Source organism: Flavobacterium sp., assembly GCF_043722275.1.
Taxonomy (GTDB): domain Bacteria; phylum Bacteroidota; class Bacteroidia; order Flavobacteriales; family Flavobacteriaceae; genus Flavobacterium.
Window position 1 is genome coordinate 1 of the sequence record NZ_JAYSPC010000073.1, and the last position, 44,098, is coordinate 44,098.

41 protein-coding genes and 2 pseudogenes are annotated in these 44,098 nt (G+C 32.8%); 13 read left to right on the top strand and 30 right to left on the bottom strand.

Annotated elements, in window-relative coordinates:
• The 13 genes and pseudogenes from ACHZDT_RS09945 to ACHZDT_RS10005 form a co-directional block, all read left to right on the top strand.
• Nucleotides 1-513, top strand: a pseudogene (locus ACHZDT_RS09945) (F0F1 ATP synthase subunit alpha); the annotation flags it as partial.
• Nucleotides 514-603: 90 nt separating this feature from the next.
• Nucleotides 604-1,464, top strand: a complete 861-nt coding sequence (gene atpG, locus ACHZDT_RS09950; RefSeq protein WP_394774471.1) for an ATP synthase F1 subunit gamma — start codon at nt 604-606, stop codon at nt 1,462-1,464.
• A gap of 712 nt (nt 1,465-2,176) precedes the next feature.
• Nucleotides 2,177-2,623: a GNAT family N-acetyltransferase gene (locus ACHZDT_RS09955; RefSeq protein WP_394774472.1), complete on the top strand. Its 447-nt coding sequence runs from the start codon at nt 2,177-2,179 to the stop codon at nt 2,621-2,623.
• Nucleotides 2,624-2,717: 94 nt separating this feature from the next.
• The gene (locus ACHZDT_RS09960; protein ID WP_394774473.1) at nt 2,718-4,178 is read left to right on the top strand and encodes a lipopolysaccharide biosynthesis protein; all 1,461 of its coding nucleotides are present in this window, start codon (nt 2,718-2,720) and stop codon (nt 4,176-4,178) included.
• A 30-nt stretch (nt 4,179-4,208) separates the two neighbouring features.
• Nucleotides 4,209-4,643, top strand: a complete 435-nt coding sequence (gene dut / locus ACHZDT_RS09965; RefSeq protein WP_394774474.1) for a dUTP diphosphatase — start codon at nt 4,209-4,211, stop codon at nt 4,641-4,643.
• Nucleotides 4,644-5,125: 482 nt separating this feature from the next.
• Complete coding sequence (locus ACHZDT_RS09970) at nt 5,126-6,142, top strand: sugar phosphate nucleotidyltransferase (protein ID WP_394774475.1); 1,017 nt, start codon at nt 5,126-5,128, stop codon at nt 6,140-6,142.
• 32 nt (nt 6,143-6,174) lie between these two features.
• Nucleotides 6,175-7,524 (top strand): tetratricopeptide repeat protein, encoded by a 1,350-nt coding sequence (locus tag ACHZDT_RS09975; protein ID WP_394774505.1) that lies wholly within the window; start codon nt 6,175-6,177, stop codon nt 7,522-7,524.
• Between the two features lie 13 nt (nt 7,525-7,537).
• Nucleotides 7,538-8,317: a DUF4292 domain-containing protein gene (locus tag ACHZDT_RS09980; RefSeq protein WP_394774476.1), complete on the top strand. Its 780-nt coding sequence runs from the start codon at nt 7,538-7,540 to the stop codon at nt 8,315-8,317.
• A 23-nt stretch (nt 8,318-8,340) separates the two neighbouring features.
• Complete coding sequence (locus tag ACHZDT_RS09985; protein WP_394774477.1) at nt 8,341-9,621, top strand: murein hydrolase activator EnvC family protein; 1,281 nt, start codon at nt 8,341-8,343, stop codon at nt 9,619-9,621.
• Between the two features lie 105 nt (nt 9,622-9,726).
• Nucleotides 9,727-10,119 carry a 30S ribosome-binding factor RbfA gene (gene rbfA, locus ACHZDT_RS09990; RefSeq protein ID WP_140503958.1) on the top strand — a complete coding sequence of 131 codons (393 nt, stop codon included), beginning with the start codon at nt 9,727-9,729 and terminating at the stop codon, nt 10,117-10,119.
• Between the two features lies 1 nt (nt 10,120).
• Nucleotides 10,121-11,320, top strand: coding sequence for an ABC transporter permease (locus ACHZDT_RS09995; RefSeq protein ID WP_394774478.1), 1,200 nt, complete (start codon nt 10,121-10,123; stop codon nt 11,318-11,320).
• 171 nt (nt 11,321-11,491) lie between these two features.
• A complete protein-coding gene (locus ACHZDT_RS10000) occupies nt 11,492-12,916 on the top strand; it encodes an MATE family efflux transporter (protein ID WP_394774479.1) in 1,425 nt (474 codons plus the stop codon).
• Nucleotides 12,917-12,972: 56 nt separating this feature from the next.
• Nucleotides 12,973-13,581, top strand: coding sequence for an N-acetylmuramoyl-L-alanine amidase (locus tag ACHZDT_RS10005; protein WP_394774480.1), 609 nt, complete (start codon nt 12,973-12,975; stop codon nt 13,579-13,581).
• A 91-nt stretch (nt 13,582-13,672) separates the two neighbouring features.
• On the opposite strand, the gene dusB is transcribed toward ACHZDT_RS10005, so the two are convergent.
• The 30 genes and pseudogenes from dusB to ACHZDT_RS10155 form a co-directional block, all read right to left on the bottom strand.
• The gene (gene dusB / locus ACHZDT_RS10010; protein WP_394774481.1) at nt 13,673-14,665 is read right to left on the bottom strand and encodes a tRNA dihydrouridine synthase DusB; all 993 of its coding nucleotides are present in this window, start codon (nt 14,663-14,665) and stop codon (nt 13,673-13,675) included.
• A gap of 431 nt (nt 14,666-15,096) precedes the next feature.
• Nucleotides 15,097-16,386, bottom strand: a complete 1,290-nt coding sequence (locus ACHZDT_RS10015; RefSeq protein WP_394774482.1) for a phenylacetate--CoA ligase family protein — start codon at nt 16,384-16,386, stop codon at nt 15,097-15,099.
• On the bottom strand, nt 16,383-18,050 hold the full coding sequence (locus ACHZDT_RS10020) for a C45 family autoproteolytic acyltransferase/hydolase (RefSeq protein ID WP_394774483.1): 1,668 nt from the start codon (nt 18,048-18,050) through the stop codon (nt 16,383-16,385). Before ACHZDT_RS10020 ends, ACHZDT_RS10015 begins: the two co-directional genes overlap by 4 nt.
• 21 nt (nt 18,051-18,071) lie before the next feature.
• Nucleotides 18,072-18,626, bottom strand: a complete 555-nt coding sequence (gene fic, locus ACHZDT_RS10025; RefSeq protein WP_394774484.1) for a protein adenylyltransferase Fic — start codon at nt 18,624-18,626, stop codon at nt 18,072-18,074.
• 97 nt (nt 18,627-18,723) lie between these two features.
• Nucleotides 18,724-20,241: a phytoene desaturase family protein gene (locus ACHZDT_RS10030; protein WP_394774485.1), complete on the bottom strand. Its 1,518-nt coding sequence runs from the start codon at nt 20,239-20,241 to the stop codon at nt 18,724-18,726.
• 1 nt (nt 20,242) lies between these two features.
• Entirely contained in the window at nt 20,243-23,923 is a 3,681-nt protein-coding gene (locus tag ACHZDT_RS10035) for a 1-acyl-sn-glycerol-3-phosphate acyltransferase (RefSeq protein ID WP_394774486.1), read from the bottom strand.
• Between the two features lie 257 nt (nt 23,924-24,180).
• Nucleotides 24,181-25,367, bottom strand: a pseudogene (locus ACHZDT_RS10040) (DUF2062 domain-containing protein).
• Between the two features lie 17 nt (nt 25,368-25,384).
• Nucleotides 25,385-25,870, bottom strand: coding sequence for a hypothetical protein (locus ACHZDT_RS10045; RefSeq protein ID WP_394774487.1), 486 nt, complete (start codon nt 25,868-25,870; stop codon nt 25,385-25,387).
• A gap of 2 nt (nt 25,871-25,872) precedes the next feature.
• On the bottom strand, nt 25,873-26,244 hold the full coding sequence (locus tag ACHZDT_RS10050) for a 3-hydroxyacyl-ACP dehydratase (RefSeq protein WP_394774488.1): 372 nt from the start codon (nt 26,242-26,244) through the stop codon (nt 25,873-25,875).
• A gap of 6 nt (nt 26,245-26,250) precedes the next feature.
• A complete protein-coding gene (locus ACHZDT_RS10055; protein ID WP_394774489.1) occupies nt 26,251-26,865 on the bottom strand; it encodes a porin family protein in 615 nt (204 codons plus the stop codon).
• A 37-nt stretch (nt 26,866-26,902) separates the two neighbouring features.
• Nucleotides 26,903-27,538 (bottom strand): hypothetical protein, encoded by a 636-nt coding sequence (locus ACHZDT_RS10060; RefSeq protein ID WP_394774490.1) that lies wholly within the window; start codon nt 27,536-27,538, stop codon nt 26,903-26,905.
• A complete protein-coding gene (locus ACHZDT_RS10065; protein ID WP_394774491.1) occupies nt 27,504-28,139 on the bottom strand; it encodes an outer membrane lipoprotein carrier protein LolA in 636 nt (211 codons plus the stop codon). The genes ACHZDT_RS10060 and ACHZDT_RS10065 overlap by 35 nt, the downstream gene beginning before the upstream one ends.
• Nucleotides 28,140-28,271: 132 nt before the next feature.
• Nucleotides 28,272-29,048, bottom strand: a complete 777-nt coding sequence (locus ACHZDT_RS10070) for a polysaccharide deacetylase family protein (protein WP_394774492.1) — start codon at nt 29,046-29,048, stop codon at nt 28,272-28,274.
• The gene (locus ACHZDT_RS10075) at nt 29,045-30,112 is read right to left on the bottom strand and encodes a beta-ketoacyl synthase N-terminal-like domain-containing protein (RefSeq protein WP_394774493.1); all 1,068 of its coding nucleotides are present in this window, start codon (nt 30,110-30,112) and stop codon (nt 29,045-29,047) included. The genes ACHZDT_RS10070 and ACHZDT_RS10075 overlap by 4 nt, the downstream gene beginning before the upstream one ends.
• Nucleotides 30,103-31,305 carry a beta-ketoacyl-[acyl-carrier-protein] synthase family protein gene (locus ACHZDT_RS10080; protein WP_394774506.1) on the bottom strand — a complete coding sequence of 401 codons (1,203 nt, stop codon included), beginning with the start codon at nt 31,303-31,305 and terminating at the stop codon, nt 30,103-30,105. Before ACHZDT_RS10080 ends, ACHZDT_RS10075 begins: the two co-directional genes overlap by 10 nt.
• 134 nt (nt 31,306-31,439) lie before the next feature.
• Nucleotides 31,440-31,697 (bottom strand): phosphopantetheine-binding protein, encoded by a 258-nt coding sequence (locus ACHZDT_RS10085; RefSeq protein WP_017496902.1) that lies wholly within the window; start codon nt 31,695-31,697, stop codon nt 31,440-31,442.
• A gap of 2 nt (nt 31,698-31,699) precedes the next feature.
• Complete coding sequence (locus ACHZDT_RS10090; protein WP_394774494.1) at nt 31,700-32,314, bottom strand: 3-oxoacyl-ACP synthase; 615 nt, start codon at nt 32,312-32,314, stop codon at nt 31,700-31,702.
• A 10-nt stretch (nt 32,315-32,324) separates the two neighbouring features.
• Nucleotides 32,325-32,858, bottom strand: a complete 534-nt coding sequence (locus tag ACHZDT_RS10095; RefSeq protein WP_394774495.1) for a hypothetical protein — start codon at nt 32,856-32,858, stop codon at nt 32,325-32,327.
• 28 nt (nt 32,859-32,886) lie between these two features.
• Nucleotides 32,887-33,570, bottom strand: coding sequence for a hypothetical protein (locus ACHZDT_RS10100; RefSeq protein WP_394774496.1), 684 nt, complete (start codon nt 33,568-33,570; stop codon nt 32,887-32,889).
• 130 nt (nt 33,571-33,700) lie between these two features.
• Nucleotides 33,701-34,852 carry a beta-ketoacyl-[acyl-carrier-protein] synthase family protein gene (locus tag ACHZDT_RS10105; protein WP_394774507.1) on the bottom strand — a complete coding sequence of 384 codons (1,152 nt, stop codon included), beginning with the start codon at nt 34,850-34,852 and terminating at the stop codon, nt 33,701-33,703.
• 132 nt (nt 34,853-34,984) lie between these two features.
• Nucleotides 34,985-35,434, bottom strand: a complete 450-nt coding sequence (locus ACHZDT_RS10110; RefSeq protein ID WP_394774497.1) for an acyl-CoA thioesterase — start codon at nt 35,432-35,434, stop codon at nt 34,985-34,987.
• Nucleotides 35,409-36,698: an ABC transporter permease gene (locus ACHZDT_RS10115; RefSeq protein WP_394774498.1), complete on the bottom strand. Its 1,290-nt coding sequence runs from the start codon at nt 36,696-36,698 to the stop codon at nt 35,409-35,411. Before ACHZDT_RS10115 ends, ACHZDT_RS10110 begins: the two co-directional genes overlap by 26 nt.
• Entirely contained in the window at nt 36,688-37,386 is a 699-nt protein-coding gene (locus ACHZDT_RS10120) for an ABC transporter ATP-binding protein (RefSeq protein WP_394774508.1), read from the bottom strand. The genes ACHZDT_RS10115 and ACHZDT_RS10120 overlap by 11 nt, the downstream gene beginning before the upstream one ends.
• Before the next feature lie 61 nt (nt 37,387-37,447).
• Nucleotides 37,448-38,446 carry a BtrH N-terminal domain-containing protein gene (locus tag ACHZDT_RS10125; protein WP_394774499.1) on the bottom strand — a complete coding sequence of 333 codons (999 nt, stop codon included), beginning with the start codon at nt 38,444-38,446 and terminating at the stop codon, nt 37,448-37,450.
• Complete coding sequence (locus ACHZDT_RS10130) at nt 38,446-38,850, bottom strand: hypothetical protein (RefSeq protein WP_394774500.1); 405 nt, start codon at nt 38,848-38,850, stop codon at nt 38,446-38,448. The genes ACHZDT_RS10125 and ACHZDT_RS10130 overlap by 1 nt, the downstream gene beginning before the upstream one ends.
• A 23-nt stretch (nt 38,851-38,873) precedes the next feature.
• Complete coding sequence (locus tag ACHZDT_RS10135; RefSeq protein WP_394774509.1) at nt 38,874-39,338, bottom strand: ABC transporter permease; 465 nt, start codon at nt 39,336-39,338, stop codon at nt 38,874-38,876.
• Between the two features lie 8 nt (nt 39,339-39,346).
• Nucleotides 39,347-39,778 (bottom strand): hypothetical protein, encoded by a 432-nt coding sequence (locus ACHZDT_RS10140; protein WP_394774501.1) that lies wholly within the window; start codon nt 39,776-39,778, stop codon nt 39,347-39,349.
• Nucleotides 39,778-40,911, bottom strand: coding sequence for a beta-ketoacyl-ACP synthase III (locus tag ACHZDT_RS10145; RefSeq protein ID WP_394774502.1), 1,134 nt, complete (start codon nt 40,909-40,911; stop codon nt 39,778-39,780). The genes ACHZDT_RS10140 and ACHZDT_RS10145 overlap by 1 nt, the downstream gene beginning before the upstream one ends.
• A 16-nt stretch (nt 40,912-40,927) precedes the next feature.
• Nucleotides 40,928-41,830 (bottom strand): dialkylrecorsinol condensing enzyme DarA, encoded by a 903-nt coding sequence (locus ACHZDT_RS10150; RefSeq protein WP_394774503.1) that lies wholly within the window; start codon nt 41,828-41,830, stop codon nt 40,928-40,930.
• A 44-nt stretch (nt 41,831-41,874) separates the two neighbouring features.
• The gene (locus ACHZDT_RS10155) at nt 41,875-43,515 is read right to left on the bottom strand and encodes a phytoene desaturase family protein (protein WP_394774504.1); all 1,641 of its coding nucleotides are present in this window, start codon (nt 43,513-43,515) and stop codon (nt 41,875-41,877) included.
• Nucleotides 43,516-44,098 lie beyond the last annotated feature (583 nt).

The window sequence follows — 44,098 nt, forward strand, 5'->3', positions numbered from 1 at the left end:
CCAACAAACGTAATTTCGATTACAGATGGTCAGATTTTCCTTGATGGAGATTTGTTCAACTCTGGAGTTCGTCCTGCAATTAACGTAGGTATCTCTGTATCTCGTGTTGGAGGTAATGCTCAGATTAAATCAATGAAAAAAGTTTCAGGAACTTTAAAATTAGATCAGGCTCAATTCCGTGAATTAGAAGCTTTCGCTAAATTTGGTTCTGACTTGGATTCAGTTACTTTAAACGTAATTGAAAAAGGCAGAAGAAACGTTGAGATCTTGAAACAAGGTTTAAATGATCCTTATACAGTAGAAAATCAAGTTGCTATTATTTACGCTGGTTCTAAAAACTTATTAAGAAACGTTCCTGTAAATAAAGTAAAAGAGTTTGAAGCTGACTTCTTAGCTTACTTAAACAGTAAACATAAAGATACGCTTAATGCTTTGAAAGCTGGGAAATTAGATGACAACATTACTGATGTTATTGAAAAAGCAGCAAAAGAAATTTCAGCAAAATATAATTAATAAGATAATTAGTCAATTAGATAATTAGAAAATGTCTTAACATCCTTCTAATTATCTAATTTTCAAATTGTCACATTTTCTAATCAATAGATGGCAAATTTAAAGGAAATCCGTAATAGAATTACTTCCGTTTCATCGACGATGCAAATCACATCGGCAATGAAAATGGTTTCTGCTGCAAAGCTTAAGAAAGCACAAGATGCAATCACTGCAATGCGCCCTTATGCCGAGAAATTAACAGAGTTGTTGCAAAACCTTTCGGCTACACTTGATGGTGAAGTTGGAGGAGATTACACAACACAACGTGAAGTAAAAAAAGTATTGCTTGTTGCTATAACGTCAAACAGAGGTTTATGTGGAGCATTTAATACGAATGTAGTTAAAGAGATTAAAAACCGCACTGTATTTTATGCAGGAAAACAAGTTGATGTTTTTGCTATTGGTAAAAAAGGAAATGATGTTTTAACTAAAACTCACAAAGTACACGGTCATCATAATGCAATTTTTGATCATTTAACTTTTGAAAATGTTGCAGGAATTGCTGATAATTTAACTGAAAAGTTCTTATCAGGAGAATACGACAGAATCGAATTAATCTATAATCAGTTTAAAAATGCTGCGACACAAATTGTTCAAACAGAACAGTTTTTACCGTTAGCTCCTATTAAATCTGATGTACCGGTTTCAACTGGAGATTATATTTTCGAGCCTTCAAAAGAAGAAATTGTATTGACTTTGATTCCTAAATCATTAAAAACACAATTGTACAAAGGTATTCGCGATTCATTTGCTTCAGAACACGGAGCGCGTATGACAGCTATGCACAAAGCAACTGACAACGCAACTGAATTAAGAAACCAATTAAAATTGACTTACAATAAAGCGCGTCAGGCATCTATTACTAATGAGATCCTTGAGATCGTTGGTGGAGCAGAAGCTTTAAACGGATAATTTATTTAAGATATATAAAAAATAACCGACAAGTAATTGTCGGTTATTTTTTATAATTGATTTTCATTTTTAGAAGCCTGGCTCTTCTATTTTAAACATTAGGAATCTTGTAGATAGTTAAGAAAATACAAAACAAAAAAAAGAGCCAACAAATAATTTGTCGGCTCTTTTACTTTTATATAGTAGTTTTAGTTTTTTTTGAATTTTGATTTATAAAATGGTGATTCCCAATTTATCCAAAAACTGAGAATCAGTACCATTTTATAAAATTATTTCGCAGATTTATCACCCTGCAGCGCTTTGTCTTTCGTGGGAACAAACTAGCTTTATTAGTCCCAATGCTCTGTTTTTTTGAGGGTTACATTTCAGCAGAATCAATCCCTTTGCTTTGTCTTTTATGGGAACAAACAAGCTTTATTAGTCCCAGGGCTCTGTTTTTTTGAGGGTTACATTTCAGCAGAATCAATCCCTTTGCTTTGTCTTTTGTGGGAACAAACTAGCTTTATTAGTCCCAATGCTTTGCTTTTTTTGAAAGGGTTGTATTTTAGCTTTGCTCATTCCCTTGATACAAAGTTAAGACACAAGTGCTTTTTTATATTTATACAATTTTTAAAGTTTATTATAGATTTCACATCTGCACTAATTATTACGTATTAAATTATATAAAAGACAATGAAAAAAATAAGTATTTTTGAAATCTATTTTTAATACAATGAAACTACAAATAAAAGAGCTTACTACTATAGCAGCAATGCTGACGCAGATAGAGACAATGAGATTTCTTTATCCTAATTTATCTGTTGAAAAATATGAAGCATATCTGTCTGAAATGGTTCCTCATAACTATATCCAAATTGGAGTTTTTGATGAAGATATTTGCGTAGGAATCACAGGTTGCTGGTCTTCTACTAAATTATGGACAGGAAAATATCTTGAAATAGATAATTTTGTAGTAAACCCAAACTATCGCTCGAAAGGAATAGGAAAATTATTGACAGATTATATCGAACAAAAAGCAATAGATTTAGATTGCAGCAGCATAGTTTTAGATGCTTTTACAGGAAATTTTGCCGCGCATAGATTCTATTATAATCAAGGTTATGGACCAAAAGGCTTTCATTTTGTCAAAATTTTAGATGAAAACAAATTAACACACTAAAATTAAAGCCAAGTTTTTTTATTGAACCAGCAAAATCAACAATAAACCAAAGAATTGGTTATTTTTGTTCCATAAACTTTATTACACATATATTTTGGGATTATATAAAAATCTGTTCAAACAAACTGCTATTTACGGATTAGCAACGGTTTTGCCGAGAATGCTAAGTTTTTTATTGGTAAGATTATATACTGGTATTTTACCAACAGCAGAATATGGCGAGGTTTCGATCGTTTTGTCATGGATGGTTTTCTTTAACGTGGTACTTTCTTACGGAATGGAAACTGCATTTTTTAGATTTTACAGTGCCGAAGAAGACAAGAAAAACGTAATTGCAACTTCGACAATATCAATATTCTGGTCGTCGATTGTTTTCTTATTTGTCGCTTTGATTTTTAGAAACACACTTGCAAATCTGGCAGATGTTGATGTACAATATATAACCTATACGGTTTGGATTTTAGTTCTTGATGCTTTGGTTTTAATACCATTTTCTAAATTAAGAGCGAACCAGAGACCAATGGTTTATGCAGCAATTAAAATTGGGAATGTGGTAATTAATTTATTACTGAACATATTCTTCTTAATGTATCTGCCTACACTTGCGGCTTCAAATCCTAACTCGGTTTGGGATAATTTATATGTAGAGAATTTCCAAATCGCTTATATTTTCATCGCAAATCTATTAGCAAGTTTAGCCACTTTTATAGTGCTTTCGCCGAATTATCTTTCACTTGGAAAAAAATTCGATCCAATACTTTGGAAAAAGATGATGAAATATGGTTTACCAATTTTGGTTGCCGGACTTGCATTTGCAGTAAACGAACATTTCGATAAAATTCTATTAGGATATTTGTTACCTGAAAATCTTGCAAAGTCAGAAGTTGGAGCATATTCTGCTTGTTATAAGTTAGGATTATTTATGGTTTTATTCGCAACGGCTTTTAGATTAGGTATAGAACCTTTCTTTTTCAGCCACGCTAAAAGCGCAAATGCCCCACAAACTTATGCAGTAATCACAAAATATTTCGTTATCCTGGGTTCCTTAATATTATTAGGAGTAATTGTTTTTGCCGATGTTTTAAAATACCTTCTGCTTGACAATAAAGCCTATTGGGAAGCGATGAAAGTAGTTCCGTTAATTATTTTGGCGAACTTCTTTTTAGGAATTTACAACAACTTATCGGTTTGGTATAAACTGACAGACCAAACAAAAATTGGAGCCTATATTTCAATTGTTGGCGCAATTGTAACCTTGGTTTTAAACTATTTTTTAATTCCAAAATACAGTTACTACGGTTCAGCAATTGCCACTATTTCGGCTTACGGAAGTATGATGTTAATATCATATGTTTTAGGAAATAAATATTATCCGATACCTTATGACATGAACAAAATTGGCGCTTATTTAGGAATCTCAATCGTGTTTTCGGCTATTTCTTTCTATGGATTTAGAGAAAATTATTTCGTGGGAGTTCCGTTATTATTAGCCTTCATGTATTTTGTTTACCACAACGAAAAAGAAACAATCAAAGCAATTATGAATAGAAAGTAGTTTTACTTTTTAATCTTTTTAAAATAAAAAATGAAAATACAAATAATCAACAAATCACAGCACGCTTTACCAAACTACGAAACAATTGCTTCGGCAGGAATGGATTTACGTGCCAATTTAACTGAATCTATTACGTTAAAACCATTAGAAAGAACCATTGTAAAAACGGGACTTTTTATAGAATTACCAATTGGTTACGAAGCACAAGTTCGACCAAGAAGCGGATTAGCAGCAAAAAGAGGCGTAACGGTTTTAAATTCTCCCGGAACGGTCGATGCCGATTATAGAGGAGAAATAGGCGTAATTTTAGTAAATTTATCAAATGAAGAATTCGTAATCGAAAACGGAGAACGAATTGCACAATTAATTATTGCTAAACACGAAAGAGCAGAATGGATGGAAGTTACAGAACTTTCGGAAACCTCAAGAGGCGAAGGCGGATTTGGAAGTACAGGGGTGAAATAGTTTTTCAGTCTCAGTTTTCAGTCTCATTCTCAGTAGTCAGTTTCTGTACTTTATGACTTAAAAGTGAAATGAATAAACTTAGTAAACTTTGCGAAAAACCTTTGTGAACTTTGCGGTAAAATAGTTTTCAGTCGCATTTTTCAGTTTCTGAACTTGGTGACCTTAAAAATGTAATGAATAAACTTAGTGAACTTTGCGAAAGACCTTTGCGAACTTTGCGTTAAAATAGTTTTCAGTCGCAGTCGCAGTAAACAGTTTTCAGTCGCATTTTTCATTTTCTGAACTTTGCGACCTTAAAAATGAAATGAATAAACTTAGTAAACTTTGCGAAAAACCTTTGCGAACTTTGCGGTAAAATAGTTTTCAGTCGCAGTTACAGTAATCAGTTTCTGTAATTTGCATTCTTAAAAAATAAAATGAATAAACCTAGCGATCTTTGCGAATACACTTTGCGAACTTTGCGGTAAAAATAAAAAAACAAAATGAAAATAATCGTTCCAATGGCAGGTCGAGGATCAAGACTTAGGCCACATACATTAACAGTTCCTAAACCATTAATTCCGGTTGCGGGAAAATCTATCGTACACCGTTTAGTCGAAGATATTGCTACAATATTAAAACAACCAATCGAAGAAGTTGCTTTTATTTTAGGAGACGAAGCATTTTTTGGCGAAGATCTTGTTACAAGTCTGGAAGAACTGGCAGGAAGTTTAGGAGCAAAAGCTTCAATTTACCGTCAGGATTTACCTTTAGGAACCGGTCACGCCATTATGTGCGCCAAAGATTCATTATCAGGTCCGGCAGTTATTGCTTACGCAGATACTTTGATCAGAGCAGATTTTGAATTAGATCCTGCGGCTGATGCTGTAATTTGGGTAAAACAAGTAGAACAGCCAGAAGCTTTTGGAGTTGTAAAATTAAATTCAAATAATGAAATTGTAGAATTGGTTGAAAAACCAAAAGAATTCGTAAGCGATTTAGCCGTTATCGGAATCTACTATTTCAAAGAAGTTGGAGATTTGAAAAAAGAACTTCAAGGAGTTTTGGATAACAATATCCAGAATGGTGGAGAATATCAAATCAATGACGGAATTAAAGCGATGATGGCGAATGGTAAAGTTTTTAAAACCGGAAGCGTTGACGAATGGATGGATTGCGGAAACAAAGACGTAACCGTAGAAACAAATTCCAGAATGTTAGGATTTTTGCACAATGACGGAGAACATTTAGTAGATTATGATGTTACGTTAGACAACTCAACAATTATTCCTCCATGTTATATTGGTGAAAATGTAGTGTTGAAAAACGCAACAGTTGGACCAAATGTTTCTCTAGGAAAAGGATGTCATGTAATTGACAGTTCGATCAAAAACAGTTTGGTACAAACATATTCTCAAATAAAAAATGCGAACTTAGATAATGCAATGATAGGAAATCACGTTGTTTATGATGGCAAATTTACGAGTATTAGTATAGGAGATTACTCTGTTTTAGAATAAAAAATGGTAAATTAAACGGAAATTATGTAATGATGAAAAAAGGAGTTTTAATAATTTTATTATCAGTTTTGCTTTGCAGTACAACTTCGATTATGGCTCAAACCGAACCGGAAGATATTGCTATGGCAACAGATCAATATCAGGACTCTTTTTATGAATCTTTAAAACAAAAAGGAATTGAGAATTATGATAAAGCCATTGTATCATTAGAAAAATGTATAAAGCTAAAACCAAATGACGCCGTTGCTTATTTTGAATTAGGGAAAAATTATCTTTCGTTAAAACAATATCAAAGTGCACAGGATTCATTTGAAAAAGCAACTCAGTTAGATCCAAAAAATAAATGGTATTGGTTAGGGATTTATGATGTAAGTTTTCAAACCAAAAATTATCCTTTGGCGATTGAAACTATTCAGAAAATAATTGTTTTTGATGAAGAGTATAAAGATGATTTGATTTCGTTGTACATGATTACCAATCAATTTGATAAAGCACTTTTGTCAATCAATGAAATGAACGACAAATTTGGAAAATCAGAAGATCGTGATCGCTACAAATTGCAGATTTTATCTCAGGGAAAATATCAAAATGCCGAAATTACAAATTTGATAGATCAGATAAAACAGCATCCGAAAGAAGAATCCAATTATGTAAATCTGATCTTTTTATATTCAAAAGCCGATGAAACAGATAAAGCTTTAGATGTTGCGAAACAATTGGCGAAGGAAATTCCAACTTCAGAATGGGGACAAGTAAGTATGTTCAAAGTATACTTAGATTCAAATCAGGCGGATAAAGCAATTAAATCGATGAATGTAATTTTATCGAGTTCAAAAATTGATTCAAAAATAAAACACAGAACCTTAAATGAATTTTTGATTTATGCAAATAAAAATCCACAATACGCTCCGGATTTAGAAAAAGCCATCGCCTATTTTGATAATGATAAAGAAGTAGATGTTGCAAAAGAAATAGGAAAGTTTTATCACAGTAAAGGTCAGTTTGAGAATGCGATCAAATATTATGAGAAAGATTTAAAAACAAATTCAGATACAGATCGCGAAACAAATTTGTTATTGCTTGAAGCTTATACACAAGCAAAACAATTTGAACCGATGACAAAAAGAGCCATGAATATGATTGAAGTTTATCCAAGTCAGCCGCAATTTTATTATTACGCCGGATTAGGAAACAATCAGTTAAAACAATTTAAAAATGCAAAAACCGTTTTAGAAATGGGACTCGATTATGTAGTCGATGATAAAACGCTCGAAGCGAATTTTAATATACAATTAGGAGAATCTTATAATGGTTTAGGAGACGCAAAGAAAAAAGAGGAATACTTTTTGAAGGCAAATGAATTATTAAAGAAAAAAAAATAAAGACTAAATCCAGATGAAAAAATATATAGCACTAATATTAGTAACAGCTTTTATGGTTTCGTGTAAATCAAAAGCAGTAGCAGTACAAAATAGTACCGGCAACCCTGAAGTTGCAAAAGAAGATAAAAAAGCAATCGAAAAACATTACGACAACAAGTTAGATTTTTCGACTTTATACATAAAAGCCGCAGCAAAATATGTTGACGAAAAACAAAGTCAGAATGTTACTGCCGAAATTAAAATCGAGAAAGACAAACAGATTTTAGTAAGTGTTCGTTTCTTAGGAATCACAATGGCAAAAGCATTGATAACTCCAACAACAGTAAGTTATTACGAAAAAATAAGCAGTACATATTACGAAGGTGATTTTACAAGTTTAAGTAAATGGCTGGGAACAGAATTAGATTATAACAAGGTTCAGAACTTATTAGTTGGAGAAGCGCTGGATGATTTAAGAAAAGGAAAATATACACAAACAATTGTAGAAAATCTTTTTCGTTTAGAAGATCAAAAAGATACTAAATTGAAAAAATCCTTCTACTTAGATGCAGATAAATATTTGCTGCAAAAAGAAGAGATTTCACAACCATCTGAAAACAGAATGTTAGAAATTTCATATGCTGACACTAAAGTTTTTAATCAGGGAATATTGCCAACAAGTATTGAAATAAATGCAACTCAGCCAAAAGGGAAAACCAATATTAATTTGAATTACAGTACAATTTCATTTAATGAGGAACTTTCTTTCCCTTATAGTGTGCCAAGTGGTTATAAAAAAGTTATAATTAACTAAATTTGCAAAAAGAAAATATAAACATGCCAAAATTTCTCCTAAGCCTAATTTTTATATGTGCCACAACATTTATGTGGGCGCAAGATTCGCAACAAGAAAAACTTGAACAGCGAAAAGCTCAGATTCAGCAGGAAATTAGAGACAACGAAAAAATGTTGCAGTCTGTAAAGAAGAAAGAAAAATCAGCAGTAAATGTTTTTTTAATTCAGGCGAATAAAATTAAACTGAAAGAGAAACTGATTAATACTACGGCAAAACAAGAAAAACTTTTAAGCAATGATATGTATATTAACCAAGTGAAGGTTAATAAACTTAAAAAAGAATTGGCAGTACTGAAAGCAGATTATTCAAAAATGATCTTGAAATCCTATAAAAGTAGATCTGAACAAAGCAGAGCCATGTTTATTTTATCTTCAGAAAGTTTTTTACAAGCATATAAACGAGCACAATATTTAAAGCAATATACCAATTTCAGAAAAAATCAAGGTTTAGAAATTCAATCTAAAACAGCAGAATTAGTAGATTATAATGCAAGATTAGATGGGCAGAGAACTGTTAAGAAAAAAATTATTGCTGAAAACCAAAAGGAAAAGCAAAGTTTAGAAGTTGAAAAACAAGAACAGCAAAAATTAGTTAATTCAATTAAAAAGGATAAAAATAAAATTATTGCAGATACAAAATCTAAGCAGCAGGAATCAAGAAGAATAGACTCTAAAATTAAAGATCTGATTCGTGAACAAATTAGATTAGCCAATCAACGAGCAGAAGAAGAGAGACGTAAAAGAATTGCAGAAGGGAAAGCTACCGAAGCTGAGAAAGCAGAAGCGGCAGCACCTAAAAGTTATTCATCAGACAGAATTACATTAACGCCGGAAGGTAAAATTTTAGCTGCTGATTTTAAAGCAAACAGAGGAAAACTGCCTTGGCCGGTAGAAAAAGGATTTATATCGCTTGGTTACGGAGATCAGCCGCATCCATTATATCCTACACTAACCGTTCATAATTCAGGAGTAGAGATTACTACGGAACAAGGAGCAAGTGCACGCGCCGTATTTGAAGGAGTAGTATCAAAAGTTATAGCCTTATCTCCTGTAAACAGAGCTGTTTTTATTCAGCATGGAGATTACTTTACAGTATATCAAAACTTAAGTCAGGTATCTGTTGACCAGGGTGATAAAGTAAAAGTGAAACAAATTATTGGAAAAGTAAGAACAAGTGGAGACACAGGAAAAACAATCATTAAGTTTTTGATTCTTCAAAATACAACAAATAACAATCCGGAAGGATGGTTGCAAAACAGATAATTAAAGTTATAATATAAATAAAAAAGGGAGCTAATTAGCTCCCTTTTTTGTGATTAATCATATCGAAATTGTATGGTTTGAATTTTAAAATAGTATTTTTGCACAATGGAAACAAATAGACAGAAAAAAATAGGCGGTGTCATCCAAAAAGATTTGGTTGATATTTTGCAAGGTGAAGTGAGAAAAAACGGAATTAATAATTTGGTAATTTCCGTATCCAAAGTTAGTGTTACTTCAGATTTATCTGTGGCAACAGTTTATTTAAGCATTTTTCCACAAGAGAAAGCAAAGGAAACTTTAGAAGGAATAAAATCAAACAGTACTTTAATCAAACACGATTTATCGCAACGTGTACGTTTACAATTACGTCGCGTACCAAACCTGGTATTTTTTATCGATGACTCATTAGATTATATCGAAAAAATTGATAACGCTTTATCAAATAGAGAAAATCCAATTGAAAATCGTGATCTTTTAGACAAAAGAAGAAAATTATAAATTGAATTTCCCCCTTTACATAGCCAAACGTTATATTTTTAGCAGAAGTAAAAACAATGCTATCAATATTATTAATCGCATTGCCAGCATGGGAATTATTGTTGGCACAATGGCTTTGTTTGTAGTTTTATCCGTTTTTAGCGGATTAAAGGTTTTTAGTCTTTCGTTTACAAACGAAATAGATCCCGATTTAAAAATCACAAGTACCTACGGAAAATCATTTTTAATTTCACCGGAACAACAAAATGAACTTAAAAAAATTGACGGTGTCGCTTCCTATACCAAAATTATCGAAGAGCGCGTTTTGTTTTTATTCAAGGACAAACAACAAGTTACCTATCTAAAAGGTGTTGACACGAATTATCCCGTAGTTAACAATATCAGGAAAAAACTTTTTAACGGAGACTGGCTAAAACCCGATACTTATCAGGTTGTAATAGGTTACGGAATTGCTCAGGATTTTTCAATGGGAATTCTTGATTTTGAAAATCCGTTACAAATATTCGCGCCTAAACCCGGAAAAGGAGCAATTGAAAATCCCGATGAAGCTTTTAATAAAACAGAGGTTTTACCAGTTGGAATTTATTCGATCAGTGAAGATTTAGATTCAAAATACGTGTTTGCAGATTTGGGTTTAGCACAAGAATTATTAATGTACAAGCCCAATCAAATTTCAGGAATCGAATTTAAACTGAAAGAAAACGCAAATGAAAATGCTATTAGTTCCCAGCTAAAAACAATTTTCAAAAACAAAATCACAATAAAAAACAGAGCACAACTTAACGAGTCTTTGTATAAAATGCTCAATACCGAAAACATAGTTGTTTACCTCATTTTTACGTTAGTAATTATTGTAGCACTTTTTAATTTAGTTGGAGCATTGATTATGATGATTTTAGAAAAGAAAGGAAACTTAAAAACCCTTTTTAATCTTGGAACAGAAATCAATAGTCTGCGAAAAATATTCCTTCTTCAGGGAACATTGTTAAGTGTTTTTGGAGGCATAATTGGACTTATATTAGGAATCATTTTAGTTGTAATTCAACAACATTTTAACTTGATTATGCTTACGCCAACATTAGCATATCCGGTAGTTTTCAACCTTGAAAACGTACTTATAGTAATGGGAACGATTGTTACACTTGGTTTTGTGGCTTCGTTAATTGCCAGCAGCCGAGTAAGAAAAAAGTTATTAGATTAATATTTCTTCCTAAAAAATATTACTTATATTTATGCTCTCAAAAACTACAGAGTATGATTGTTTCTGCCTAATCCTATTTTATTTCTTCGAATAATTAGGATACTTACGTTTATTTTTCTTCAGTTCAGATTATTGAATCTGGACCAATTTTATCATTTATCCTAACTCATCATGACAGAACCAATACAGAAAAGTTTATTTTCTAAAATTTATACCACTTTAAAACAAGCAATCAAAGGAGATGAATCTTTTGATTATACAGCAGGAAGCATCAAAAAAGCAGTTATTCTATTAGCCATTCCAATGGTTTTAGAAATGATGATGGAATCGGTTTTTGCTTTAGTCGATTTATATTTCGTCGGACATTTAGAACATAGCAGTTTTGCTATTCAAACAGTTGGTTTAACCGAATCCGTACTTGCTATAATATATTCAGTAGCAATAGGAATGAGTATGGCAGCAACAGCAGTTGTAGCACGACGAATTGGCGAAAAAGATCCTGTTGCTGCTGCAAAAGCAGGAATGCAGGCTATTATAGTCGCATTTTTAATTATCAGCATAATCAGTATTTTAGGAGTTATTTATGCTAAAGAAATTCTGATTTTCATGGGCGCATCTGTACAAGCAGCTGAACATGGTTACATCTTTACGCAAATTATGATAGGCTCAAGCCTGGTTATCATGCTTTTATTTTTGATTAACGGAATATTTCGTGGAGCCGGAAATGCTGCAATTGCCATGAAAAGTCTTTGGTTGGCTAATATTTGTAACATCATATTATGTCCGGTATTAATTAACGGTTTCGGACCAATTCCAGCTTTTGGATTAACGGGAGCAGCCATTGCCACAACTTTAGGAAGAAGCGTTGGAGTAATATACCAATTGTATCATTTGTTTTTTGGAAATGGAGTCTTGAAAATTAAAATTTCTTATTTCGCACCTGATTTCAAACAGATAAAAGCATTAGTTAAAATTGCCGCTCCCGGAGTTTTGCAATTTGTAATCGCGTCTTGCAGTTGGATATTTTTGGCACAATTAGTAGCAACGACCGGAGGAGATCATGGATCAGCAGGATATCAAACTGCATTAAGAATTATGATGTTTTTTATTCTTCCCGCTTGGGGATTAAGTAATGCTGCTGCAACATTAGTAGGACAAAATTTAGGAGCGAAACAAATCGATCGCGCCGAAAAATCAGTTTATACTACCGCCAAATACAATGTCATTTTTATGGCAACAATCATGGTGGTTACATTATGTTTAGGAAAATATATTGTCGCGTTTTTTACGAATGATGAATTGGTAAAAACAATCGCCGTCGAAGCTCTGCAAATCATGAGTATCGGTTTTATCTTTTACGGAATCGGAATGGTTTTAATCAATACTTTCAACGGAGCAGGAGATACCTGGACGCCAACAGGAATTAATTTCTTTGGTTTTTGGTTGTTCCAAATTCCGTTAGCATATATTTTAGCGAAACATTTTAATATGGGACCAAAAGGTGTTTTTATCGCAATTCCAGTTGCAGAAACAGCGATAACATTAGCGAGTATTTTCTTTTATAAAAGAGGAAAGTGGAAACGAATTGAGGTTTAGATTTGCGCAATATTTCTTAAAAATATTCGTTTAAACCTGTAGCCAAAACAAATTATATGAAAACCAGAATTAAAGTTGTAGCATTCCTATGCTCAGTTGTTATTTTAATGGGATGTTTCGCATTCATGCCTTTAGAAGCAAAAAGGATTATTATAATTGATGCAGGTCATGGCGGTAAAGATTTAGGAGCTGATATGTATGGATTGCAGGAAAAAACAATTGTTGAAGCTATTGCCCAGGATATTAAGAAACAAAATAAAAATGAAAATCTCGAAATTGTCTTAATTCGTGAAGGCGATAAAGATATGGCATTAAGCGAAAGGGTTTCAATCATCAACAATCTAAATCCAAGTTTGGTAATTTCATTACATATCAATTCTTCATCAAGTTTTACATCTAATGGTGTCAATGCTTATATTTCTTCAAACAAGAAATTTTATGACCAGTCAAAAGCAAATGCTGAAATTGTAATTGACAAAGTAGCGGGTAATTACTTTTCAAAAGGACAGGTTACAGAAGCTTCATTTTACATTTTAAAAAATGCCACTTGTCCCGCAATGACTTTAGCAATAGGATATTTATCGAATATAAATGATATAAATTATATTTCTACTGAAAAGGGACAACAGGAAATAGCAGAAAAGATATTAGAAGCAGTTAAGTAAAAAGAACAATCATAAACAAAAAAGACCTTCAAAAATTTTGAAGGTCTTTTGTATTTACATATTTGTCAAAGTTAAATTTGAGAAAGATTATTTAAACAAATTCATATCCGGCATAAACCTGTTCAATTTCTTTCATAATGGCAAACAAATTTTCAGGTTCATCAGTCGTTACCAGTTTTTGTTTGTATTCTTTAAACGAATGAATTCCTTTAAAATAATTAGTATAATGACGGCGCATTTCAACAATTCCTAAACGTTCACCTTTCCATTCCATTGACCACATTAAATGATTTCTGGCGGCTTCTACACGATCAGCAACAGTTGGAGCAGGCAAATGTTCTCCGGTTTTAAAATAATGCTTGATTTCGTTAAAAATCCAGGGATAACCAATTGCAGCGCGGCCAATCATGATTCCGTCAATACCGTATTCGTTTTTATATTTTAATGCTTTTTCAGGGCTGTCGATATCACCATTTCCAAAAATAGGCATTGTAATTCTCGGATTGTTTTTTACACGTGCAATATGCGACCAATCGGCGTGACCTTTATACATTTGTGCGCGGGTTCTGGCGTGAATTGTTAAAGCCTGAACACCAATATCCTGAAGTCTTTCTGCAACTTCATCAATATTGATAGAGCTTTCATCCCAACCCAAACGTGTTTTTACAGTTACAGGTAAATCCGTACTTCTGATAACCGCTTTTGTCAAACGAATCATCAAATCTACATCTTTCAAAACTCCCGCTCCGGCACCTTTGCAAACCACTTTTTTTACCGGACAACCAAAATTAATATCAACCAAGTCCGGTTTTACAGTAGAAACAATTTTAGACGAAAGCGCCATTGCTTCTTCATCTCCGCCAAAAATCTGAATTCCAACCGGACGTTCATAATCAAAAATATCCAACTTCATTCTACTTTTGATAGCATCACGAATTAATCCTTCTGATGAAATAAATTCAGAATACATCATGTCAGCGCCATGCATTTTGCATAATCTGCGAAACGGCGGATCGCTCACATCTTCCATCGGAGCAAGTAATAAAGGAAATTCGGGTAATTCTATGTTGCCAATCTTGACCATCTTCAATATTTTGTGCAAAATTACAACATTTAGTTTAATTTGTACCAAATTGAGGTTCAAAGGTTCAGAGCAACAAAGGTTGAAAGGTTTTTAAACCATATAAGTTATATAAGTTCATTTAATGAAAATGGATAATTTTTTCACAAAGTTTGAATACCATCCTATCATTTTCAATTTCTATGAGAAACCAAATTTTAAAGAGTTCCGGAGGAACAAAATATATTGTAGAGATGGATTTTAATCCATCTTTTCAAAGTGTAACCACAATTTTGTCATTTCGATCGTAGGGAGAAATCACACTAGAAACTAACATACAGTGTGTGCTCCCTGGATGTGATTTCTCCTTTAGTCGAAATGATACATAGAAGACCTTTTGGAAAATAGATTATACCCATTGTCCCTATGAACCTTTGCAACTTTGTAGCTTTTTCCTAAACTCTATAATCAAAAAACCGAATCGGTTTTCGACTCATCGGGTTAAAAACCAAAGGATTCAAACTTTCTTTTGAAGCGAATTCAATCTTTGGCGTAACTCTTAATTTAGCCCTGAAATGATCTTTGATTTCCTGTAAAAATTCGGTAGATTGATTTTTTACGGCAATTTTTATCACAATTTCATCCGTTCCCAGATCGTTAGTAGAAATCTCGATAATATGATTTTCGATATTGTCGAAACCACTCAAAACATCGTTCATCGCTGGTGGATATAATGTCGTTCCTTTGTATTTAATCATTTGTTTTTTGCGCCCAACAACTGGACCAACCCGCAAAGTATTTCTTCCGCAAGCGCAGGGACTATTATGTAATTGAACAATATCTCCGGTTTTAAAACGCAATAAAGGCATGGCTTCAATACCTAAAGTAGTAAAAGTCAATTCGCCAATTTCTCCATCTTTTACAGGAATATTATTTTCGTCGAGCACTTCGACAATAATCAATTCCGGATGATGATGCCCACCAACTCCGTGCTCACATTCTGTAAAAGCAGTGCTCATTTCTGTCGAAGCATAGGTCGAAAACAACTTAATATTCCACTTTTCAGTGATTTTATTGGACAAAATATTCATCGAAAAATCCTGATTTCTTAGCGATTCTCCAATGCAAATTGCACCTTTTATACTTGAATTATTATAATCAATTCCGTGCGCTTCCGCATATTCAATTAACTTCAATAAAAACGACGGAACAGTAATTAAATAAGAAGGTTTATATTTTAAAATAGAATCCCATTGCAATTCCGGAATTCCGGCGCCAACACGAATAACACCTACTTTTAGTTTTCGTAATCCAAGAAAATAAGCCAAACCGGCCATAAATTTTCTATCAATTGTAGTCATTAATTGTACGACATCACCTTCTGCAATTCCGGCGCAGGCAAACGAAATAGCTTCATTATAAGCCAATCGGTCTAAGTCAGAATCCGTTAAACCAAAAGTTACAGGATCTCCTAAAGTTCCCGAAGTCGAAGCGTAATCAATGATTTTGTTTTGCGGAACACACAGAAAATCATCGTTATATTCCTGTAAATCTTCCTTTGTAGTTACAGGTAAATGCTGTAAAGCTTCAAGAGTTTTAACCTTCGAAATATCAATGTTTTGTCCAGCAAAAAGACGTTTATAAAAAGGTGAATTTTCGCTTATATAGTGTAAAAGTTCCGCTAATTTCTGCTCTTGAAAATTTTTAATTTGTTCTAAAGAATCTTTTTCTATTAATGGAATCATTGTAATTTTCTTTTGATTTTTTTTAAATACTTTTCAATAGCTCTTTTGTCAGGAACAGTTGTAATTTCGTTGGTTAATGCTTTCTCAAAATTAGCTTGGGAAAGCTTGTATTCTTTTTGTTGATAAAAGTACAACCCTGCTTTGTAATACACAACCCAATAATCAGGGTTTAAGGATTGATATTGTTGGATAAATTCAAGGCTAATAACTTCTTTGTTTTTGAGCCATAAATCTATTTTGTCATCTTCAATTCTAAACTTCTGATAGTTTTTATATTGAATAGTTTCTAAAAACGGATCTTTTGGAATATTTAAATTTTTCTGTTGAAAAGACGTAATTATTTTCGCTTTTCTTTCTTTAAAAACAGAATCCAGGTTATAACAAACAAATTCTCCTAATTGATATGGATTTGCCGAAACCCAAACCAGTTTTTCTTTCGGTTTAAAAATAACGCCGTGATGCGCCATCAATTGATTCAGCGCTTTTTCGTTGCCAAAACCCAATTCAATATTTTGTAAACCTTCTTTATTTCTTAAAATATCTGATGCAATTTTTGGATTGATTTTAGGATTTTCAGCAAAAAGTTCCTGCATTCTTTCAAAGCGATATTCAGAATGACTATTGGCAATTTGAGATTGATTTCGTTTTTCGTTTTTTAAATCTTCGCCCTGAAAATGATTCGAACAAAATAACTGATTACTATTTGGAACTTCGTAAACGTCCATTTTTTTCGGTGAAACTTCTATCAAAACAGCTTTATTATCGTTCGCACTTCCAACCATAATAGATTCTGAAACAAAGACTTCACTTTTTTTTGCAATTGCAATAGCTTCCTCAATATTCTTGGCATGCTGTAAAATTTCACGGGTCAAAATCGAAATTGGCGTTTTGGCAATCAAAGGAATTTTAGATTTCGAAGCATTAATTGTAACCGTTAAACCTTCTACATTCATTCCGGAAACGGCGCCAATCATTCCCGACCACGTAACCATCATAAATTGATGACCATCTTTCGGATTTATAAACGCAACGATTTTATTTTCCGCGAAAGCGTCATTCACATAAAAGTCAAAATTACGTCCCAGAATTAAATTTCCATCTCCAGATTTTTCTCCCCAAGCCGCAAAAGAGGAGCAGCCCACCAAAGCCAAATCCTGCAAAGCGTGACCAATATCGTGCGCGGCATGCAAGTACAAACTGCGCTGATATTGTGGTGCAATGTTGTCAAAATCATGTGTGGTATATTGCGAAACACCAAAAATCTCCGTTTGATATTCGTCAGGAACATTCGTATATAATTTTCGATTGTACCATTTTAGAAAATTCCGAAGTAATTTTTGCTGAAATTTGGACGGAACAATATCCTTTATTTTAGAGAAAAATATCTGCTCTTGTTTTTTTAAAAGAGAATCTGATAAAGCGCCTGTATTGAGACCAATTTCCAGCGGATCACCTTCAACATATAGTTCCCAAATGCCTTGTTTATTTTTTAAAAACGAATTTTTTCCCGAAGTAAAAACACTATCAGATTGTTTTGTAACAACAGGTTTTGTTGCATTATATTGAGAAATTTCAGGCTGATGACGCATAGATTTTGACGTTCCGCAAGATGCCAACATCAATAAAAAACCAACGAAAAAAAAGAATCTAATTGGGCTTTTCATACCTATCCAAGAATAAAGGCCTTATTCATTGTTATCTTTCTCATAACCTTCATAGTAATATGACTGTTCGATTCCTTTAAAAATAACGTCTCTATTGTTAACTTCGTCAGTTAGATTTTCCTTTAATAAAGTTCTTAATTCCAAATCGTTAATAGGGCTTCTTTCCATTGACTGCAAATAAAGAGTTTTGTCAACGAATTGCCAGTTGACAACTTTATTGAGTTGGTTTTTTAAAATCATATCCAGCCATATTCTCATAGATCTGCCATTGCCTTCCATAAAAGGATGAGCAATATTCATCTCAACATATTTAGCAATAATTTCTTCAAAACTGTTTTCTGGCATTTGCTCAATCTTCACTAGAATTTCATTAAGATATAATGCATTTGCAAATCTAAAACCACCTTTTGAAATATTGAGTTTTCTTATTTCTCCGGCAAAATCATATAAATGATGAAATAAATAATGGTGAATTGCCTTAAAACCTTTGGTTGTGCCAACTTCTATTTTGTCTATATCATTCGATTCAAATAATCGATATGCATTTTCTAAACTGTTCTTGTCAATATTTTTCATAGAGATTTTGTACCAAATTTAAGTCGAAATCAAAATTACAATTTAATTCCTAAATTAGAAATTTAATGTTTTCGCTTCGAAGTCATGTTCCCACATTTTATTCAGATGCCTGATTAATTTTAGTCACTAAATATTCTTTTCCAAGAATCTCTGAGCAAGTTACAACCGCTCCAATCGTAACGCCTAAAACGCCGTGCATATTAATACTTTGGCCCGTAAGATATAAATTATCCAGCTTGGTTTTTGACGGAATCAAAGTTTTCATTGGATTATTAGAATCTTTAACATAACCGTACATATTGCCGTTATCTCCGCCAATGTAATCGCGATAGGAGAGTGGTGTCGAGGTATGAAACGATTGAATACAATCTTTGATACCTGGAAATTTTATCTCAATTTCATCTAAAAATTTAGCCGCTTTTCTAGATTTAAATTCCTCATAACTTTCTCCACGATCATTTTCTTCAACGGTTGTATTAAAAGTATTCATCCACGAAGCGACATCATCATATTTCATGTAAGTGATAAAAGTCATTCCTTCAGCCCAAACTTCCTGTTTTTTCGAAGCATTCATAGAAGCCATAAAAGCTTTTGGCCACGAATTTTCATCGTAATCATGAGCCGTCCAGACTTCAGAACTTTTTTTGAAATGATAATGATTGTGATTGATGTATTTAAAAGTTTCCGGCTTAAAAACGATGTATAAACTAAACGCCGAAATAACACCTTCCAGACTTTGAACCCTGCTGTAAAATGACTTTCGAAAGTTTTCTTCGCCAGCCAGTTTAAGCGTAGTTTTTGGTTCAATATTCGAAATAAAATAAGAACCAGAAACCTGAGTTCCGTCTTTCATGTCGACCGAAGTTACTTTTTTATCTTCAACATTAAATTTGGTAACTTCTTTGTATTTATAAAATTCCCCACCGTGTTTTTTAAGCTGTTTTAAAAGTTGCTTCGTGATCTGACTTCCGCCATTTATACAACGCCATGAACTTTGAATGTATGAGTTGACCGAAAGCGCATGAACGTAAAAAGGTGATTTGTCAGCAATGCCGGCGTACAAAAAATTTGAACCGGATAAAACGGCTTTTAATTTTTCATTCTGAGTACATTCCTCGATCGTTTCTTTAGCATTAAGACTTAAAATTTCATTATCATATTTGCCGTCCCATTCTAAATTATACAGCGGAAAACATTCACAGATTGCTTTAATTTTTTTGCAATAGTCTTCGATATTTGCTTTTTCGTCAGGGAAAAAATGCACTAATTGATTCGCAAAATTATCATATCCCTGTGCATGAGGATATTCGTTTTCATCATCTTCAAAAGAGATAACGTCGAAACCATTTTCATCTAATTTTTTAAGATTAAGATGATCCATAATTCCCAAATACTTGAAATATTTATATAAATTTTGTCCTTCGCCTAAACCTCCGATGTAATGAATTCCGGTATCAAAAATAGTTTTATCACGTACAAAAGTTTGCAGATTTCCGCCGTATTGATTATTTTTTTCAAGCACACAAACGCGATAACCTTCTTTCGCCAGAATAATTGCCGAGACTAATCCGCCTAAACCGCTGCCCACAATTACAACATCGTATTGCTCTTTCATCCTAAATTTTCTTTAATACGATTATAGCATTATCCTCTGAAACAGACTCAAAACCAAAGTCAATTATTGTGTTTTTTAAACCCAGACCATTAATTAATATAACGCAGGAAGTGGTAGAAATTACTTTTTCAAGATCATCTTTATAACTTTCATCAGAAATTAAAATTGCTTCATATTCATTTTCTAAAGCTAATTCGAGATAATCCAGATAAGAAATCTTTCTCTTTTTAAGGAAATAATTCGTTTTGGAAACTTCCAGTTTTTCCTCGTCAGAATTGTATGAAAGTACTTTTCGCTGTGGTTCCTGTAAAGTCAGCAAAACGTCTAATTGTCCGTAATCATTTGACAAATGCAATAATTTAGCTTTCGCCGAAAGGTGTTTATTAAGATGATAATACGTTTCTAAATTGTTTTTTAAATCGCTTTTTACACTATTTATGATTTCAATTTCCTTGTAATCAAAACTATGAATAATCATTTTTTTGAAATAATCCGGACCTTCTAATTCCTGACGGACTTTATGGAATTCGGCTTTAAAATAAGCACTTAATTTTTTTGTTCTTTCGACATAATTTTTCCCGAAAGAAAGATTATCCGGAGTAATTCTTTCTAAAATAGAAACGGTAACAAAACTATGATGAATCACAAAATCGCCTTTCGGAATAGCCTCTGAAGCGCCGTGAATTAAGACAGGAACAATATCCAGATTAAATTCTTCGGCAAGATAAAAAGCACCTTTATGAAAACGCTTGATCTGATTACTTTCTGAACGTGTTCCTTCAGGAAAAATCATTAACGAATATCCTTCATTTACTTTTTGGCGCAAATGTTCAACTCCGCCTTCAATTCCTTCAGAAACCGGATAAAAACCTGCTTTTCTAACCGTTCCGCCAAAAATAGGAGAGTTGTAAACCCAGTCATTTACCAGAAATATAATTTTCGGACTCAACATTCCCATTGCCAGAATGTCAATAAACGATGAATGATTGGCAATAATTATCGCTGGTTTTTCAAAGGTTTCATTAAAATTATTAATAACTTTTTTATGTAAAAACGGACTTGAATACAATACAGAATTCATGAATCTTGAAATGCAATAACGGAATGCTTTCATCTTCGTTTTTTCCTTTATCGGAAGAATTGGCATAATCGTCATACTGAAAATCGACATCAAAATTCCGCCAAGTCCATAATAGGTAAACGAAATAATTCCGTGAATGAAAGTTCGCAATACAAAAGGCGGATTTCCTTTTTTCGAACGATTTGATATAAATAATTTAAACAGAATTGGATAAAATATAAACGTAATAATCAACGCGGCAAAAACCCCAATTAATGAAACCGAAGATATAGATCGTAATGCTGGATGACGTGCAAAAATCATCGCGCCAATTCCTAAAATCGTCGTGATAACCGCCAGGATTATTGAAGTTCTGTAAATTGCAATTTCATTTTTTCCCGTAGTATATTCTTTTTGAAGCGCGCTTGTCATGAAAATACTAAAATCGACACCATGACCAAAAATCAGCGTGCAAACAATCATGCTGAAAATGTTCATTTGAATACCAAATATCCCCATTATTCCTGCCGTTACAATTCCGGTTAAAGCAATCGGGATGCAACTTACAATTACCAATTCCAGTCTTCTGAAAAAGAAAAACAAAATCAGGATTACGGCAACAAACGAATAATTAACAAGCGAATTAAAATCAGTTTTTAAGGTACTAAAAAACGTTTCATTCATTTGCTGACGATCAATTGCAATCAGATTATTTTTGGCGGAAGCCGATTTTACAAAAGCATCACGTTGTTTAGGTGTTACTTTTACCAAAGTTGAAATCGTGAAAAAACCATTTTTTTCCGTCACAAATTCTTTCAATTGCAAAGCCTGAATTTTCAGATAATCCTGCGCCGAAATAGGTTTAAAATTAAAATCTAAATGATCAAAAAAAGCAGAATATGTAGTAGGTTTGAAACCGAGTTTTGAACCTTCGGCAATTAATTGTGATTCTAAAAGTTGCTTTTTATTGACATCCCAAAACGTATTCCACTTATCAATTTTTTGTTTTTGTTCCTTCTGCGAAAGCATAATTCCGCCAACTGAACTGAAATTCAATATTTTATTCGTCTGCTTTTCTTTTGATAAATCGGCAAAAAGCTGAGAGTTATTTTGCAAAACTTCCTCCATACTTTTTCCGTATGAAGCCACATAAATGGTTTTTGAAGTTAAACTGGTACTTTCTTCAAGGTCTTTTTCTGCCGCTTTAATTTCTTTTGGAACAAAATTCAGTTGTGATAAATCATTATTGAATCCAACATTATTATAAGTGAAACAACAAATAATCGTGATTAAAACACAAAAACCAATTAGATATTTATTGTTGTGAAACGAGAAATGAGCTAATTTATCAATCACATTTTTCTTGTGATCGAAATTGTTTTCTTTTGGTTTATACAAATGTGGAACAATCAAAAGCGAGAAAATACCAGTTACCATAACAATTACAGCAGCAAAAATTCCTAAGTCGTTCAAAGCATCTGATTTTACAAACAGCAAACATAAAAATGCAACCGCCGTTGTTGAACTGCTCATAATTACTGGCATTGTAATGTCTTTGTACAAAGTTTTTACATCGCTGTTATGTTTGTAATGTGTTAGAATATGTATCGAATAATCAATCGTGATTCCTAATAAAATAGAACCAATTCCCAATGAGATTGCAGAAATTTGTTCCTTCACAAGATATAAAAATGCAACGGCAAACAAAGCACCAAAAACCGTTGGAAGAAAAATGATTAACGGAATCCATACTTTTCTATAGAATAAAATCAAAATCAACATGAGCGTAATCATCGCAATTGTTGTCGTTAAAATAATATCGCTTTTGATTTGATTGGCATTTGCAACCGCAATCAAAGCAGAACCGAAATAACTAATTGAAGTTTTTGTTTTGAATTTCTGATTTAAATTTTCCTGAATTGATTTTAGTTTATTAGCAAAAATTGTGTTCTTTTCAGTTTCGCTCGACGGAAGATTTGACGTGATAAAAAGCAATAATTTCTTTTTGTCTTTGGTCATTACAAAACCATTGTCAAGCGTAAAATCGTCACCAATATTTAATTGTTGTAATTTTTTTAAAGCGATAAACGAAATTCCAAGCGGATCCTGCAATATAAAATCTTTGGTTACAAATCCCGACGGAGAAATAATCGACTTGTAATTTCCCTGAACCGTTGCTGCGATACTGTCTTTTTGAAGCTTATTCTGAATTGCTGTATAATCTTTATTCTCCAGAAACAACGGTAAATTGTTGTAAACAAAATCTATAGTTTCCTGAATGTTTTCTTCGTCAATTTTCCCCTGAATTCCGGTTATGTAAGGTTTGCAGGATTTAGCAACACTGTCGGAAAAAATGGTTGCCATTTCTTTTAGATCTTCATCGGTTCCGTTTTTATCAAGTTTGAAAATAACAGTAATTTTATCAGCAAAATTAAGTTGTTTCAAAACTTTTGCCGTAACATCAGATTTATCGTTTGTTGGAATAAGCTTGGTAATATCTTCTTCAAATTTAATTTTAGAAGCGAAAAATCCAAAAATAAAAAGCATTAAAACAGCCAAAACCACCGATAAAGTTTTTCGTCGGTTTACAAATAAGTGAATGGCGTAGAAGTATTGATGCATAATTATTTATTATTGTTTTCCCTGAGATTATTTACTTTTTGCCACAGATTAAAATGATTAGATTGATTTAAAATCTTTATCATTTCGCCACGACACGAGCGACAGCGAACTGGCGAAGCAATTTCACAAATTTACAGGAATTTAATTTGTGCTAATTTGTGAAATTTGTGGTAAAAAAATCATTTTAATCCTTTAATCTGTGGCATTTTTTTAGCGATTTATTAAAAAAAAAATTCGTGCTAATTCGTGGCAAACCTCTATTCAATATTTGTTTTATTCTTAGAACTAAAAGCCGTTAAAAGTAAATAACTTAAAAGACCAAAAGTCGGCGCCAAAACGGATGCTAAAATAAGACTTCCCACGATATATTGCGTAGCATTTTTTTGAATATCATCAAGTGTGACCGAACTATCTAAAATTAAAGGAGCTTCATTCGAAACAAAGTAACTTCCCATTTTTAAAGAACCATAAATAACAAAGGGAATAAAAGGCGGAAAACTCACGTTTGAAGACAGATAAGCAATGACCTTGTTGAGCCTGAATAAAGCTGCAAACGTAAAAAGCAACACAGTTTGAAATCCCCAAAAAGGAGAAATCCCAATAAAAATCCCCAAAGCAATCGCCGCAGATTTTTTGAAATTAGAATCATTGCTTTCTAAAATATCTTCAAGAAAGAATTTTTTAAAGCCTTTTTTTTTGCCCGCCTGAAGAAATCTCGCGGTTTAATATATAACAAAGCATTGATAACCAAAACCGTATTTAAAATACTGATCCGGGTAAAATCTTTGAAAGGGCGGAAATGGGAAACGCGTTCTGCGGGATCGTATAAAATCTGAATCGGAATATTTTTAACAACAATTCCTTTCCAGGCAGAACGAACAATAACTTCAATTTCGAACTCAAATTTATTGGTATAAAATTGCTTCGGAATTAAGCGTAAAGGATATAATCGAAATCCGGATTGAGTATCTTCTAATACAATTCCGGTTTCAAACTTAAACCAGAAATTTGAAAATTTATTCCCAAAACTACTTTTCTTTGGCACATTTTCCTGTGTCATATTTCGGCTTCCAATCAAAAGAGAATTAGGTTCGTTTTGAATTTCTTGAATAAAAAGAGGAATGTCGGCAGCAAAATGTTGTCCGTCAGAATCAATTGTGATGGCGTATTCGAAATTGAGTTCAATTGCTTTTCTAAAACCATTTCGGAGCGCTCTTCCTTTTCCTAAATTCTTAGGATGGTGAATTTGAGTCAGCTCCGAATATTGTTTTAAAATTTCGCTCGTTGAATCTGTTGAACCGTCATTAACAATAATAATATTTTGGGTGAAATCTAAAATAGAATCCAAGACTCTTTTAAGCGTTTTGTGATTATTGTACGTGGGAACAATGACACAAAAAGAGGTCGAATTAAGCAGATTCTGCTGTGATAAAGTAGGTTTCATTTAGTGTTTTTGTGAGCTTACTTCACAAACTGTTTTTCTTTTTCAGAGAAACTTTTAGATTGTAAAACAAAATCTTTTAGATAATCTTTCAAAACACCGCTTTGCTCTGCATAATGCGTTGTTATGAATTTTTTATCTTCTTTAATATTTTTTTTGTATCCCGTAATTCCCGGAACATCTTCCTGAATACTCAATCGTATCATTCTGATTTCGATATTATTTGGGTCACTTTTTAAAGTGGCTTCAAGCAATTTTGCACCTTCTTTAAAACGGGAAATTTTACTTCCTATTAAGCTTTCAAACTTAGAATCGACCAAAATTGAAGCCGCTTTGTAAGCGACTAAAATTTTATCTTCGGTATTTGAAATTCCGGCAAGTTTATCTGTAAATTCTTTTGCGTTTGCTTCTGATTTTGCAACATCAGGATACATTTTTCGGATAGCTGCCAAATCTGGATTTGCGGCAAAATTTATCCATAGAAGTAGTGAGAATAGTAATTTCATAGTTATAATTTTTTGTACACATTGCTTAATTTCAAAGCAACCGTATCGTTAAAATATGTGGTGTTTTTCACCTTTACCAAATCATCTTCTGTGGTTGTAATATCAAGTTCTAAACGCAACTCCGGATTCATTTCCGGATTGATCAATGCCATGAATTTTACATTCGTCAGTGTTTGTATCATCAACGAACTTTTCGTAATCGACTCTGTAAGTTCTTTAATAATCTGAATCATGCAAACGCCCGGCATAATTGGGTTTCCTGGAAAATGACCTTTAAAAACCTCATGATTGGCATTAACTAATATACGAAAATTAAATTTAGCATCTCCCGTTTTTTCTTCTGAAAGAACTTTATAAAAGTCTTTTAAAACCATATTTTTTTATTTTACTTTGAAAGTGTAACTAATACCAATCTGGAAAACCTGATTTAAAATTAGATCATTATAGTAATAATTATCGTTATCATATTCGATTCCGTCATAGCCATAAATATCAATTAAACCTTGTTTAAATCTTGCCTCAAAAGTCAAACCATTTGGTAATGTATAACCTAATCCGGCAACGATCGAAAAGTCAAAATCGATAGGATTAAAACCATATCGGCCAAAATTATCACTTGTTTTAAAATCAGCTGAAGGTCCGGCTAAAATATGAAAACCTTTTCCGCCAAAGTTGAATTTAGCAACAGCTCCAAGCGATAAATAATCCAGTTCATATTTTACAGGCGTTCCAAAATCCGGGTTTTGATCACTATAATACCTTCCTTCAGAACCTTGTCTTGAATAGGTTAATTCCGGCTGAAGCGTAAAATATTTATTGAATTTTATGTCAACTAATCCACCAACATAAAAATCTGATTTCATACCATTATCATCAATATTGCTTAAACTCGACAGCGTTAAACCTCCGCGCAATCCCGGACTAACCGTTACTTGTGCACTTGACGATACAATACCTATAAATAAAACAAAAGCAATTACGGTTAATTTTTTCATTCTGGTTTGATTTAAAGTTTATGATTAGTTTAAATTTCTATTCTGATTTGAAATAATTGAATTCAATTTTCAACTTGATATTTTGATGAACAATTTCAATCTTCTCGGCAAAAATATTGTTTTCTGAACTAAATGTCAGCGTAAATTTTTCTTTTGTTTTAGAAGAATGAACGACTTTTTCTAATTTCTGACCCTTTTTTGAGATAAAAAGATAATTGTCGCGTTTTTCGTCTTTCGATTTATAAATATCAGCCGAATCATTTTCAAATTGTTCGTCAATCAGGTATTCTTTTTTCAGAAGCAAACGAAAATCTTCTTTTAAAGTATTGATCAGAATCTTTCGGTCTAATTCTGAAACAATCGAATTGACTTTGAAACTAGTATCAGAAATTTCAAAATCTAACAATTTGTTACCAAATTCCGTGGTGAAAACAATTCGATGTATTGTGTCATTTATTTTTTTAGCAATGAAAATCCCGCTAATCTCATTTCCGTAAACCGTGATATTCGTTTTATAAACATAATCTTTTTTAGAATCTGAAAAATAGGGAACTTCATAAGACGTTTTGTCTAATTTTTTTGGAGTATAATTTTTTGTAACCGAGCCACAAGAAACTAAAACAATCGCCAGAAAGCAATTAATTATTAAAAACTGAATCGTCGATTTTTGCATTGATCACTTTATTTTTAAGTACAATTCGGGTATAATCTTCAGATGATTCCAATAATTTTACCTGAATAACGGTTGCCTCTTCTTTGTCGAAAGTCAGTTCGATTTGTTTGATGTATTTTTTCAGAGTAGCATCTTTCGGAACAAATTTTGCCAGATTCTGACCTTTTAATTTAAAATACGAAATCGTAAATGCTGCATCATCAAACATATTTCCGCTCACGCTTCCAACGATTAATTTATTGATGCGGCCAAAGATTTTGCTGTTGCCAATATCAACTGCGCTTTTCTTTCCTTCGTCGTTAATCAGGATTTTTCCGTTTTTAAAAACAATACTATAATTGTACGGTTTTTTATATTGCCATTGTAAAAGATTCGGTTCCTTAAAAATCATTTTCCCCGAAGTTTCAATGTCTTTCGATAAAAAATCTAAATGTTTGTATTGAACAAAATCCGTACTCAAGGTTTTGATTTTTTTCGAAATCACATTTACATCTTGTTTGAAAGTTGCAATTTCAGCATCCGTCATTTTTTGTTCCTGAGCAAATAAAGAAATGCCGGAAATGTTAAGTAAAAAAAAGAGAATATATATTTTAGTTTTCATAGATTGTTAAATATTGTGCTTTAAAATGTTTTGCCACAGATTAAATGATTGTCACAGATTATTATTTAATTAAGCATTTGATAAAATCCTTTTTATCCGCGTCTTCGCTTTAGCGAATCCGTTTTATCCGCGTCAAATTTCATAAGCATTAAGATTCAAAAGTTCCTCAACCGAAATCACTTCATAATTGTTTTGCTGTAAAAATTGCAAAAACTGTTCCAATACCAAAACCGAGTGAGATGCCGTATCATGCAAAAGTACGATTCCGCCGGGAGAAACACGTTTTATAATGCGATTGAAAATCAATTTCTGATTTTTTGTTCCGCCATCAAGCGACCGAATATTCCAGCCAATAACTTTATGACCGGTTTGTTTTAAGGCTCTCCTGATCGAAGGAGTTGTAACTCCATAAGGCGGACGAAAGAAGTTTATTTTTTTTGAAGTGAATTTTTCCAGAAGTTCATCTGTTTTCTGAATTTCTGTTTTGATTTTTTTAGCATTATAAAAATCAAAAAATGGAGAATGATTGTATGAATGATTTCCAACCGAATGTCCTTCAGCAATAATTTGTTTTAGAATTTCAGGATGTGCTTCAATATTTTTTCCGATGCAGAAAAAAGTCGCTTTTACATTGTGTTTTTTTAGTAATTCTAAAATTTCCAAAGTAAAAACACTTGGTCCGTCATCAAAAGTAATCGCTATTTTTTTTTCTCTTTCTAAAGGATTATTGCAGAAAGCTTTTACATGATAATTCGAAGAAATTCTGGCAGAGCCAAAAGCATTTATTCCTAACCAAATCAAAACAATTACGATTAGCCATAACCAATTGATTACTATAAACAGATTCACAAGAACCAATGAAAGCAACAAAAAGACAAAGAATAACGAAGTGTTTTTGTGCGTTATCATTTTGAGATCAAAGTAAAACTATGATTTTTCCCGTTCAATTGATTGTACAATAAAATGGTATTATAAACTGGTTTTTCAACCGAATTTGCTTTTATAATTTCAGGAATTTCCTGAGTTTTGATAACTTTTGATGCCATCCATAAAGCAAAAGCAGAAGCCGTATCATATTCACCGCTCAAATGTTTGTAATATAATTGAGGCGTTTCTGCGAAAGCATTTTGAGCAATATCTTTATAATAAATATCAGAACCCACATTTCCGTTAAAACCTAAAACCAAAGCGTCAATATCTGAAATTTGTAAATTATTCGTTTTCAAAAAGCTAACAATTTCAGCTTCAACTTCATTTGAATCTAAAGTATTTATAATGGCAACATCGAGAATTTCAGCGTAAGTACTTTCTTTTTTCTCATTTTCTAAAACAAAAAAACTAGCGCCTTCGCCATAAATTGCTCCGGAAGTTGTAGACTTTAAAATGTTACAGGGTAAATTACTTTCATCTTTTACACGTCCGGCTAATTTAAAAAGTGAAATTGTATAATCCCCGGTTTCGTCGATTCCGCCTACTAAAATAGAATTTGCTTCGTTTTCCTCAATTTGCATTTTAGCATCTAAAAGTGCCGATTCAAAAGAAACAACTCCATTTACATACGTAAAATTATAACCTTTGCATTGTAAAGTCAAAGCAATTTGAGCACCAACAGTATTGTGTGTTGACTGAATAAAAGAAGTTGGGGTTAAAAACTCTTCATTATTATCCAGAATATTTTTCAGGAATTTTTCAGAATCTTCGATACATCCCAAACCTGTTCCGGTTATAATGGCGTCAATGTTTTCGACATTTGCATCTTTCAACGCTAAAGCCGAAGCTACGATCCCGTTTTTTACACCCTTTGCCATTCTTCTGCTGGCAGCGGGAGAAATATAATCTTTATAAACAGGCGAAATAACGGTAAGTACCGTTTCATCTGTGTGTGGAATTGCTTCTTCTAAAAAAACAGTATCAAATGTTTTTTGAGTCGAAATACAGCCTACTCCATTTATATATGTTTTTTTTAATTGCATTTTGAAAATATAAGGGTAGAACAATTTCCTCCAAAACCAAAAGAGTTGGATAAAACGTGTTCAATGTTTTTATTTTTTGCGGCAGTCTGCGGTTGCAAATCAAACTCTTCCATCGGGTTTTCGAAATTCAAATTAGGATAAACCACATTATTCTGAATTGCCAAAACACTATAAACGGCTTCAATTGCTGCGGCAGCTGCCAAAGTATGTCCGGTAAAAGGTTTTGTAGAACTAAAATCCGGAACTTTTTCATCCTGATAAATTCGCAATAAAGCTCTTCCTTCAGATAAATCATTGTTTGGAGTTGCTGTTCCGTGCACGTTGATATAATCAATTTGCGATGGTTTTAAACCCGAAACATCAAAAGCTTTTTTCATCGCTAAATAAGCTCCATCACCATTTTCTGAAGAAGCAGTTTGATGAAAAGCGTCGTTTGCATTTCCGTAACCCGAAACACGAGCCAGGACTTTTTTGTTTTGTTTCGCCACAATCTCATCCGATTCTAAAACCAAATAAGCCGCAGCTTCGCCCAAGTTTAATCCTTTACGTTCATTGTCAAACGGTTTGTTGAAATCGTCTGATAAAATCATCAAAGTTTTAAATCCGTTAATGGTGAATTTTGCCAAACCATCGGCTCCTCCCACAATTACGCGATCTAATTTTCCGGTTTTAATCAATCTGGCGCCCAACATAATTGAGTTTGCGGCAGAAGAACAAGCCGTACTAATTGTTGTAACCATTCCTTTTAAACCTAATTCTTCGGCAATTTTTTCAGCAACATCGCCGCCGTCATGACAGGCAATATATTTAACCAGTTCAGGATGTGTGAAATAATCGTAATAATGTCTTTCAGTCATGTCCATTCCGCCAACACTTGTAGCCGAAATAAGTCCGGTCCTGAATTCGTTTATCGATGTAATTCCTGCATTTTCAACAGCTTGTTTTGCTGCCAAAGTACCAATCATCGCCGTTCTTGAAAAATTATTATCATCAGAAAGTTTCAATTCATCAACCAATTCTTCATTGGTTTTTTTAATTTCTCCTACCTTAATAACATCTGCGTGAATTGTCGAAATATTTGTGATACGCGAAATGCCAATTTTATTTTCGATCAACGAAATATAATTTTCCTCGACTGAATTTCCAATCGAAGAAATAATTCCCATTCCCGTTATTGCAACACCTTTTGCCATTTTAGATTTTAGATTTTTAGATTTTAGATTTAAGACTATACTTGAGATTCGCGAAATTTTGAAAATCATTTTAAATCAGATTTTGAATATTTCTTGTCTAAGAAATCTAAAATCTGAAGTCTAAAATCTACAATCTATTTAGTTCTATTCGCGCTAATATAAGCCGCCATAGTTTCGATTGACTGAAAAATGGTTTTTCCTTCTTTTGGATCTACCAGTTTAATTCCGTAATCTTTATCTAAAATCACAATTAATTCAAGCGCATCAATTGAGTCTAAACCTAAACCATCTCCAAACAAAGGATCGTTATCAGCAATGTCTTCAATTGCGATATCTTCAAGATTTAAAGTAGTAATGATTTTGTTTTTTAATTCTTCTTTTAATGCTTCCATGATTATTTATTATATAATGTATTGATATTTTCGTTTGTATATTTTGTGTTTTCTTCCTTACTAATGATGCAAAGAAACGCTTTGTAATCGTCATTAAAAAATTCTACCCAACCACAAAGAACTGCATCAGCTTTATTTGTGTTTAACAGAATGCCTGAATAGTTAAACAGAAATTCAGTATTGAAAGCATCAAATATAAAGAAAGAATTTTCACTTTTTAGCTGATGACGGATACTTATTTCGCCCAAACATATATTTGGCAGCGTATAAACGAAAATCGCGGGACTCGGAAAGTAGTTTTCTTTGTCGGAAATAGACTCCTGATATTTTACATCAGTATCTAAACTTGACGATTTATTGGCCAAAACCAAAGCAATATTATTTTCTTTATCAGATGAAATAATTGGACTCAAAAGCAATTCAGAACCTAAAAAAGCCAGTTTGCTCAAAGCATCCATTTTAAAAAACTTCGGGTATTGAATATCAAAATTACGATACGCTTGTTTCGAGAAATCGCCAAAATCTGTTGGTTCTATTTTGAATACAGAAGTTCCATTCAAAACAATTTCGTTGTTTTGGATGGTGATGTAGGATTGTATGTAGGTTTTTTGAGTCATTGTTTTAATGTTATAAAAGAAATTTTTCTAGATCTCTTTTTAAACTAATTTGTGAAAAAAGCACAGGAGTATTCATTTTTTGATTTTCTTTTAGCATTGTAAAATAAATATTGTTTTTCGCTAAAATAAATATTCTGCTTGTTTGAAATGGTCTATAACTTAAATAATTATTACTATTATAAATTATTACATTTCCAGAATTTCTATGTTTTTCAAAACCTTTTTTCTCGCAATATTGATTAATAAGTAATTTATTTTCTTCTGCATTGTATTTGCTGACAATTTTAGTTAGTTGTTTTTCAGTTGCTTTTCTATAAATTGTAAAGGCACAAAATAAACTAAAAATAAACAATAGATAAAATTCAATTCCAGTTTTTGAATAATCACGATAAGGATCAGAATAAACTAAAAAAGGTGTTAGAAATCCCCAGGTAAAAAACATATATATAGTTATTCTATCAAACTTATCAAACCAATCTTCAGAATAAACTAATTTATTCTGGTCAATACTTTTTTTAACATTTAGATTTTTTAAACTTCTCATTTTAATCTGTTTTGCTTGACGATTCAATTTAAGAAACCCAAGTCTGAATAATTTTCTCAATTTTCCATTTTCCTGATTTATTTTCAATTATGATTATAAATCCTCTTCCACATCTTCCACCACCACAGGAAGCACCAGCGGATAAAATTCCTCTCGTTTTTGTTTTATTAAACTGAATTCTTGATACCCAAATAGTTCCAACAGGAAAGAGGACATTGCTTACATCATTTAAATTCCAATCTTTTTCATGAGGATATTTTGATGCTTTTTGAAAGTTAAACTTTTTATTGTTTTCAAAAGCTTTTAAATCAAATTTGTATTCGTCTGTTCCTTTTGAAATATCATAGGTATATTCAGAAATATCAAGCTTTTTGATAATCATTTCAGTTTCAAAAGAACTAATTTTTGTTACATCATCATAAACACCAATTAAAATTCTTGTTTTATCATTTTTGATGCTGTCTCGATTACGCCAATATTCTTTTAATTCTTTATTAAATCCAATAGTATCTTCTTTATTAGTTTTAAAATCATTCCTTGGTGTTGGTGGGGGAAATATAACTCTTCTATCCATATAAATAGAATCTACAATTTCAACAAAGACATTATTTAAGACATCTTTTTCAAATTGTAGTTCGTCGATTTTATCCTTTTTACATCCAAAAACAGAAAGTAAAACAAAAACTATAAATATGACTTTTGATAATTTCATTTATTATTTTCAACTATAGTGAACTTATAAGATTTATTTACAAGTTGGATTTTTTATTTGAACTGTTCGGAATTTCCGAACAGTTCAAATTATATATACACAAAAATTCAATCAACTTAATTAGTGAAAATTAGTGCAATTCGTGTTTCATCTTTTCAAAAATCACAGCCGTATTACAACCGCCAAATCCAGAAGCCGTCTTCAAAAAATAATCAATATTTCTTTCTTCGTTTTTGTCAATAACATTTATAGATTCGCTTACGCCAATTTCATCAAAACCTTTCGATTCAAAAAGCATACTTTGATTTACTGATTCTATCCCAATTACGGTTTCTAATAATCCCGAAGCACCTAATGTATGACCATAAAATCCTTTTAAACTATTTATAGGAACATTTTGTAAAGCTAAACGATTTAATGCAATTGCTTCCATTTCGTCGTTGAATGGAGTTGCGGTTCCGTGTGCTGAAATAAAATCAATTTTATCAGGATCAATTTGAGCTTCTTTCAACGCATTCTGAATACTTCTGAACAAACCTTCGCCTGTTCTTGACGGACCCGAAATATGATTGGCATCGTTTATCGAACTGTCTCCAATTACTTTTATTTTTGCGTTTTTGGCTTCCGCCGAAAGTAAAACAGCAGTGGTTGCTTCGCCTAAACTTACACCGGTCCTGTTTTTAGAATAGGGTTTACAAGGCAAATCACTCATAGCCTGAAAAGCATTAAATCCGGATAAAACAAATTCTGAAACTTCGTCGCCAGCTACAACAAAAATGTTATCATATAATTCAGACTGAATCATTCTTTTAGCAACCGAAACCGCTAAAATTCCGGAAACACAAGCATTTGAAACTACAATAGGTTGTGTTTTGAATCCGAAGAAATCAGCAACATTTTTCGCTAAAACATCTAAATGCGCATTATTAAAACTTTCTTCAGAATCTTCTTTTAACGCTGTAACATTTCCTTTTGTAGTAGAAAGTATAAAAGCTGTTTTCGAATTTAATTCCACTTTCGAATTTTTGATAATCGGTTCTAAAGCCAAAATCATCATTTTCTCTAAGCGGGAATATTTTGTGTCAGTGCTGATTTTTTCAAAAGTGCTGTTTATTTTTTCATTAGAAATAATGGCAGCATAAAATGAATTTGGCATTAAGGAAATATCATTGTGCAATTGAATGCCTGAATCTCCACGAAGAATTGCCTCGACATTCGATTCAACATCAAATCCTAAAGGCGTGATACAATTCGTTTCGGTGATATATACTTCTCTTATCATTTTATCTTTTTTATTCCTGTAAGCTTTTTTTCCTGCAAGGTTTTCAAAACCTTGTAGGTATAGATTCAATAGGGTTTTTAAAATTTACACCTACAAGGTTTTGGAACCTTGCAGGAGAACGGACGTTGTAAATTATTTTATCAATCCCACTTTTCTCTTCCATTCCTCATAAAAAGGAGGATTCGTCAACATTAAATTTCCGTCACCGTCTAAAAAAACCTGAACAGTTTCTCCGGTGCAGGCAACTTCGCCTTTTGCGTCGATTATTTTAAAACGATAAATCATTTTGGCAGCGGGAGTGTCAACAACTGTTGTTTCGATTGTTACGACATCGCCGTAACGCAAAGACAATTTATGTTCGCATTTTGATTTTACGATTGGCGTTGTATAACCCGTATTGCCAATATCTAAATAAGTAAGTCCGTGTTGACGTCCAAAAGCTTCTCGTCCATCTTCAAAATAGGTAATATAATTGCCATGCCAAACGATTCCAAGCGGATCAGTTTCGTTAAAACGGATTCTAATTTCGTGAGAAACGGTTAAGTCTGTGGCTTCGTTATACTGTTCTTTTCTTTTTGTCATAAAATAAGGCAATGGATGTTGTGATAATAAAGAACAAAAATAACAAACTTATTTTTGGAATGATTTCAAGGAAAGAAACGTTGCGTAATAAAACATCATAAAAAGCTTCTAATCCCCAATTCATGGGTGACGATTTCGCGATATATTGCATGATGGTTGGCATTGCAAAAACCGGAACCCAAACACCACCAACTGCAGCCAGAATAAGTACGCTTGTTGCACCAAATGGTGCTGATTGTTCTTGTGTATTGGCAACAGTTCCTAATAAAATTCCAAAACCGATCGCGGCAAAACCTGAAAATAAAGCGACAATACTCATTAAAAATAAATGTCCTTCGATGTTTAATGAAGGTAAACCAATATGCGGAAATAAAAATACTGCCACGGCAACCATCATATAAAACTGAATCATACAAATAACAGAATACGTAATAGTTTTACCAATAATCACGACTAAATTAGAAACCGGATTGGTCAATAATCGAACGAATGTTCCTTGTGATTTTTCTTTTACAATATTTATAGATAACGGAATCACGATAAAAAATATCGCAAAAAGTGTCCATGCCGGAACGTTATGTTGTACGGAGTTTGGACGAACTTCTTTGTTGTTAATTCTCGGAATTATTTCTTTGAAAGTAATGAAACTCTTTTGATCAAATTCAACATTTCCTTCTCCTAATTGATTTTGAAAAGTAGTGTAAATTGATTTGGTTTCGATTTGAGAAATCATCTTGTCAATCGAATTCATCACTGCATTTTTGAAACTCATTTGAACCGCAGGATCAAAATACAGTTTTACTTCTTTTTCCTTTATAACTTTAGGTTTTTCTGCTTGAGCAGTTGTATCTGTTTCTGTTAAGCCCATTTTACTGATAATGTTCTCAACATTCTGATCAATTTTGGTTTGTAAATCGATACTTAGATTTTTCGGAATCACAATTGCCAACTGGAATTTTCCTTTGTAAACGGCTTCTTTCGCCACTTCTTCGGTAATTGTTTTGTTGTCAATTTGCGTTACAACGCTGAATAAATTGCTTTTTTCAAGATTATCAAAAACCGTTTTAGAAACAGCACCGTTGTCATTATCGACCAATAAAATTTGAATTTTATTGTCGCTAATAGTTTTAAAAGTACTGTCCTGAATTAAAGTTACCGTAATGACAAGTACCAAAGGCATGATAAATAGAATAATTAATCCGCCTAAATCTCGTTTAAGCAGCAGAAATTCCTTTACAACCGACATCCAAATTTTATATACCATCTCTAAAATCTTTACCGGTTAATGAAATAAAAACTTCTTCAAGATTGCGTGCTTCATCTGTTGAGTCAATTAAACTTGATGGCGTTCCTTGAGCATAAATTCTGCCTCGATCCAGAATCGCAATATTGGTACAAAAATCTTCGGCTTCAGCCAAATGATGTGAGGTATATATAATGGTAGTTCCGTTTTGATTTAAAACTTTTAAATAATCTATAATGGCATTTTTAGATTGTACGTCAACACCAACGGTTGGTTCATCTAAAAATAAAACTTTAGGATTGTGCAAAATTCCAGCAATCAAATTGACTCTTCGTTTCATACCGCCTGAAAAAGTTTCGATGCGTTTGTCGGCGAATTTTAGTAAACCCAAAAGATCTAAAGTTTCTATTACTTTATCTTTTAAGTAAGTACCTTTCAATCCGTACATACTTCCAAAATAATGTAGATTTTCTCTTGCTGTTAAAGTTGGATATAAGGCATATTCCTGAGGAACAACGCCTATAATTTTTTTGATTTTTGAGGAGTGATTGGTATAGTTCAGATCATCAATTGTAAAATGTCCTGAGGTTGGTTTGATCAATCCGCAAAGCATGGAGATTAATGTTGTTTTTCCGGCACCGTTTGGACCAAGTAAACCAAAAATCTGACCTTCATTTATATCCAGCGAAACATCGTTCAAAGAATACATATCTGCATCTTTGTACTTTTTCGAAAGGGATTCTATTTTTATAATGGATTGCAAAATATATTTAGCTAATTGCTTTTTTTAGTTTTTTGAAAAAGATTTCTTCTCTATTGGCAATGTCCAAAAGGTCATCGGCAATGGCATTGTAAGCATCTTCTTTAGCACTTCGGTTTTTGTAAATTCTTGAAGCTTCAACAGCAAAATCTCTCCAGGAATCTCCAATCTGAGTCATTTCTTTAGACAGAATTTTTAATTCTTCATTATTTAATATAACCGAAGCTTCTTGTAAAAAAGCAGCGTAAATAAATCTAAATCCACCGCCTCCGGTTCCTATTTCTTCCTGCATACGTACCATTTGTGCCAGATAATGATTGGCTTTTTTGGTTCCGTGTTTTACGGGCCATTTACGAATTTGTTTCGATACGAATTTTATTCCGCGTACACCAATAATAGGCATTGGCGCCAACATATCGCGACAGGTATTTTTGATTCCTTTGATGATGGCACTTTTCAAATCAACGTCTTTCGGAATTTGAATTGGGTAATACATTTGCCCTCTTGGCGCAAAAGCACCTTTGGCAAAACGTACTTTATCTAATTCGTCGTGAGTTAAGGTTGTAACAGTTTCCATAACAGGATCGCTGACCAAATAATCAGTTTCAGTTTTCCCATAAACGACTAAATTATGTGCATTAAAGTGAAAGCGATATTCATCTGGAAAATAGCTCAAATGATAAACACCAACTTGTAATCCGGTTGGAATATTATTTTTTAAATTTTCGTCTAATGCTTTGTTCGCATTTACGATAGAAGAAAATTTTTGTCTTTTTATTTTTAAATTTAACCTACTTGCCAGTTTATTAAAAATTTGTCCAGGCAAAGTTCTATAGCTAATTGCGGGTGCGTGATTTACTTTAATAAAGGGCAAATACACGAAAAAAAGTCCGGAACCAATACCAAAAACCATCGGTTCGCTGATGTTCAGTCCGTTGTTTTTCAACAAATTCGAAGCTACGCCATTCTCACAATGGGCAGATTGATGATGTGTAAAATTGATTTGCATTAGTCTGTTTTAATATTTTTTAATTCGGCTATTGAAATTTCAAAAGCGTCGGCATATTTTTTTAGGATAGAATCACTTAGTTTAGCAAAAACGGTTGGTTTAAAATGTCTTTTTACACGCCATTTCCACATGCCAACATAACTTGCTAAAATAGTAAGATCCATTTTAGAGAGTTCCATATAATAAGAAATCGGGCTTACTTCGCCAATTTCGACTTGCATTTTTGCTTCGGCAATTCGTTCGTTTATTTCGTTTATTGAATTTGATAGTGCGATGCTTTTAGGTTCCCAGCCTGTACTTAAAGTTGTAGTATATTCTCCGTTTTCATCTGTAGCATACAAAAGTTCTTTAACGTTGTTTTTAGTTAAGTTGCTTTTGTCTTGTGGTACTTTTTCTTTTTCCATGACGGGTTTTTTTTCAATTGGAATTATTCAGGAGTAGAAACTATCTTTTGAATGAATAAATTAATTTCGCATTCTAAAAGTAATTTATGGCCCCATATACTTTCACACTTCATGGTACACAAAGTATAATCGTCGCCTGTAAATTTTGAAACCAAAGTTGCTTTTGTAACAATTGTATCGCCCACTTTTGGGAGCAAATGTATTTTAAGGTTTTTTATCGCACTGATAAAACCCAATACATTTACGTTTTCGTTTTCTGTTCCGTCTTCGTCAAAAAAATATTTTTTCCCTACAATTGCTGAACAGGTTTGTGCTGTATTTTCGATTAAACCAGCCTCGATAAAAACGTTGTTGTCTATAAAAATGTTATCTTCTTTTATCAAAAAAACGGTTTCTACAAAGTTCGCGTCAATATCTAAAATTAAATCCACCATGAGCATTGGCGCTCGGTGCGGTAAATAATTTTGTATATCAACTCCGGTTTTCATTGCTGTTATCATTTCGCTAAAACAGTTTTCATTTGTCCTTTGGCAATTTCTTCGTTGTTCAAAGTCGTTACAATATCAACCAGTGTAATTCCGGCAAACTCTTGTAAAATAGTTACCGTTGACTGAATTGTATCGTTGATTTTTGGCAATTTTTTAATCGCAATTTCCTTGATCGAACCTATATATCCTGTTGGAGCTATTTCGTTTTTGAGAAAAAATTGATAACCTGTGTGTAACGCAACAGATTGTGCCATATGTTCGATTAAACCTGCTTCTAAAAAAGTATCATTGTCAAAAAATATATTATCGTTTTTAATTTTAAAACCCGAAACTAATGAAGTTTCGGTAAACGAATACATTTTATCTACCATAACAAAAGGAAACTTTTGTGGCAATAAATTTTCGACAGCTTCTTTTTCTAAAAGTAAAGTCGTCTCCATTAGCAAACAGTTAGATAAGCATATGCAAATGAGAATCTTCCACTTTCAGGAACTGATAAAAGGATACGATCTCCCTTTTTTAAATTTCCTGAATTCATCAATTCTTCCACAGCTAAGTAAATAGAGGCCGAACCTACATTTCCAACTCTTGAAAGATTCATGAACCATTTTTCATCCGCCATTCCGATTCCTTTTTCAGTTAATCCTTTTTTTAATCCTTCAACAAAAAAGTTTGAAGAAACGTGAGGAATAAAATAATCAATCTGATCTGAACTAATATTATTTTTAGACATGGCATCGCTCATACTTTCGGCTCCTTTTGAAAGTATAAATTCATCCAATAATTTTACATCTTGTTTGATGGCAAAAACCGATTCGTTTAACCATTGTTCAGGAGGATAATCGCTCCATGATTTGATTTCGCCATTTTCCAGTTTATCTCCTCCGGCGTACATGCAGGTTTCTAATTCATAAGCATATGAAAAAGCTTCCATCCATTCGATTTTTAGGGAAATAGTACCGCTTGGTTTATTTTCTAATAAAAAAGCTCCGGCTCCGTCAGATAACATCCAGCGTAAAAAATCTTTTTTGAAGGCAATAATTGGCTGCTCTTCAAGGCTTTTTAAATTTGCTGCTTCATGATTGTACATTTGAGCATTTAACCAGGATGAAACTTTCTCTGATCCTGTGCAAATTGCATTTTTAGAATTCCCTGATTTTATCGAAAGAAAACCAAATTTTAATGAATTCATTCCGGCACAGCAAACTCCGGTTGATGAATTTAATTCTACCGATTTATTTTTTAGCAAACCATGAACCATCGCTGCATGCGAAGGCAGGAAAACATCAGGAGTTGAGGTTCCGCATGAAAGTACTTCAAGATCTTGTGCCGTAAAGTTTTCATCAAATAATTGCACAATTGCATTATGGGTTAACTCAGCATTATTATGCGTGCTTTTTCCGGTTTTGTCAATGGCGTAATAACGGCTTGTAATTTTATTATTGCGCAAAATAATACGCCTTGCTTTAGAAGCAGCATCATTGATGAGTCCTAAATACTCTTCCATTTCGTCATTAGAAACAGCTTCATTTGGCAAATATTTTGCGGCTCTTGTAATATATACTTCAAACATAATCTAATTTCGTCTTCTAAACTCCTTGATAATATCGAGTTTCTTTTTTTATGGTTTTTAACTTAAACGGGTAGGTAATAAGGTGCAATATATAGACTATTGGTGAGATTAACCATATCGCGAGGAATAAATAAACATTAAATACTTTAAGAAGCTGTTTTCTGTTTTTTTGATGTTTATAAATCAAATTTGACCATTTATTGAAAATTTTATTTGCGGTTCTGTCAACTGTAACTAAATATGGGCTAATTTTTACTGCGCCAATTGCTAGTAATTTCGGTTGTAAATCTTTCAGATTATTCTGCTGTAATGCCGAAAACATTACTTCTCCAAACTTATCCGACTCCTGAATGTCTTTGTCAGAAACTCCCGGTAACGGAAAAATTCCCAAATATTTTTTCTTAACTCCGGAAAACATCCACTCGACAATTGTGATTACGCTGATTAAATTTCCAACGCGATCTACCAAAGCGACATTTCCTACCAGTTTTGCATTTGCTTCTTTAAGTAAAGTTTTGATTTTTTCCTGCGCCATAATCCACATATTACGAGATCCGCTAATGGTAATAACTGGCGTATCGTTTAATATTTTTTTAGCATCATCACTTTTCAAAAATGAATTTATAGGAATCGATGGCGACAGATACCAAACCTGATAATGAAAAAGTACTAAGTCAAATTTTGTATTTAAAATCTCTTCAGGAACGGGTTTTAATTCTTTTGGAATTTGCAGAAAAGATTCAGGGAATGCGTCGAAAAAAGAATCTTTATCCCAGGGAAAAGGAAATGGTTTCTCTAATTTTATTTCGTGAAACGTTACATTTATCTCTTCTGAATTCAGAAAAGGTTTTGCAATATTTCGCGCAATCTCTTCTAATTGTCCTGATTGGGAATAATAAATAACAAGAACATTTTTCATTTGGATGTATGGCTTTGGTGGTTGCGCAAAAATAAGTATTTTTTCTAAACGAATTTCCTTATTTTATCTGATCGTTTTGTGTGAACCCAATCCGGCCATGTTGATGAATCTTCGGCATCATAAATTCGGATTTTTTGATTTTCATCTTCAATTAATAAATCATCAGATGTGCATCCTAAAATTGCCGCCGCCGCCGAAACTCCTGAATATGTTGCTCCCGCAACGCCATGAGATAAAGTACACGCGCCACATAAGAACAGATTTTCAATTTCGGTTTTGTTTTTATAAGCGAAAGGACCAACCTGATTTAATGTTTTTTCGGTTCCGTAAACATTGCCTTTTGTCGAATTAACGTAAAATTCATTGGTTTTCGGAGTTCCCAATTCTGCCTGAATAATATGCTGTTTCGCGTTTGGAATTATTTTTTCGACATTATTCATCAGTTTGTCGATCACTTTTTCTTTGAAAATTTTATATTCTTCATTATGATAATCTTCAAGACCATTAAAATCTTTTAGATGATCGTAATTCACATAAGTGACAATTTCAAAATTATGATAACGTCCGTTAAAACTTGCCGGATCTTTAAGCGTTGTGCAACTTATAAATACCGAAGGAAATGAATCTCCGGAATCAATTGTATCGCTCATTAAATGCTCGAAATTATCATCGTCATTTTCATCTTTCATCATCCAGATATTTCCGGAATCTATATTATATAAAGTAACGTCAATATCTAATGTCAGAAATAAAATCAGAGAAGTAACCGAATATTTAGTCTTGTCGAGTTTTTTAAGAAGGGATTTACTGATATGTTCTTTATCAATTAATTTTAAATAAGTGATAGAAGGATCTGCATTTGAAACAATATTTTTGGCTCTAATTTCTTCGCCATTTTCAAGTTGAATTCCAACTGCTTTTTTATTTTCGATAATGATTTTACGAACGTTTTGTTTTACCCTGATTTCTCCTCCTTGTCTTTTTATGCCGTTTGTCATGGCTTTTACGATTCCGCCGCCGCCGCCCATTGGATAAAATCCTCCATCAAAATAATGATTCATTACAGAGCAATGTACGGGAAAACAGGCACGATTTGGCGAAAGCCCATGATCGCCACACTGAATATTTAAAACCGCTTTTAGTTTAGGATCTTTTACATGCCAGCCAATTACTTTTTTCAAAGGAAATAAAGAAAATTTGCCAAAATGTTTCGTACGAAATGGAACAGTAATATTTTGCCAGAAACCCTTTAGTTTTGGAATTAACTGCAATTCGTAACTCACTTTTTTTACAAGTGAAAGATATTCGTGTATGTTTTTTTCTTCGTGCGGAAAATGATCTGAAAGTGTTTTCTTGAGATTCTCAACTCCTGCGGGCAAATCGAAAATTTCATCGCCAATCAAACAATGTTCATAGGCGTTTTTGTTCATTCTAAAGAAAACCATGTCATTGGCAATTCCTAAACCTCGGTATAATTCATTGGTAGATTGTCCTTGTTCAAGGAGTCCTACATAATGAACGCCGGGACTAAAACGCTGTCCGTTTAAGGTAAAACTATGACTCCAACCGCCGGGAACATAATGCTGTTCAAGAACCAAAACTTTTTGTCCTGCTCTTGCAAGACATATTGCGGTTGATAATCCGCCAACTCCGGAACCTATGATAATCGTGTCAAATTCCTGCATACCTTACTTTAAGAATTGTAAAGTATAAAAGAACGATTTTTAATTAGATAATTTTAATTCGGAAGTGTAATTTTAAAGAAACTAATGATTTTTACCGCAAAGTCCGCAAAGTTTTTATCTAATGCTATTTTTAGAACACAAAGTTCTCAAAGCTTTGTATTGATTTAGCTTTGCGAACTTTGGGATTAAATTTATCTTTAATTTTTACAGATTAGGCAAATTTTTTAATCTGTGCGTTTGTTTAAAACACATAGAAACATAGATTTAGGAACGTAAAAAAGGTATTTCATTTAAAATAAGACCGCATAGTTTGGTTGGCTTTAGCTAGAGTAAGCAGATTTTCTTTTTTAATTTGTTTGATAACCCATTTAACTTTTCGTAGTTTACTTGATAAATAAGTCCCAGCGGGACGTTATATTTATAGCAATTTCAATATTCATATTTCAATAGACCCCATCTGGGTGAAATCTTTTAAGGTCAGATTATAAACAATGATATCGCTCCGCTGGAGCTTTATCACGAATAACGTATATATTATCTATAAATATTATGCTCCTCTGGAGCTTTAAAAAGGAAAATTAAA

Coding starts and splice junctions, on each gene's coding strand:
- atpG (WP_394774471.1), top strand. CDS start 604: ATGGCAAATTTAAAGGAAATCCGTAATAGAATTACTTCCGTTTCATCG.
- ACHZDT_RS09955 (WP_394774472.1), top strand. CDS start 2,177: ATGAAACTACAAATAAAAGAGCTTACTACTATAGCAGCAATGCTGACG.
- dut (WP_394774474.1), top strand. CDS start 4,209: ATGAAAATACAAATAATCAACAAATCACAGCACGCTTTACCAAACTAC.
- ACHZDT_RS09970 (WP_394774475.1), top strand. CDS start 5,126: ATGAAAATAATCGTTCCAATGGCAGGTCGAGGATCAAGACTTAGGCCA.
- ACHZDT_RS09975 (WP_394774505.1), top strand. CDS start 6,175: ATGAAAAAAGGAGTTTTAATAATTTTATTATCAGTTTTGCTTTGCAGT.
- ACHZDT_RS09980 (WP_394774476.1), top strand. CDS start 7,538: ATGAAAAAATATATAGCACTAATATTAGTAACAGCTTTTATGGTTTCG.
- ACHZDT_RS09985 (WP_394774477.1), top strand. CDS start 8,341: ATGCCAAAATTTCTCCTAAGCCTAATTTTTATATGTGCCACAACATTT.
- rbfA (WP_140503958.1), top strand. CDS start 9,727: ATGGAAACAAATAGACAGAAAAAAATAGGCGGTGTCATCCAAAAAGAT.
- ACHZDT_RS10000 (WP_394774479.1), top strand. CDS start 11,492: ATGACAGAACCAATACAGAAAAGTTTATTTTCTAAAATTTATACCACT.
- ACHZDT_RS10005 (WP_394774480.1), top strand. CDS start 12,973: ATGAAAACCAGAATTAAAGTTGTAGCATTCCTATGCTCAGTTGTTATT.
- dusB (WP_394774481.1), bottom strand. CDS start 14,665: ATGGTCAAGATTGGCAACATAGAATTACCCGAATTTCCTTTATTACTT.
- ACHZDT_RS10015 (WP_394774482.1), bottom strand. CDS start 16,386: ATGATTCCATTAATAGAAAAAGATTCTTTAGAACAAATTAAAAATTTT.
- ACHZDT_RS10020 (WP_394774483.1), bottom strand. CDS start 18,050: ATGAAAAGCCCAATTAGATTCTTTTTTTTCGTTGGTTTTTTATTGATG.
- fic (WP_394774484.1), bottom strand. CDS start 18,626: ATGAAAAATATTGACAAGAACAGTTTAGAAAATGCATATCGATTATTT.
- ACHZDT_RS10030 (WP_394774485.1), bottom strand. CDS start 20,241: ATGAAAGAGCAATACGATGTTGTAATTGTGGGCAGCGGTTTAGGCGGA.
- ACHZDT_RS10035 (WP_394774486.1), bottom strand. CDS start 23,923: ATGCATCAATACTTCTACGCCATTCACTTATTTGTAAACCGACGAAAA.
- ACHZDT_RS10045 (WP_394774487.1), bottom strand. CDS start 25,870: ATGAAATTACTATTCTCACTACTTCTATGGATAAATTTTGCCGCAAAT.
- ACHZDT_RS10050 (WP_394774488.1), bottom strand. CDS start 26,244: ATGGTTTTAAAAGACTTTTATAAAGTTCTTTCAGAAGAAAAAACGGGA.
- ACHZDT_RS10055 (WP_394774489.1), bottom strand. CDS start 26,865: ATGAAAAAATTAACCGTAATTGCTTTTGTTTTATTTATAGGTATTGTA.
- ACHZDT_RS10060 (WP_394774490.1), bottom strand. CDS start 27,538: ATGCAAAAATCGACGATTCAGTTTTTAATAATTAATTGCTTTCTGGCG.
- ACHZDT_RS10065 (WP_394774491.1), bottom strand. CDS start 28,139: ATGAAAACTAAAATATATATTCTCTTTTTTTTACTTAACATTTCCGGC.
- ACHZDT_RS10070 (WP_394774492.1), bottom strand. CDS start 29,048: ATGATAACGCACAAAAACACTTCGTTATTCTTTGTCTTTTTGTTGCTT.
- ACHZDT_RS10075 (WP_394774493.1), bottom strand. CDS start 30,112: ATGCAATTAAAAAAAACATATATAAATGGAGTAGGCTGTATTTCGACT.
- ACHZDT_RS10080 (WP_394774506.1), bottom strand. CDS start 31,305: ATGGCAAAAGGTGTTGCAATAACGGGAATGGGAATTATTTCTTCGATT.
- ACHZDT_RS10085 (WP_017496902.1), bottom strand. CDS start 31,697: ATGGAAGCATTAAAAGAAGAATTAAAAAACAAAATCATTACTACTTTA.
- ACHZDT_RS10090 (WP_394774494.1), bottom strand. CDS start 32,314: ATGACTCAAAAAACCTACATACAATCCTACATCACCATCCAAAACAAC.
- ACHZDT_RS10095 (WP_394774495.1), bottom strand. CDS start 32,858: ATGAGAAGTTTAAAAAATCTAAATGTTAAAAAAAGTATTGACCAGAAT.
- ACHZDT_RS10100 (WP_394774496.1), bottom strand. CDS start 33,570: ATGAAATTATCAAAAGTCATATTTATAGTTTTTGTTTTACTTTCTGTT.
- ACHZDT_RS10105 (WP_394774507.1), bottom strand. CDS start 34,852: ATGATAAGAGAAGTATATATCACCGAAACGAATTGTATCACGCCTTTA.
- ACHZDT_RS10110 (WP_394774497.1), bottom strand. CDS start 35,434: ATGACAAAAAGAAAAGAACAGTATAACGAAGCCACAGACTTAACCGTT.
- ACHZDT_RS10115 (WP_394774498.1), bottom strand. CDS start 36,698: ATGGTATATAAAATTTGGATGTCGGTTGTAAAGGAATTTCTGCTGCTT.
- ACHZDT_RS10120 (WP_394774508.1), bottom strand. CDS start 37,386: ATGTATTCTTTGAACGATGTTTCGCTGGATATAAATGAAGGTCAGATT.
- ACHZDT_RS10125 (WP_394774499.1), bottom strand. CDS start 38,446: ATGCAAATCAATTTTACACATCATCAATCTGCCCATTGTGAGAATGGC.
- ACHZDT_RS10130 (WP_394774500.1), bottom strand. CDS start 38,850: ATGGAAAAAGAAAAAGTACCACAAGACAAAAGCAACTTAACTAAAAAC.
- ACHZDT_RS10135 (WP_394774509.1), bottom strand. CDS start 39,338: ATGAAAACCGGAGTTGATATACAAAATTATTTACCGCACCGAGCGCCA.
- ACHZDT_RS10140 (WP_394774501.1), bottom strand. CDS start 39,778: ATGGAGACGACTTTACTTTTAGAAAAAGAAGCTGTCGAAAATTTATTG.
- ACHZDT_RS10145 (WP_394774502.1), bottom strand. CDS start 40,911: ATGTTTGAAGTATATATTACAAGAGCCGCAAAATATTTGCCAAATGAA.
- ACHZDT_RS10150 (WP_394774503.1), bottom strand. CDS start 41,830: ATGAAAAATGTTCTTGTTATTTATTATTCCCAATCAGGACAATTAGAA.
- ACHZDT_RS10155 (WP_394774504.1), bottom strand. CDS start 43,515: ATGCAGGAATTTGACACGATTATCATAGGTTCCGGAGTTGGCGGATTA.